Origin of the sequence: Planomonospora alba, assembly GCF_039534085.1 — a bacterium.
In the GTDB taxonomy this organism is placed as follows: domain Bacteria; phylum Actinomycetota; class Actinomycetes; order Streptosporangiales; family Streptosporangiaceae; genus Planomonospora_B; species Planomonospora_B alba.
The window spans coordinates 56,538-101,455 of record NZ_BAAAUT010000027.1 but is presented as its reverse complement, the minus strand read 5'-3'; the positions used below and the strand labels follow the sequence as shown (position 1 = coordinate 101,455).

Sequence of the window (44,918 nt, the reverse complement as noted above, 5' to 3'; positions counted from 1 at the left end):
TGCTGCCGCGTAGCCGCAAGCCCTGATGTGTCTATCGAACCGGGGCAACTCCAGAAGCGCTCGTAGCAGGTCTGCCAGGGACCGTAGCGCTCGGGGATGTCCCGCCAGGGCGCTCCGGTCCTCAGCCTCCACAGGATGCCGTTGACGACCTCGCGGTGGTTGCGCCAGGGGCGTCCCCTGCCGTCGGTCGCGGGCAGCAGCGGCTCGATCCGCTGCCATGCCTTGTCGGCCGGTTCGCCACGTCGCACCATGGCCGATCATCTAACCGCACCGGCCGTGATCATTTATCAGACACGGCCTAGCCCTGAGCGGCCGGACCACTGTCTGAAGCTCCGGGCCACCGCCAATCAAAGATCGCTGTGGCCGCTTTCCAAAGTAACTTGGCTGCCGTTGCCGGGCTCCTTAACGTCACTGGCCGTTCGATTGCTGCTCAAGCCCCGTCTCACTCCGGTCCGGGCGCGGGGTGGCGGGGCGGGAGCGGGGGGATGGCCAGGCGCGGCCGGTCGGCCGGGTTGGGCGTGTGCGGCGGGTGGGTGACCAGGCGCTCCAGGGCGATCTCGATCGCCCTGTCCAGTTGGGTGTCGATCCCGGCGGCGTAGTCCTGGGGGGTGATGTCCACCTCGATGTCGGGGTCGGTGCCGTAGTTCTCCACCCGCCAGCCCACGTCGTCGAAGGCGAAGGAGAACTCCGGCTGGGTGGTGACGGTGCCGTCGGCGAGCTGGTGGCGGGGCCAGATGCCGATGACGCCGCCCCAGGTGCGCTTGCCGATCAGCGGGCCCAGACCGAGGAGCTTGAAGGTGTGGCTGAAGATGTCGCCGTCGGAGCCGGCCCACTCGTTGGTGACGGCGACCATCGGGCCGCGGGGCGACTCCTCCGGGTAGGGCTCGGGGGCGCCCCAGCGGGGGTGGTTGTAGCCCAGGCGGCGGCGGGCCAGTTTCTCCAGCAGCAGGGCGGAGACGTGGCCGCCGCCGTTGAAGCGGACGTCGACGATCAGGGCCTCGCGGTCGTACTCGGTCAGGAATCCGCGGTGGAACTCGGCGTAGCCGCCGGCGCCCATGTCGGGGATGTGCAGGTAGCCGACGCGGCCGCCGCTGCGCTCGTGGCAGCGGGCGCGGTTGTCGCGGACCCAGTCGCGGTAGCGGCCCGGCTGCTCGTCGGCGATGGCCTTGACGGTGACGGTCCACCGGGCATCGCCGCGGGCGAGGGTGAGCTCCACCTCCTGGTCGGCCTGGTTGACCAGGTGCTCGCCGGGGCCGGTGGCCGGATCGACGGGCTGGCCGTTGACGGCCAGGAGCGCGTCGCCGGGCCGTACGTCGACGCCGAGGCGGTTGAGCGGTGAGGTGGTCTCGGGGTCCCAGCGGTCGCCGTCGACGATCCGGGCGACGCGGTGGTGCTCGCCGTCGAAGGCGACGTCGGCGCCGAGTTTGCCCTGGCGGTAGTGGGGGCGGGGGCGGTAGGCGCCGCCGCTCTCGTAGGCGTGGGAGGTGCCGAGTTCGCCGAGGAGCTCCCAGAGCAGGTCGGAGAACTCGCCGCGGGTGGTGATGCGGTCCACCAGCGGCAGGTAGCGCCGGTAGACGCCCTCCCAGTCGATCCCGGCCATGTCCTCGGCCCAGAAGTGCTCGCGCTGCAGGCGCCAGGCCTCGCGGAACATCTGCCGCCACTCGGCGTCGGGGCAGACGGAGACCTTGACGCGCGACAGGTCGATCCAGCCGCTCTCGCGGCCGGGGCTCTCGTCGTCCTCGGGTGTCTCGCCGGCCTTGACGACGCGCAGCCGGGAGCCGGAGCGGTACAGCAGGGTGGTGCCGTCGCGGCCGAGGCGGAAGTCGGACACGTCGGTGACGAGGGTCTCGTGCTTGTGCTCGACGAGGTCGTAGGCGTGCAGGGTGCCGTCGGAGAACTCGGCGTAGTCGTCGCCGAGGGCGCCCTCGACGGGGTAGGTGAGGTAGATGACCTTGTCCTTGACGGCGGCGACGGTCTCGTAGCGGCACTCGGGGACGGGGAAGGTGACGATCCGGCCGGGCAGGCCGTCGGTGTCGATGACGAACTCCACCTCTTCCTCCTCGTCGCCGTCACCGCCGTCGGAAAGGGGGCGGGGTTCGGGGACGAACGGCGAGCCGGTGCCGGCGCGCAGCGTGAGGGCGTAGAGGCGGGAGCCGAGGGGGAAGCCGAGGTCGAACCGGAGTTCGTCGTAGACCGGGTTGAAGACGCGCCGGCCGATGAAGTAGAGGTAGCGGCCGGAGGGGTCGAAGGCCGGGCAGCGGTCGTGCAGGACGGGGTCGGTGGCGGGGTAGGTCTGGCCGGTCTCGGCGCGGCAGAGCCTGATCGCGGTGGTCTGCGCGGTGCCGGGGACGGCGTAGGCGAGCCAGCGGCCGTCGGGGGACCAGACGGGGTCCTCGATCGCGCCGAACCGGCTGGAGTCGATCACAGTGGCCTTCGCGGGTTCGGCCGCCAGGTCGACCAGGAGCAGTTCGTTGCGGTGGTTGGTGACGGCGACGGTGTCGGCCTTGGGGGAGACCTCCAGGGCGGTGATCCGCCCGGTGTCGAGGTGGTCGAGCGGGAGCGGTGCGGTGTCGCCGTCGGCGGCCAGCACGGTGAGGATCTCCCGGTCGCGGTCGTCGCTGGCCGCGGTGATCAGGCGCTTGCCGTCGTTGAGCCAGGTCAGCAGGCGGTAGCGGGTGCCGGAGGGGGCGCCGTGCCGGCGGACCGGCCCCTCCCAGGCGGCGAAGGAGAACGCCTTGCCGCGGGTGGTGATCGCCAGGCCGCTGCCGTCGGGGCTGAGGGTGGCGCTGTCGAGGTAGTCCTCGGCGGGGACGAAGCGGCGGTTGCGCTGGGTGCGGGAGCTGCGCAGGGTCACCTCGACGCGGTGGGACTCGCCCGCGTCGATCAGGTAGAGGTCGCCGCCGGCGTGGTAGACGAGCCGGTGGCCGTCGCCGGACAGGTTGCGGGCGTAGTAGTCGGTGTGGTCGGTGTGGCGGCGCAGGTCGGTGCCGTCGGCGGTGCAGGAGTAGACGTTGCCGACGCCCTCGTGGTCGGAGATGAAGTAGACGCGCTCGCCGGCCCAGCAGGGGGAGGCGAGGTTGCCGGGCAGGGTGATCAGCCGGCGGAAGGCGGTGGTGCCGATCCACAGGTCGCCGACGGTGCCGCCGCGGTAGCGCTTCCAGCGGGCGGGGTCGGCGGTGTTGCGGCCGAGCACGATCTGCGGGCCGTAGGAGATGGAGCCGGCCGGGCCGTACGGCAGGCGTTCGGGGGGGCGGTGGGGCAGGACGCGGTGGAGCCATTTCTGGCCGTGGAAGGGCTGGCCGGCGTCGCTGGCGTAGACGACGGCGCCGTCGGGGTCCCAGCCGGTGACGGTGGAGCGGGTCCCGTGGTAGGTGACGCGCCGGGAGGAGCCGCCGTCGGCGGGCATGACGTAGACCTCGTCGGGGCCCTCCTCGCGGCCGACGAAGGCGAGCCGGTCGCCGCGGGGTGAGAAACGGGGGTAGGCGGCCTCGGCGACCCCGGCGGTGAGGCGGAAGGCGCGCCCGCCGTCGGCGGGGACCATCCACAGGTCGTCCTCGGCCGCGAAGACGACGGCGTCACCGAAGATCGTGGGGAATCGCAGGTAGGCGGACATGGCGCTCACTCCGTGATCAGGCGGCTCGGACGTCTCCCGGCCGCCCGACCACGGAGCGGAGGCCGTGTCCGGCGGGGGACGTCCCCGGTGTCCCCGGGCCGTCACGTGGTGTGACGGCGGGGGTCTGGGAATCGTCCCCTCGGCGGTGCGGCGTTATTCAGCGCCCTCGGGACGTTTGCTCTCCCGCTTGGCCTGCTTGGCCTCGCGTGTGGCCTTGATGGCGGCCTTCTTCTGCTTGCCCGAGGCCTTGGTGGGCTTCTTCTTGTCTGCCATGCTTCCCCCCGATTTTTGTACTTCGATGCGCCTGATCGGCGACATCATTGTTGTTCATACCCTTTGCGGGGATTAGTCATCCGTCACTCCCGGCGGGGCGCGCGGTGGCCCGCCTCCCCGGCGGAGGGCCGCGAACGGCCGCCCGGCCCCGGTCAGGCGGTCCAGTCGGCCTGCGCGGCCCACTCCTCCACGGTCGTGGCGCCCGGCCGCAGCAGACCTGGCGGGGGCGGCGGGGACGGGGCCGCCGCGTCGCGCTCGTAGACCGCCGCGATCCCGGCGGCCGCCGCGGCCCCGACGACGGGCTCGATCAGCCGGCCGTACTCGGCGGGCCCGACCTGTGCGTAGCGGACCGGCCGGCCGGCGGCCGCCGCGACGGCCGCGGCGAGCCGGTCACCGGTGACGGCCTCCGGGCCGCTGACGATCAGGCGGGCGGAGGGCGGGGCCTGCGCCAGCGTCTCCGCGATGACGTCCCCCACGTCGTCGAGCGTCCCCCAGGGCACGGGGGCCTGCGGCGGCAGCGGGTAGGCCAGCTCGCCGTGCCGGAGCACCCGCCGTACCGACCAGGGTTGCAGGAGGTTCTCCAGGTACGGCCCGGCGGGGCCGATCACCCAGGAGTGCTCCACCCGCTCCGGCAGCCGGTCGCCGAGCAGCACCCGGGCGTCGACGAAGGGGGCGCCCACGGGGCCGGGGGGCAGAGGCATGCCGGGGTTGAACACCGCGCGGGGCACCCCGGCCTTGCCGAGCGCGGCCAGCACCGATTCGGCCTGTGCGACGGCGAGGGGGTCGAACACCTGGGGGAGATGGACCACGACGGCGTCGGCGCCGTCGTAGGCCCGCAGGAGGGCGGCGGTGTCGGTGAGGTCGGCGGAGGCGGAGCTCAGGGGGCGGACGTGGTGGCCCGCGGCGCGCAGCCTCCGCGCGATGCGCGTGCCCTGCGTGCCGGTGGCTCCGTGGACGGCGACGATCAGTTGTGTCATGCGCCGAGGCTAAGTCCGTCATTTCATATTTTGAAGTAGGCAGTTTTGCTGTAGTAAGTACACCTATGGAAACACTTCAGGTGAAGGCGGCGGTCACCCCCGAGGAGTGCGTGGTGACCCGGACGCTCGCCTTCGTCGGCAGCAGGTGGACCCCGCTGGTGATCTGGCACCTGCTCGACGGGCCGCGGCGGTACGGGGATCTGCGCCGTCTCCTGCCCGGCATCAGCCCGAAGACGCTCGCCGACCGGTTGCACGCGCTCGAGGAGCAGGGGCTGACGACCCGCACGGTGTATCCGGAGAAGCCGCCCCGGGTGGAGTACGCGCTGACCCCGCGGGGGCGGGCGCTCGGCGAGATCCTCGACTCGGTCGCCCGGTGGGCCGAGGAGGACGAGCGCGCCGGTGCTCGTGCGGCCACCTGACCGCGGCGTGCGACGCCCGGCAAAGAACAGGTAAATCGCAGCCCTCGGAACGGCTAATGATCTTCATGATTGGGCAGAACGTCGGCACACGCCTTGCTTCCGGGGAGGTGCGGCATGGCCTGGTCGCAAGACGAGGAGCGAATGCTGCTGCAGATCGAGCGTCACCTCATCGACGAGGACCCGCGACTCGCCGCGCGGTTGGAGTCGTTCAACGAGCGCGTCCAGCGCCGGGAGAACGACCGCCGCCGGCGGGAGACCGACGCGGCGCCGGCCCGATCGCGCAGACGCCCTCGCCGGTCGACGGTCATCATCATGATCAGCTGGATGCTGATCGCGACCCTGATCGCGATGCTGCTCGTCATGGTGCTGCGGCACGACGCCGCCGCCGCGCTCCCGCTCTGACCACGTTCCGTCCCCGGGCCCCGGCCCGCCGTGCCGCGGCCCGGCGCAGGACGGGTGCGGTCCCCGGAGATCGTGGGGAGACCGGCTCCGCCTGAGGTCCGGCGGCCGCCGGACGGGTGGGGCCTCCGGTCCGGGGCCGGTGGGACTCCGGTGCGGGCGCGGGCTCAGCGCAGGGCGCGCAGGAACGCGGCGGCCACCGGGGCCGCGTCCGAGCCGCCGCCCTCGCCGTCCTCGACGATCACCGCGAAGGCCAGGTCGCCCTGGAATCCGATGAACCAGGCGTGGGTCTTCAGGTCGCCGGCCGGGCCGTACTCGGCGGTGCCGGTCTTGCCCCGGGTGCCCGGGGGGAGGCCGGCGTCCTTGGCGGTGCCCTTGGTGACCACGGCGGCCATCATCCGGTGCATCCGGTCGGTGACGCCCTCCGGCAGGGCCTGCGGCTGGTGCTCCTGCTCCAGGGACGGCACCAGGGTCGGCGGGCGCCAGGTGCCGTCGGCCAGCGCCGCGGCGACCGAGGCCATCATCAGCGGACTGGCGGTGATGCGCCCCTGCCCGAAGGACTCGGCGGCCAGCTCGGCGTCGCTTTCGGCGCGGGGGACGCTTCCCCCCCTGGCCTCGGCGACCCCGATGTCGAGCTTCTTGTTGAAGCCGAGGCTCTCGGCGGTCCGCACCAGCTCCTCCGGGCTCAGCCGCTCCTTCGCCAGCGGGGCGAAGGTGGTGTTGCAGGAGTAGGCGAAGGAGTCGGAGAAGGTCACCGAGCCGTAGGCGGCGTGGTGGGAGTTGCGGATGGGCAGCCCGCCGACGTTGACGTCCTTGGGGCAGGTGACGCGCTCGGCGGGGTCCAGCCCGTCGGCCAGGAGGCCCACGGCGGTGACGGCCTTGAAGGTGGAGCCGGGCGGGTAGGCGCCGCTCAGGGCGCGGTTGAAGCCGCCCTTGTTGTTGACGACGGCGAGGATCTCGCCGGTCGAGGGCTTGATCACCACCATCGAGGCGGTCTTGTCCAGGTCGCGTACGGCGCCGGCGGCGGCGTCCTGGACCCGCAGGTCCAGGCTGGTCTCCAGCGGTTCGCCCGGCTTGCCGTCGATGGTGCCGACGGTTTCGGCGTCCTCGGCGTTCTTGCCTCCGGGGGCGACGAGGCGGATCTCGGTGCTGGGGGTGCCGGCCAGGCGCTCCTGGAACCTCTCCTGCAGCCCGCCCCGGCCGATGGCCTGGCCGGTCCGGTAGGAGGGGCCGAGCCTGTCGACGTCCTCGGCGGTGGCCTTGTCCAGGAACCCGGTGAGCTGCTGCACGGAGCCGCCCACGCCGGCGCCGTCGATGCGCTCGCCGCCGGCCGAGGTGATGGCGGCCCGGTCCGGCCAGACGGTCTTCAGCGCGAAGGAGGAGCCGGCCGTGAGGTCGGGGTGGACGGCCTCGGGGGACCAGTCGACCTTCCAGTGCCGGTCGACGACCGCCAGGTCGACGGTCCCGGAGTAGCTCCACTCGCCGACGTTCTTCAGCCGCAGCGTGGCGGTGTAGGCCGCCTCCGCGGTGCCGTCCCCGGTCTCGCGCACCGAGTCGAGCCGCACCGCGGTGCTCTCCACCGCCCAGCCCTTGCGCATCGCCTCGTAGGTGGGGGTGAAGGCGGGGTCGGCGGTGCCCAGTTCGGCGCGCATCGCGGTCAGGTCGCCTCGCTGCCAGGCCTGGGTGAAGCGCTGCGCGACCTCCTGCGGGGTGCCGCGCGTGTGGAGGTACCACCAGGCGCCGCCGCCGGCGGCGCCCGCCACCAGCGCGGCGGCCACGGTTCCGATCACGATCGTCCTGGTACGCGGCATCTGGCCATCCCCGTTCGCCGAAGCTCAGCGGCACCACCCTAGCGTGACCATTCCGGCATACGGCGAAAACGATCAGTTCTCCGGGGTGCGGCGGGGGGCGTAGGCGGGCACGTACTCCTGCCCGGACAGGCGCTGGATCGCCATCATGATCTCGTCGGTCACCCGGCGGCGGTCGCGGGCGCTGCTCTCCGATCCGGTGAACGTCAGCGGCTCGCCGATGCGGACCTCGATCCGGCCGAGGCGCGGCACCGTGGCGCCGATCGGCAGCACCCTGTCGGTGCCGACCATCGCCACCGGGACCACCGGGGCCCCGGTGGCCAGGGCCAGCCAGGCGACGCCGATCTTTCCCCGGTACAGGCGGCCGTCGGGGGAGCGGGTGCCCTCGGGGTAGATGCCGAACAGCCCGCCGTCCTTGAGGACCCTGGCCGCGGCGTCGAGCATGTCCTGCGCGGCGGTGGGGCTCTGCCGGTCGATGGCGATCTGGCCGGTGGCCCGCATCCACGCGGCGGTGACGGGGTTGCCGGTGAAGTACTCCAGCTTGGCGACGAAGCGCACCTGGCGGGGGACCACCAGCGGCAGGAAGGTCGAGTCGAGGACCGACAGGTGGTTGGAGGCCAGGATGGCCGGTCCCGCGGCGGGGACGTGCTCGACCCCGGTGGCCTTGGTCGGCCAGAGCAGGTGCAGGAAGGGAGCGCTGACGATCTTTGCCAGGCGGTAGAGCACGGACTCTCCTCACGGACGCGGGAACACCACCCTAGGTGGTGCTCCGGTGACCGGAGGGTGTAGACACCCGAACAAGCGGAGTCTTGGTGTTTGTAGATCACCGCCAACCCGCGTGCCTCCGGCGGGGCGGGGAGGGCCCCGGTGCCGGGCCGGCGGGGTCATTGCGGTCGCCCGCCGGGTGCGCTTCGTCCCCGCAGGGACCGGGGAGCGCGGCGGGGGAGTGCGGGGAAGGGAAAGCCCCGCGGGTGCCGGGCACCCGCGGGGCTGAACGTTTAGCGCCGATGTGGCGGTCGCCTCCTCGGCGAGAGGCACAACACGGCTCCAGCCGAACGGTATTCCGTGAAGGCGGTAATTTGCGGCCCGGGGGACACAAACCACATCGGCACGAAGACTCTAACGGACGCGGGGAGGTGGTTATTCCACTTCCCCCTCACCGGTGCGCCGGACACGGCGGGCGCGGAGGCGCCGGACGGCCGCGGGCCCGCCCGGACAGGTGCCGCAGGGGGCGCCTGACCTGCGGCCGCGCGGGCGCATGCGGCGGGGGCGGCGCGCCGGGCACACGGGGGCCCCGGTCCCGCGGAGCCGGGGCCGGTTCCTGCGGAAGCGCGGTTCCTGCGGGGTTCGGTCGGCGGCGCGGTCAGCCCTGCGGGGGCGCTGGGCAGGGCAGGCGCACGGTGAAGACGGTGCCGCCGCCCTCGCGGGGGCCTGCGCTGATGGTGCCGCCGTGCGCCTCCACGATGGCCCTGGTGATGGCCAGGCCCAGCCCGGTGCCCTTGATCCCCGCCTCCTGCGCGGTCGAGGCGCGGAAGAAGCGGGTGAACAGCTGCGGGTACTGCTCGGCGGGGATGCCGATGCCGGTGTCGGCCACCGTCACGACGGCGGTGCGGCCCCCGGTGCGGCCCCCGGCGCACCCCCCGCCGTCGGCGCCGCGGACGTCGCCCTCGCCGCCGGTGCCGACGGCCACGGTGACGGTGCCGCCCTCGGGGGTGTACTTGACGGCGTTGGACAGCAGGTTGTCCAGGACCTGGCGGAGCCGTACCGGGTCGGCGTGCACGGGCAGCTGGACGTCCAGGTCGGCGGCGACGGTCAGGCGCCTGGCCTCGGCGGCGGCGCGGTGGTCGTCGACGGCCTGGCGCACCATGCGGGTCAGGGAGACGGGGCGGGGGTCGATGCAGATGTGCCCGGCGTCCAGCCGCGCCAGGTCCAGCAGGTCGTCGACCAGGCGCAGCAGGTGGGCGCTGGTGCGGTCGATGATGCCGGCGAACATGCGCTGGGTGTCGGTCAGCCCGGGGCTGTCCACGAGCATCTCGACGTAGCCGCGGATCGCGCCGATGGGGTTGCGCAGCTCGTGGCTGACCAGCGCCACCAGCTCGTCCTTCATCCGGTCGTGCTCCTCGGCCAGCCGGTGGCGCTCGGTCACGTCGGTGGAGATGCCGTCGGCGAACAGTCGGCCGTCCTCGCGGCGCGGCGTGCTGCGGATCCAGATCCAGCGCACGACGCCGTCCATGCCGACGAAGCGGCACTCGATCTGCGCCGCCTCCCCGGAGCGGACCCTGTCGTCGAAGGAGGCGTAGTCCGCCAGGTCGTCGGGGTGGACGTGGCGGAGCATGAGGCCGGAGATGTCGGCGTCGCCGGGGACGGGGTCGCCGAAGATCCCCGCGGCGCGCTGGCTCTGGTAGACCGAGCGGGTCCGGCGGTCCGGGAGGATCTCGATGGTCCACACGTTGTCGTCGATCTGCGAGACGACCTGGTCGAAGTGGCGGCGGCTGGCGGCCAGGGCCAGGGTGAGCTCCTCCGCGCGGCGGCGTTCGAGGTAGCGGCCGACGTGCGCGCAGACGCCGTCGAGCATGGCGGCCAGGTCGTCGTCGGGCTCCTGGACGGCGTCGCTGCAGAAGATCAGCACCCCCAGCACCTGGTCGCCGCTGCGGACCGGCAGGGCGACGGCCGTGCGCAGGCCCGCCTCCAGCGCCTCCTGCCTGCGGGTGAAGGGCCGCGGGTCGGTCCGCAGGTCGCTGACCCAGGCGACCTGACCGCTCTCCCACACCAGCCCCGCCAGGCCCTGCCCCGGCCCGGCCTTCTCCTGCGGGTCGCAGGAGAAGGCCACCCCGGGCCTGCTCCAGGAGCCGACGCACGCCAGGAGGCCCTGCTCGGAGCCGATCTGCCAGTACTCCCCGTAGGACCAGTCCAGCGCGCGGACGACCGCGGTGAGCACGCCCGCGGAGGCCTGCTCGCTGCAGGTCGCCTCGGCCAGCACCTGGGCCACCGCGTGCTGGGCGTCGCGCAGCACCTGGGCGCGGTGCTGGTCGGTGACGTCGTGCAGGGCCGAGACCGCGCCCAACCGGCGTCCGTCGGCGGTGGCGATGGGACGGCTGTTGACCACGCACCGGCGCGCCGCGGCCCCGGGCGGGCGGATGACCAGATGCTGGCCCTCGACGTGCTCGCCGGCGAACGCGCGCGCCAGCGGGGAGTGCTCCGGCCGGAGCCGGGTGCGGCCGTCGGGGGCGAACAGGCGGTCGCTGTGCGGCCAGGGGCCGTCGCCCGCCGCGGGTCCGTCGGGGAGCCGGTGGATCTCGCGGGCCGCCCGGTTGACCACCGTCAGCCGGCCGTCGTTGTCGCAGGCCATGACCCCCACCTGCAGGCTGTCGAGCAGCGCCTGCAGGAACGTGCGCTCCTCCTCGAGCTGCCGCTGGGCCGCCCGCCGGTCGCTGATGTCGTGCACGAACGCGTGGACGGCGGGCTCGCCGTGCACGTCGTCGATCTGCAGGGCCATCTCGACGGGGAACTCCCGGCCGTCCCGGTCGGTGACGGTCAGCTCCACGCGGTGGTCGGGCAGTACCGAGGAGCCGTGCCGGATCAGGTGGACCAGCCCCTCGTCGTAGCGGCGGCGCAGCGGCGGCGGGGCGAGCAGCTCGGTCACCCGGCGGCCGAGGGCCTCGGCGGCGGGCCAGCCGAACAGCCGCTCGGCTGCGGCGTTCCACGCCCGGACCGTCCCGCGGGCGTCGAGCGAGATGAACGCGTCCCGGGCGCGCTCCAGGATCTCCTGCAGCGTCTCGGCGTCCCCGAGCCGTCCGACCGTCCCCATGTCCGCCCCCCAGACAGGCACGTTTCCCTGCACCGCAATCTATGTCACGGTATGCGCCTGCCCGGTGCCGGTCCGCGCTCGCCCTCCCCGCGGGCCCCCGGTTGCCCGAAGATCGTCCCATGAGTGATGCGACCGACGCCTTCTACCTGCCGGCCGGCGGCGACGTGTACGAGCCGACCCGCGCGACGGAGAGCCCCTGGGACACCGCGGCCCAGCACGGCGGGCCGCCCACGGCGCTGCTGGCGCACGCGATCGACGCCGCGGCCGGCCCGGGCCTGCGCCTGGCCCGGATCTCGGTGGACTTCCTCGGCCCGATCCCGCGGCGCCCGGTGCGCGTCGAGGTCTCCCCGGTCAGGCCGGGCCGCCAGGTCAGCCTCTCCGAGGCGCGGCTGGTGGCCGGCGACCGTACCGCGGTGACCGCCCGTGCCTGGCACATCGCGACAGGGCCGACCCCGCCGGCCGGCGGCGAGCCGTTCCGGCCGCCGGAGCCGCCCCGGGCCGGGCCCGACCGGCTCGACGTCCCCGGCCTGACCGGCTGGGGCTACGGCGAGGCCGTGGAGTGGCGCTTCACCGGCGGTGGCGGCGCCACCGGCTCGGCGCGGGTGTGGACGCGGGTGCGCCTGCCGCTGATCGCGGGGGAGAGGCTCACCGGCCTGGCCCGGACGCTGATCGTCGCCGACTCGGCCAACGGGCTGTCGGCGGCCCTGCCGATGCGGGAGTGGCTGTCCATCCCGCCGGCCGTGACCGCGACCCTGCTGCGCGTGCCCGAAGGGGAGTGGGTGCACATGGACTGCCGTACCCGCCTGTCCCCGGACGGGCTGGGCCTGGCGCACGCCACGCTGAGCGATCCCGTCGGCTACCTGGGGGAGGTCAGCCAGCCGCTGCTGGTCCGCCAGCGGTGAGACGCGGCCGGGAACACCGGTCGGCCGCCGGCGGCGCCCGTCCGGGATCCCGGACGGGATCCCGGACGGGCGCGGGACGACCGGGGCGCGTGATCACCGGTCAGCGCCCGGCCCGTCCGGGCGGCCCGCCGGCATCCGCACCGCCGTGGAGATGTCCCAGAAGGCGGCGTAGCGGCCACCGCGGCGCAGCAGCTCGTCGTGGCCGCCCTCCTCCACGATCCGGCCCCGGTCCAGGAAGACGACGCGGTCGGCGCGCCGGACGGTCCGCATCCGGTGCGCCACCATCACCACCGTCCGGCCCGCCACCAGGCGCTCGATGCCCTCGTGGACGGCCGCCTCGTTCACCGGGTCCAGCGCGGAGGTCACCTCGTCCAGCAGGACGACGGGCGCGTCCTTCAGCAGCGCCCGCGCGATCGCCACCCGCTGGCGCTCGCCGCCCGACAGCAGCGCGCCGCCCTCGCCGACGTTCGCCGCCCATCCGCCGGGCAGCCGCTCGACCACCTCGTCCAGCCGTGCCGCGGCCGCCGCCGCCCGCACCTCCGCCGCGCCGGCGCCGGGACGGCCGAGGCGCACGTTCTCCTCGATCGTGCCGTCGAAGAGGTAGACGTCCTGGAAGACGACGGCGATCTGCGCCATCAGCGTCTCGGTGCTGATGGCGCGCACGTCCACGCCCCCGATCCGCACCGCGCCCGCGTCCACGTCGTGGAAGCGGGCGAGCAGCTGCAGCAGGGTGCTCTTGCCCGCACCCGACGGCCCGACGACGGCCAGGCGCTGCCCCTGCGGCACGGACAGCGACAGGCCGTCGATCACCGTGCGGTCGCCGTGCCGGAAGGTGACGGAGTCGAACTCCAGGCCGAACCCCGCCGGCCGCTGCGGCCGGCGGGGCTCCGGCAGCGGCGCGGTGCGCAGCACCGCATCGAGCCTGACCAGCTCCGAGCGCGCGGCGCGCAGCCCGCCGCCGATGTCCGACAGCGACAGCAGCGGATCGGCGCAGCGGGCGGCCAGCACCAGGACCGCCAGCACCTCCGCCGCGCCGATGCTCCCGCCGAGCGCGAGGCGGGCGCCCAGCACCAGCACCGCGGTGAAGACCGCCTGCACCACGAGGGTCAGGCCCACCGCGCCGGGCAGCGTCGCCAGCACGCCGCGGCGGGAGGTGCGCTGCAGTTCCCGCAGCGCGTCGTCGAGCAGCGTGAAGCGCTCGGCGGTCCGGCCGCCGGCGCGCAGCACCGGCTGGGCCTGGAGGTATTCGACGACCCTCCCGGCGGCCTGGCGGTCGCGTTCGTGGCGTTCGGCGTCGACGGCGGCCGTCGAGCGTGCCGTCCAGACCTGGACCGCCGCCACGACCGGGGCGGCGGCCAGCGCGGCCAGCCCCAGCCGCCAGTCGAAGGCCAGCATCACGGCGACGATCGTCAGGGGGGTCACGCAGGCGGAGACGAACGGTGCCAGCAGGTGCGCGATCACGCTCATCGCCGACAGCAGGCCGCGGCCGGCCAGGACGGACACCTCCCCGACGCGGTCGGCGCCGTACCAACCGAGGGGCAGCCGGGCCAGGTGCTCGCCGAGCCGGTGGTACAGGCCGCGCAGCATCGTGGTCCCGATCCGGAAACCGGACAGATCGCTGGCGTAGCGCAGCACGGCGTAGAGCGCGACCGCGGCTCCGAACGCGGTCAGCCACGGCCCGGCGCCCGCCGGGTCGCCGCCCAGCAGCGCCCGCAGCACCGGGACCAGCAGCGCGTAGGACAGGCCCTCGGCCACCGCGGCCGCCGTCATCAGGGTCATGGTGCGGCGCACCGGCCAGGCGTAGTCGTCCCCCAGCACGCGCAGCAGCATCCGGATCATCGGTACTCGTCTCCTCGCGGCAGGCCGTCGTGGATTCCGGGCCGGTCGGCGGCCGCCGGCCGGTGGGGCCGCCAGAAGTCGGCGAACCTGCCGCCCCGCGCCAGCAGTTCGGCGGGCCTGCCGTGCTCGACGATCCGCCCGTCGTCCAGCATCACGACGGCGTCGGCCGCGGCGACCGTCTCCAGCCGGTGGGCGATGACCAGAACCGTCCGGTCACCCCCCGATGCCGCCAGGGCCCGGCGCACCGCCTGCTCCGTCTGCGGGTCGGCGAAGGCGGTCGCCTCGTCCAGCACCAGGACGGGCGTGTCGGCCAGCAGCGCGCGGGCGAGCGAGATCCGCTGCGCCTCGCCGCCCGACAGCCCGGTGTCCTCGCCGATCACCGACTCGTAGCCGCGCGGCAGCTCGAGGATCCGGTCGTGGATGTCCGCCAGCCGGGCGGCCCGCACCACGTCGTCGCGGCCGGCGTGCGGCACCGCCAGCGCGATGTTGTCGGCCACCGACGCGCGCAGCAGCCGCACGTCCTGGAAGACGAACGACACCATCCGGTGGAGATCCCGGCCGCCGATCTCGCGCAGGTCGACACCGCCCAGCAGGACCGCACCGCGGTCCGGGTCGAAGAACCTGGGCAGCAGCCGCACCAGCGTGGACTTCCCGCCGCCCGACGGCCCGACGAGCGCGGTGACCGTCCCCGGCTCTAGCACCAGGTCGATCCCGCGCAGCACCTGGTGACCGTCTCCGTAGCCGAAGTGCACGCCGCGCAGCTCCACCCGGTGCCCCCGCGGCGCGACCGGACGCGCGGGCTCGGCCAGCGGCCGCACCGCGAGCACGTCCCGGATCCGGCCGAGCGCGCGCCCGGCGGCCTGCATGTCGTCGAAGCCGTGGCCCAGGGCCGCCACCGGAGCGGTCAGGCCCAGCCCGAGCAGCAGGAAGGGCAGCAGGTCGGCCGGGACCAGGCCGCCGGACGCGATCAGGACCGCGCCGCCGGTCAGCACGACCAGCAGCACGAAGGGCGGCGACAGCGCCAGCTGCATCCCGGCGGCGACCGCGGACACACCGCGCACCCACCGGGAGAAGACCTCGACGAACTCGTCGGCGGCCGACAGGAACCTGCGGTGGGCGCGCGCGGACCCGCTGAACACCTTGACCACCGCGATGCCCTGCACGAACTCGACGACGGAGCTCGCGATCCGCCCCATGGCCGCGTCGAAGTCGTCCTGCTCGCGCCGCCGGGTGGGGGTCATCAGCAGGGGGACCAGCGCCACGGCCGTGGCCACCGGGATCAAGGTGATCAGCGTCAACCGCCAGTCGACGGCCAGCAGGTACACCAGCGACACCAGCGGCACCACGAACGCGGAGACGAGCTCACCGGGGGTGTGGGCGATGAAGGGGTGCACGGCGCTGACGTCCTCGCCGACCACCTTGGCCAGCTCGCCGGTCCGGCGCCGGGACAGCCAGCCGACCGGGACCCGCCCCAGGTGGGCTGCCAGCCGCCGCCGCAACGCCAGCTGCACCCGGCCGTCGAGGACGTGCCCGATCCCGGCCGACGCGGCGGTGGACAGCAGCCGGACGAACAGGCCGGCCGCGCCCGCGGCCAGGACGATCCGGACGTGGCCGTGATCGACCGGGCCGGGTGACAGCAGCTCGCGGCCCAGCTCCGCGACCGCCAGCAGCGGTGCCAGACCCGCGATCGCGCCGATCACCTGCAGGGCCACCACGGCGGCGAAACCCCACGCGTGGGGGCGCAGCAGCGCCGCCACGCCCGGTCCCGCCGCGGGATCGGCGGCCGGCGGCGCGGGTCCTCGCGTGACCTCGGCGAGGCCGGTGGTGCTCATCGCTCTCTCCTGTTCATCGATCCCTCCTCGCGGCCGGCCCGGTGCGGCGCCGCACCGGGCTCACCCGGCCAGGGCCCGGCGCAGAGCCGCGCCGAGCTCGGCGATCTGCCGCTGCGACACCTCGGCGGACAGGATCGCCTGCGACCCGTGGAAGGTTCCGGGCCACTGGTGCAGCTCCACCGACACGCCCGCCCGCAGCAGGCGCAGCGCGTACTCGACGCCCTCGTCCCGGTTCGGGCAGAACTCCGCGGTGGCGACGTAGGCCGGTGGCAGACCGGACAGGTCGGCCGCCCGCGCCGGCGCGGCGTACGGCGAGGCGGGCGCGGAACCCAGGTAGTGCCGCCACAGCGCGGTGACCTTGTCGCGGGTCATCCAGGGGGTGTCGGTGAAGTGCCGCGCCGACCAGGTCTCCTGCCGGTCGTCGAGCCCGGGCTGGTTGAGCAGCTGGAAGCGGATCGGCGGTCCCTGACGGTCACGCGCCCGCAGCGTCACCGCGGCCGCGAGGGTCGCGCCGGCGCTGTGGCCGCCGACCGAGATCCGGGCCGGGTCGACGCCCAGCTCGGCCGCGTGCTCGGCCGTCCAGGCCAGCACGGCGTAGGCGTCGTCCAGGGCCGCCGGGAACGGGTGCTCGGGGGCCAGCCGGTAGCCCACCGAGATCACCACCGCGCCGGAGCCGTCCGCCAGCCGGGAGGCCCACGGGTGCTCGGTGTCCAGGTCGCCCATGACGAAGCCGCCGCCGTGCAGCCAGATGACGGCGCCCTGCGCCTGGTGCGGGCGGTAGATCCGCACCGGCACGCCCGGGTCGGCGGGGACCGTGCGGTCCTCGATCTGCATGTCCGAGGTGTCCGGAGCCGGCACCGCGGCGGCCAGCTCGGCGAGGTTCTTGCGTGCGGTGACCGGGTCGGACAGGTCGGCCCGGGGGAACAGCGGGATGAATGCTTCCAGTTCGGGATCCATGCCGGCCATCCTCGCGGCCCCGGCCTCCGGGATCACCCGCCATCCGTCGCGTATCGGGCGCCGGTGCCGCGCCGATCGGCGCTCGTCCCGCCCGCGGGGGAGGTCCTATCCTCCTGGCATGGAGGCAGTGGCCGCACGGCTGTCGCACCTGGACCCTCAGGCCGGGGGCGTGATCCGGGTCGTCATGTTCTACGACACGCTGATGCGCCGGCGGGTGGACCTGGCGGCGCTGGCCCGGGCCTCGGCCGGCCTGGCCGAGTGCGTGGCGGGGATCCGGCTGTCCGGTACGGGGCGGGTGGTCCGTGTGGCGCCCGACGGCAGGCCGGCGTCCGCCTCGCCGTCCCCCGCGTCCAGCAGCGCGCCGATCACCCTCGACGAGGAGGAGATCGGCACGGTCTGGCTGGAGCGCCCCGGCCCGCCGAATCCGCTCGACGACGTGCTGCTGGACCGGCTCGCCATCGCGGCGGCGGCGGTCGTCGAGCGGTACGGCCCGGCCCGTACCACCATGGCCGATCCCGCCCTGATCGAACTGGCGATCAGCTCCGGCAGCGACGAGGCGGCCAGGGCCCGGGCGCTGCGGCTGCTGGGGTTCACCGCGGACCTGCCGGTCCACGTCGTGGCCGTACGCTCACGGCTGCCCCTCGACCGGATCGGCGGCCTGGTCTGCCCGGCCCGTCTGGTGAAGGCGGCGCCCCTGGCGGGTGTGGGCGTCCTGCTGGCCGCCGGCGTCGATCCGTCCCGGTTCCCGGCGGGTGTGCGCGCGGGCATCGGCGCCGCGAGCGGTCCAGGGCGGTCCTGGCGGGAGGCCCGCACCGCCCTCCGCTTCACCACCCCACGCCGGCCGGTCGTCCACTATGACGAGCTGGGCGCGGTGGCGCTGCTCGCACAGGTGCCCCGGGAGGCCGCGCGGGACAACGCCGACGTGGCCGCGATCGCCCGGATGGCCGGCAACCCGGACGATCTGGAGACGCTGGACGCCTACTGCGAGACCGGCTCCCTGCGCCGGGCCGCCGATCTCCTCCACCTGCACCACAGCAGCGTCGCCCGCCGCATCGAGCAGATCGGGAAGGCCCTGGGGGTCGAGCTGACCGAGCCCACCGGGCTGGTCCGGGCCAGGCTCGCCCTCACCGCATGGCGGCTGCTCGACGACTGAGGCGGATCCTCCCGGCCGCCGGGGACGCCGTGGTGGCCGGGGCGCCGGCCCGCGGCCGCCGTCTCACAGGGGCCGGGCGGCCGGGAGGGTGATCCGGTCGACGGCGTCGCGGCGGCGCCGTTCGGGGCGGCGGTCGTAGCGGGCGGTGGTGGCGGGGGAGGAGTGGCCGACGAGGGCCTGGGCGGTGGCCAGGTCCACGCCGGCGTCGAGCAGCTCGCCGATGAAGGTGCGCCGGAAGTCGTGGGGGGTGCGCGGCGCGGCCCCGGCCTGGGCCAGCCGCCGGGCCAGGATGTCGGCGACGGCCTGGCCCGTCATGGCGGCGGGCCCGCCGTCGCGGAAGCGCAGGAATCCCGCCCTGCCGATGGGGCAGAACAGCGCCCCGGCGGCGCGGCCGCGCACGGCCAGCCACCGCTCCAGCCGCCCGACGGCCTGCGGGGTGAGGTAGACCAGGCGTTCCTTGTCGCGCTTGCCGCGTACTCTCAGCGAGCGGTCGGCGGGGTCGTAGTCGGCGAGCGTCAGCCCGGCCAGCTCCGCGCGGCGGCAGCCGGTGGAGTACAGCACGGCGAGCAGGGCGGCGTCCCGGAGCCCGGCGGGGGAGTCGTCGGCGTCGCAGGCGGCCAGGGCCGCGCCCACGACCTCGGCGGGCACGTGCCGGCCGGCGGGCAGGCGGGTGTGCTCGACGGACGGCAGGTCGATGGCGCGCTGGTACTCCTCGGCGGTCATCAGCCCGAGCCGCCACGCCTCGCGCAGCACCCGGCGCAGCGCGACGAGGTGCTTGTTGACGTAGGCGGGGGACCAGCCGCGCTCGGTCATGAGGGCGCGGATGCGCACGGTGTGCTCGTAGCGGAGCAGGTGCCAGGGCTGGCCGGCGCCGGAGGCGTTCTCGTCGCCGGAGATGAGGACGGCCAGGCGGTCCAGGCAGCCGCGCATGGCGCGGGGGGACTCGGGACCGGTGAGGGAGCCGAGGTAGACGTGGTAGGGGTCGCGCGCGGGTTCGACCGCGGGAGCGGTCGCGGCGGAGGGTACGGCTGGCACGCTCATCGCGGGGATTCTAGCCCCTTTTATTAATCTACAACGTAAAGGGCAGCTTCCAACAGAAAACGATCTTGAAAGAGAAAGCAAACCACCGAGGAGAAACTCTTCGCCCCGGCCGGCTCGGAAGTCGCCGTCACCGGGTCTGAAAACTCTCCTAGGGGTATTAGTCTGAAGCTAATACCCCTAGGAGAAGGGTGGTGCGCATGGCCCGGGCCGGGTTGACGGCGGATCGGGTGACGATCGCGGGGGCCGAACTGGCGGACGAGGTCGGGCTCGAGCATGTGACCATGTCGGCGGTGGCCCGGCGGCTCGGGGTGAAGGATGCGAGCCTGTACGCGCACGTACGCGGTCTGGAGGACCTGCGCGGGCGGATCGCTCTGCTGGCGGCGGATGAGAAGACCATCCGCATCGCCGAGGCCACCGCCGGGCGGGCCGGGAGGGACGCGCTGGTGGCCTTCGCGGGCGCCTGGCGGGCATACGCCCACGCCCATCCGGGCCGGTACACCGCGACGCAGGTCCCGATGCGGATCGACCCCGAGCTCGCGGCCGCGGCGCCCGGGCCGCGGCGCGCGGTCGAGCTGACCTACGGCATGCTGCGTGCCTACGCGTTGACCGAGCCTGATCTGACCGACGCGGTCCGGCTGGTGCGCAGTACGCTGCACGGCTTCGTCAGTCTCGAGGCCGCGGGTGGTTTCGCGCACGCGCGCCCGGCGGAGGCGTCCTGGGTCCGCTGTCTCGACGCGCTGCACGCGCTCCTGGAGCACTGGCCCGCATCCCGTGAAGGAGACCTGTCATGACCGAGCCGGTCACCGGCCGCCTGCGTGTGGACGGCGCCACCCTGCACTACGAGATGCGCGGAAGCGGTCCGCTCCTGCTGCTGATCCCCGGGGGTACGGGTGGTGCGGCCTCCTTCGACGGCATCGCCGACGATCTGGCCGCCGACCACACGGTCGCCTCCTACGATCCACGCGGCATGTCCCGCAGTGCGCTGGACGACGCGGAGGCCGCCCAGCGGGTGGCGCAGCACGCCGATGACGCGTTCCGGCTGCTGGAGCTGCTGTCGCCGCGTGTGCCCGCCCGGGTGGCCGGTTGTAGCTCGGGGGCGGTCGTCGCGCTGCACCTGCTCATCGCCCATCCCGAGCGGATCGAACGCGTGGTGGCGCACGAGCCGCCGGTGGTGGAGGTGCTGCCGGACGCGGCCGAGCATCGCGCGCTGCTCGCCCGCGTCCAGGACACCTTCCGCAGGGAGGGGCTGATGCCCGCGGCGGCCGAGTTCGCGGCGGGCCTGCGGCGGCCCGGCTCCGATCCGGTGGTTGTCGGGGCGGCCGCGGAGTTGCCGCCGCAGGCGGCGGCTCGGGTGGAGCGGACGATGGCGGACATGCCCTACTTCCTGGGGCGTATCGTGCCGAGTTTCATGGCCTATGTGCCGGACGTGGATCGTCTGGCGGCTCTGTCGGAGCGGTTGGTGCTCGCGGGCGGGGAGGACTCGCGTGGCGAGCTGCCCTACCGCGCGGTCGCCTTCCTGGCCGAGCGGTTCGGCGGGGAGCTCGTCCACTTCCCCGGTGGGCACACGGGTCTGAGTACGCACCCGGCCGAGTTCGGTGCTCTGCTCCGCAAGGTGCTGAGTGCCTAGGCGGAGTCGCGCGTTCGGAGGGTGTCATCTCGCCGTGACTCGCGTGCTGCTCCTGCGCCCTCCTCGGAGCAGGCGGCGGCGTTCTCCTTTGCCGCGCGGTGGATCAGATCGACGCAGTGCCCGGGTATCGAATCGATCAACTGCTGACGGTTGGACGAGAGTGAAGCGTTCGCACCGAGTATTCGGAGGAGGAGTCGGCCGCGTTCGCTGAGCCGGGGGGACGGGTCCCTCGTCAGGATATGCAGGGGTGGCGTCCGGCTCCGATCACTGCCCGATCCACGCGGCGGAGCGGAACGTGGCCGGAATTCAGTACCTCGTGGAGGAGTGTCGGAAACGGCTCGTTGCCCGTGCGGTGCCGGTCCGGGTCGTGCATCGGTGGGCCGTGGCGCTCCCGGCAGCGGGCCTTCTCTGCGCTTGAGGCGATTGCGGACGTCGCGGGGCGTGCCCGGTGAGATGCCTGCCTGTCGCGCGGTCCACCGGAGCGAGGCGTGCGGCTCTTTCATGATCACATGATCAGTTGAGCTGCGTGGATCCGACCTGTGGAGCCGTCCAGCGGACGGAGGCGGCCGTCTCCGAGAGCCTGGCGTGGTAGTCCTCATCCGGTGCTGTTCTCCGGGGGTCGGTCATATGCGACGGTGCGCGCTGCCGTCTGGTCGACCGGGGTGGAGTTGACCTGGTTTGGTGGACGCCTGACCTCTGGGGAATCCTGATTCCCGGATGTTGTGCGCGGACTTGATGTCAGTGGACAAGCGGGATTGTCGTCAGTGGGTCGCGCGGATCTGATGTCAGTGAAGTCGGGCACCGTCGTACGGCAGGACCCCGGCCATGCCGGCGGACTCGCCCTGAGCTGGTCGGCGGTGATGCACCGGATAACGTGCCCGAGTCGCGCACCGGCCGGGTCGTCGGATCGCCTGCTCGGCGCGCCGCCATGACCGCCCATGCGCGGGCTGCCGACCGTCATCGTCCTCGTGCACAGGCCCCGGCCTGGGACCGTGATCCTGCTAAGCGGTGCCGCCGCGCAGGAAGAGCCGACCGATGTCGCGTAGGTAGTGGCGGAACTCGGGCGGATGGACGACGTCGAATTCCGCGCCTACGGCGGCCAGAACGAGCACCGGCCAGTCGAAGGCGTCCACTTGCAGGCGCAGGCGGCAGGAGTCGTCGCCAACGGGCTCGACCCGCCCACCGGTGGCGGCGACGACCTCCTCCACCATGCCGACCGGCGCGTGGAGGAGGACGGTGATCTCGTACCGGGTGGGACGGGAGCCGAGCCGTTCGGCGACGAATGCGGCGGCGTCCTCGGCGGGCAGGTCGCGCGGGCGGAAGCGGGCTCCGGTCGCGGCCGGGCCGGTGAGGCGGTCGAGGCGGAAAATGCGCCAGTCGGCGCGGTCGAGGTCCCAGGCGACCAGGTACCAGCGGCGCTTGAGCGAGACGAGCCGATGTGGCTCGACCAGCCGGGTGGCCGGCTCGCCGGACGGGGTGGCGTAGGTGAAGGTGAGCCGTTCGTCATCCCGGCACGCCTGGGCGATCACGGTGAGCGTGGTGGCCTCGATCTGAGGGCCGCCCGCCGGGGCGGTGACCGTGTAAGTGTTCAGCGCGTCCACGCGGCGGCGCAGCCGGGGCGGCATCACCTGGACGACCTTGGTCAGCGCGCGGAGCGAGGTCTCCTCGACGCCTTCGACGGTGCCGCCGGCAGCCGTGCGCAGGCCGACGGCGATGGCGACGGCCTCCTCGTCATCAAGCAGCAGGGGCGGCATCGCGGCGCCGGAGCCGAGCTGGTAGCCGCCGGCGGAGCCGCGGCCGGATTGGACGGGGTAGCCGAGCTCGCGCAGCCGGTCGATGTCGCGGCGCAGGGTGCGCTCGCTGACGCCGAGCCGGTCGGCCAGTTCCAGGCCGGGCCAGTGGCGGTGGGTCTGCAGCAGGGACAACAGTCGCAGCATGCGCGCGCTCGTGTTCGCCATGTTCCCAGGTTCTCTCAGCTTCCGGTCAGGAAGTGACCGGAAGGCACTCTAGCGTAGCCCTCGTGAACGACACAGCAGGAGAAACGCATATGAAAATCCTGGTGACCGGGGCGACGGGGATCGTCGGCCGCCACGTGGTGGACCAGCTCGTACGGGCGGGCGCGCAGGTGCGGGCGCTGACCCGCAACCCTGCGGCGGCCAAGCTGCCGCCGCAGGTGGAGGTCGTCCAGGGCGATCTGGCCGAGCCGGCGAGCGTGGCCGCTGCTTTGGACGGCGTGGAGCGTATGTACCTGTTCCCGGTGGAGGAGCGCGCCCGCGAGGTCGTCGCGCTGGCCCGTCAGGCCGGTGTGCGGCGCATCGTGGTGTTGTCGGCGGCGTCGGTGACCGCCGGCCTGCACGTCAGCTCGGTGGAGCAGGCGGTGGAGGAGTCCGGGCTGGAATGGACGCATGTGCGGCCGTGCGGGTTCATGACGAACATGCTGCAGCTGTGGGCGCCGTCCATCAGGGCCGAACGAGTGGTGCGCTACCCCTTCGCGGACGAGCCGATGAACCTGATCCACGAGGCCGACATCGCCGCGGTCGCCGTCGCCGCGCTGCTGCGGGGCGGCCATCACGGTAAGGCGTACACCGTGACGGGGCCCGGCCTGGTCACCGTTCGCGAGCAGGTCGCGGCCATCGGTGCGGCGCTGGGAGAGGAGGTCCGCTACGAGGAGGTCAGCCGCGAGCGCGCCCGTGAGCTGCTGAAGGCACAAGGGGGATTCGCCGCCGAGTCGGCCGACCTCATGCTGGGTTTCGTCGAGTACGGCGGCGAGGACCCGGAGGGCGGCGGCTACGCCGATCAGGACTGGTCGGCGCTGATGCGGGTCTGGCCGGACGTGGAACAGGTCACCGGACGCCCCCCGCGCAGCTACGCCGCATGGGCCCGCGATCACGTATCCGATTTCCGCTGACCATCCTCGGCCACCCCGGGCGTCCCTCTCGAAGGGGACGCTCGCTTCCACCTCCTGGGAACAGCAATGACCGACGCCCTGCCCCTGCCGGTACTACCACCCTCGATGGCTCGGGGTGGCCTACACCCTGGCCATGAGCGCCGGCCTGCTGGTCGGCGGCAGGCTCGGCGACATCGCCGGCCGCATTCGGCGCCTGCATGGTCCCCCAAGGGCTCGGCATGATGAAGGAGATGTTCCCGCCCCGGGAACTCCAGGCGGCCTCCGTCGCGGTGTTCGCCGCCTTCGCCGGTATGAGATCCGCAAGAGCCGTAGCGGCGGTGATCCCCTCATCCTGCCCGGTCTGTTCCGCAAGCGGGCCTTCCTCGGCGGTATGGCCACCGGGATGATCTACTTCGCTGCCTTCTCCGGGTTCGGCCTGATCTTCAACCTGCACCTTCAGTTGGCCCTCGGCTACAGAGAGAACAGGGCGGTGTTCACGGCGGGCGCCCAGCGGCCGGTCGGCAGCCGCGGCAGGAGGAATCCACGGAAGTAGAGTTCCTCGGTCACCGGGCCGAGCACGCCCGACAGGATCAGCGACACGGCGAGAGTCGTCACGACCTTCGATTCCGCATGGCCGGTGAAGGTGCCTGTCGTGCCGGAGACCTCTGACGCCCACGGGAGCCAGGCGAACACGCGCTCCTGCAGGACGCGGTCGACGGGCTGGGCGACGCTGCCGGTCACGAAGATCCACAGCACCAGTCCGGTGACCATGCCGGCGAGCGGCCACCGGCGTATGGGCCTGTCCGCGTAGGCCACGACGCCGCGAAGCGGCCGGCGCCCGCCGGGACGCGCGCCGAGCCAGAAGAGCGTGCCGAGCTGCACCGGGACCAGGCCCAGGCACATCGCCAGCACCCAGGCCAGGAACGGCGGGTATCCGATGGCGCGGACGAGCGGTCCGGTGAGGAGGAGGTACGCCAGAACGATGGGTATGCCGGGCAGGAGGTGCAGCGCCAGCGATGTCGCCCAGGAGTGGCGTCCGCCCTCGATCGCCGACCGCAGGCGGCCCGCGGTCGAGGGAGCGGGACGTCGGCTGAAAGATGAAGGACCGGGCACGCGGACCACCTCCGTTGCATTGATTGTTTCCGCAATCCGCAACGATAGAATTGTCCGGTTGCTTGCCGCAGAATGCTGTTGCAAGAGGCCGATCCGGTGCAACGCGAGGGATGGATTCGTTGCACACGGTTCTTCTATTGCAACGGAGAGGGGATCTGGTGCCAGGTCGCAGGCTCACCGCCCGGGAACGGCAGGTGATCTCGGACGGGCTGGCCGCCGGCGACTCGTACGCCACCGTCGCACGCCGGCTGGGCAGACCCACGTCGACGGTCAGCCGGGAGGTGAGCCGCGCCGGCGGCACCGCCGCCTATCTGGCCGCGTCGCATTCGCCCGGCTCCGTCACGCCACCGGCACGACGCGGGCCGGTCGGCGCGGCAACGGAGCGGGACGGCCTTGCGGCCGACGCGATCCGGACGCTGTCCGCGCTGTTCCACGACAGGGGCCTACCTCGAACGGCGTCCGCGGTCCTCGCGTCGCTCATCATCGCGGAGGCCCCGGTCTCCGCCGCGCAGCTCTCCTGCCGGCTCGGGATCACCCACGGCACCGTCTCACGAGCCGTGGGATACCTCGAGAAACTCTCCGTCCTGCACCGCGAATCCGTCGGCCGTCAGGTCTGCTCCCGTTGCTGATCGGTGAGCTCCCCTCGGTGCACCATGCCTACGACATCGGTGACCCGGCTGAACTCCTGAAAGATTCACAGGACAGGCCTTAGGTGACGCCCCCGACACTTTCCGTGAGAACCAGCGGATGGTTACCGAATGGATTCGATCACCCTGCGTCTGCGGCGCACCGGCTGCCCGGCGGTGATCGGCCGCTTCCGCTCCGTCGGCCGACAGGCGCTACAGCATGCTCAGTAGGACGGGGCCGGCGTTGATCGTGCCGTGAACGGTGAGGATGGGCCACATCAGCCGGTAGCGGCTCCACAGGTAGCCGAGGAACAGACCCTGCACCCCCTGGTGGACGAGGACCGAGGCGAGATCCGTGGGAAGGTGGCCGCTGCCGTGGATGCCGATGTGCCAGGCCGCGAAGGGCAGGCTCGCCAGCACGATGGCGGGCCAGCGGCCGATGATGTGCTCCCATCGGGTCTGGAGCCACCGCCGGTAGAAGACCTCTTCGAGCAGGGCGTTGACGGCGAAGACCACGATCATGGCGATCAGCAGCGCGGCGGGGTCCAGATCCGCCGCCCAGGCGCTGTCGCCGGACGGCCGGACGAACGGTCCGGCGTGGGAGAGGACGAGCCAGGCCGCCACCGGCACTACCGGCCCGTAGCGGCGCCAGGCCACGGGCCCCTCCTGCACCGGCTCCCGATGAACGACGCCGGGGCGCGACAGCCGGAACACCAGCACCGGCACGGCCAGCAGCAGGACGAGCTTCAAGACGGTGTGCGCGGGCTCGGCGCCGTGGCCGCTGTCGGTCACCACTCGCAGCCCCGCCGCGAACAGCACGGCCGAGACCAGAAGGACGCCCGCTTGCAAGCGGAGCCCTCGGGTGGCCGGTGCACCATCTGCGGGAACCGCCCGGGCCGGTGACGGCATCAGCCGGGTGAGCACCACTCCCACCAGGACGGGGATCCAGACGTGCCACATCGGCCTGGTACCGGCATGGTCGGCCGTGTAGCGGATCTCGCCGCCGGTGGCCAGCGCCAGCCACAGCGCCGATGCGAAGAGCACGCTCAGGCCGGCGATCAGCACGCCCGGTCCCAGGATCCGATGGTGTGGCGTTCGCTGCGGCGTCTTATTCAGCACGCTTGTACTTTATAGGAAACCGTACGAGCGTGCGATAATAGGGGCATGCCGAAGATCGTCGACCATGCGCAGCGACGCGACGAGCTCGTCCGTGCCGTATGGGAGGTCATCAGCCGAGAAGGCATCGAGGGCGCCACGGTCCGCAAGGTCGCCGAGGCGGCGGGCGTCTCGGTCGGCGGGCTGCGCCACTACTTCGACACCAAGCGCGGCCTGCTCGCCTTCGCCGCGCACGCGATCGGCAGAAACGTCGCCGCGCGTATCGCCGGGCACCTGCACGCGGACCTGCCGGGGCTGGAGCGTGCCCGGCTCATGCTCGAAGAGCTCCTTCCGCTGGACGACGACCGCCGCGTCGAAGTCGACGTGTGGCTGGCGTGCCTGGTGCGCTCGCGCGTCGACGAGTCCCTGGCGGAGCTGCACAGCACCGCCTGGGCGGGCGAACGCCACATCTGCCGCCTTGCGGTCGCCTCCTGCCACGACATGCCGTCGCCGGAGATCGGGCAGGAGTTCGCCGAGGCCGGCCTGGAGCGGCAGGCCGCGCGGCTTCATGTGTTCATGGACGGCCTGACGCTGCAGACGGCGACCTACCCCCACAACTTCACCCCGCAGACCATCCGCGCGATCGTCCGTGACGAGCTGTGCCTGCTGACCGAGACGCGCAGCCCTTCCGCAGGGGAGGATTCCCATGACCCGAAGCCCCGCCCGGAATGAGGAACAACCCCACAGTTCCCTGAGTCCTCCATCGCCGCCATAGCTCCATGAGCCGGGCGTTCTCTGCACAGAAGACGCCGGTCCAGCAGTTGAACAGATCTCGGGATCGGTGAAGCCTTCTCCTCGCCGTTGAGGTTTTTGTAGTGGAAGTGAAGACGAGGAGGCGCGCGGCCGGCCCGTCCATGGATGCCTTGGTCCGGGGTCGAGTGTTGTCCCAGAGAACGCCTGCCCACGCGAGGGTGGGCTCCGTACACCGGCTCAGGTGTCCCAGCCGCTCACCGGGCCGGGCCAGCCGCCGTCGCCGTGTCCGGGGCACTGCCTGTTGCCGCTCCGAGGCCGGCCGGCCCTGAACGACCGTGGGTCTTGGCGAATCCAAGGATGCATAACCGCTCAGACCGCCCCGACGGTCCAGTGCCGACCTTCGAGTTCGCGGGAACCCTGGGCTTTCTCGGCCTCCGGGGAGAATCGGACCGAATTTTGGCGGTAGGGCATCTTCGGTGCTGACGGGTGTGGGAGGACTCGGGCCCGCATAACCTTTCGGCCAGATATTCCGTTTTGTAGCCTTATGTGAGGACGGCGCGGTGGCAGCCGGCGGCTTCCAGGAGAGCGTGACGATCGCCCCAGGCCGGTCATACCGGGAGCATGAGGTATCCCGAAGGCGGCGGGTCGGCCGCCGCCGCACGCGCCAAGCGAGAGCAGCTGCACTTCGAGGCCGCGGACCTGTTCGCCCACGGAGTGCCGCCACCGGAGGTGGCCCGCCGGTTCCGGGCCAGCCGGATGTCGGCCAACCGCTGGTACCGCGCCTGGCAGGCCGGCGGCACCGAAGCCCTGGCCTCCAAGGGCCCCGGCGGAGACAAATGCCGCCTGGACGAGGCCCGGCTGAAGCGGTTGAAGGCCGAGCTGGAACGGGGCCCGGCCGCACACGGCTATGCCGCAGACCAGCGAACGACCGCCGCCACCTGTCCCGGGTGATGCGCGCGATGATCGCGGCCCGCCCGTGGCCGGCGGTCTTCCCGCTGCCGTCTCACGCGCCGGAGCTGAAAGGCGGTCGAGGGCGTGTGGCCGGCGCTCAAGCGGGCCCTGGCCGATCTCGCCCCGCGCGACATCGACGAACTCGCCGCGATGGTCGCCACCACGCTCAAGCGGATGCGGTACCGGCCCGGGCTGCTGGACGGCTTCATCGCTCAGACCGGCTTCATCCTTGAACCGCCGTAACCTCAGCCCTTCAATCTCAGCTGCAAGTCAGGGTCGGTAGCCGCTCTTGTCCGCCTCGGTGATCTCGCGCAGCACCCGGGCGGGGGAGCCGACGGCGATAACGCCGGAGGGGATCGAGCGGGTGACCACGCTGCCGGAACCGATGATCGTGTTATCACCGATCGTCACGCCCTGGTTGATGGTGACGTCACCGCCGATCCAGACGCGATCGCCGATCGTCACCGGCTTGGCATAGCAGGCACCGGCCGCGCGTTCGGCGGCGTCGAGGGCGTGGTTGCTGGTGTAGATGCCGACGCGGGGACCGAAAAGCACCTGGTGGCCGATGGTGATGCCGCCGCCGTCGAGCATGATGCAGTCGAAGTTGGCGTAGAAGTGGTCGCCGATGCTGATGTTGAAGCCGAACTCGCAGCGGAACGTCGGCTCGAAGTGGCAGTCCCGTCCGACCTCGCGCAGCAGGCGGCGCAGGATCGCCTCCCGCTCGTGCTGCGGCTGCCCGAAGCTGTTGTTGTATTCGGTGGTCAGCAGCACGGTACGTTGCCGCGCCTGGACCAGTTCGTCGGTGAGGTCGTTGTACATCCGGCCCGAGAGAATATGGGCGCGCTGGTCCTCAAGCGTCACTGCGTGATCCTTGCTCGTTGTCGGCCCGTGAGATATCCGGTTGCCGGGGTAGGAAGAACTGGATACCACGGGGCTTAGGAGCCGGTCGGCACCGCCCACCCGCCCATGGGGGTGGCCTTTGCGGGAGAGGGCCCGGGCAGGCCGCGTACATCCGCGCCCTGCTGGCCCGCACGGTCAACTGTCGTGTCGTGCTTCATCTGCGGCGGATCCCGCAATCGGCTGACCGGCGCGTCCACCGCGCAGTACGCCAAAGACGCGACCGAGCGGCGACCGTACCCCAGCGACCTGTCCGACGCACGCTGGGCGCTCATCGAACCCCCGCTGAGCGCCTGGCGCGCCGAACGCCGAGGCGGCGGCCTGGACATCGGCCGCCCGTCCGCACTGCGGAGGCCGCGATCCCGAGCCGACGGCCTGCCTGATCGACAGCCAGAGCGTCAAGACCTCCACCAACGCGCCCGCCGCCACCACGCACCCGAGCCTGTCCAAGGCCTGGGCCGACAGCGCCTACCGCACCAAGGTCGTCGAGCACGGCGCCGGCTTGGGCATCGACGTCGAAGTCGTCCGTCGCGACCCGGCCACCAGGGGATCGACGCCGCTTCCCCGGCGTTGGGCCGTGGAGCGGACCATCGGCCGGCCGATGGCCCACCGCCGCCTGGTCCGCGACTACGAGGCGCTGCCCGCCCGCTCCGAAGCCATGACCCACGTCGCCATGATCGATCTCATGTCCCGCCGTCTCACCGGCGAATCCGCCCCGGCCTGGCGCGGCGCCTGAACATGGATCAGACAGAGCTCTCAGGATCAAACGCCCTCTTGCTCGTCTAGTGGCCGGGCCGCGGAGCGCTCGTCCAGCCGCCCGACGGCATCCATCGGGCGGCTGGCTCTGCCGTAACAGTGCGCACCGGCATCCCTCGTGCGCTCGGAGAGCCATCCGATGGTGAGCGGCTCGGGGCCGTCGTCGCTCATGGGCCGGGTCCGCTCCTTGCGGCGGGCGGAGACGCGGCGCCCCCGTCGGGCCCGGTCCGATGGGGACTTCCATCCAAGAACGTAACTTCATCTATATTCACTTGAGGTTCCCTATAAATGAGGATGATACAGTAATTTGAGGAGTGTCGCTTCTGTCCGGCGGAACGGCCGCTGGCTCGGTGTCCTCACTGGGAAGGAATCCGTCCTCATGCCTGACGTACTGCACCACCTGTCCGGCACGCCCGTGCTGGTGTGCGCGGCGGACGGCCCCGCGCTGCGCGGCGAGCGCGAGGCGGCCGACGTGATCGGCGAGATGTTCTCCCAGGGGGCCACCTGGGCGGCGGTGCCCGTCGCCCGGCTCACCGACGACTTCTTCCGGCTGCGCACGCGGGTGGCGGGCGGCATCGTGCAGAAGTTCGTCAACTACCGGCTGGGGTTCGCCGTGGTGGGCGACATCTCCCGCCACCTGGAGGCCGGTTCGGCGTTGCGGGACTTCGTCGGGGAGAGCAACCGGGGCACGCAGGTGTGGTTCGTGCCCGACCTGGAGGCGCTGCGGTCGCGGCTGGCCGGGCGCTGATCGGGACCGGTCCGCCTGGGGGCGGAGTCCGGCGGGGGGACGGCGGGGCGGGGGAGCCCCGGTCGGGGCCGGGATTCAAGGCCATTGATCGGAATTGGCCGTTCTCTGACCATGGGGTGGTGGCCGACGATGGCCGCATGGTCTCTGTGGGTGCCGTGGCCGGTATCGCGGCGGTGGCGCTGGGGATGGTGCTGACCCCCGGCCCGAACATGATCTATCTGGTGTCGCGTTCGCTGGCGCAGGGACGCCGGGCGGGCCTGGTGTCCCTGGCGGGGGTGGCGGCCGCCTTCGGGGTCTACCTGCTGGCGGTGGTGGCGGGGATCACGGCGGTGTTCGCGGCGGTGCCGGCGGCGTACACGGTGCTCAAGGTGGCGGGGGCCGGCTACCTGCTGTGGCTGGCGTGGGGCGCGGTGCGGCCGGGTGCGGGGCCGGTCTTCGCGCCGCGGGGGCTCGCACCGGAGCGGACGGGCAGATTGTTCTCGATGGGGATGCTGACGGCCCTGCTCAACCCGAAGATCGCGGTGCTGTACGTGTCGCTGCTGCCGCAGTTCGTGGACCCGGCGCGGGGCGGGGTGGCGGGGCAGAGCCTGGTGCTGGGGCTGACGCAGATCGCGGTGGCGGTGTCGGTCAACGGGGTGTTCGTGCTGACGGCGGGGTCGGTGGCGGAGTTCCTGGGCAGGCGTCCGTCGTGGGTGCGGGTGCAGCGTTACGTGATGGGGACCGTGCTGGGCGCCCTGGCGGTGCAGATGGCACTGGGGCGTTCTCCGGCGTCCGGGTGAGCGGTCGGGTGAGCGGTCGGCGTGGGGTGCCGGAGCGGGATGCCGGTAGCATCGGCCCGGTTTTTCGATCTTCTTGAGGAGTCGTCCGTGATGCCGTCGCTTCCGCCCGCCCGTACGTCCGAGCAGCGCAAGGCCGACACGCTGCGCCGGTTCGAGCACGATGTCGACGCCTGGGTGGCGACGGCCGCCGCGGACGGCGGTGAGCCGTACATGGTGCCGCTGTCGTTCCTGTGGGACGGCTCGGCGCTGCTGGTGGCCACGGCCGCCTCGGCGCCGACGGCCCGCAACCTGCAGGCCACGGGCCGGGTGCGGGTCGGTCTCGGCGAGACGCGCGACGTGGTGCTGGTGGAGGGGACGGCCGAGGCGCTGCGGCCCGGTGAGCTGTCGGCCGAGGTGGGCGATGCCTTCGCCGTCAAGACGGGGTTCGACCCGCGGGAGCTGAGCAGCCCTTACCTGTACTTCCGCATCCGCCCGGAGCGGATCCTGGCGTGGCGGGAGGTCAACGAGCTCAAGGGGCGGGAGCTGATGAGCGGCGGCCGCTGGCACGCCGCCTGACCGCCGCCTGACCGCCGCCTGACCTCGGGCCCCGCCGGGCGCGCGGCGGGCTGCGCCTCGCGCCCGCCCTTCGCTCGCTCCGGCCGCCTGTACCGTCTGTACGGGCGGCCGGGCCGCACCGGGCCGGGGCGCGGGCGTGTCAGGGCGTGAGGATGAGGCGGATGGGGTCGCCCTCCTTGCGGGTCAGGCGGTCCACCGCGGCGGCGGCCTCGGCGAGGGGGAGGGTGCCGCTGATGGAGCGGGCCAGGTCGAGGCGGTGGTGGCGGGTGAGGTCGACGAGCTGGGTGACGTGCTCGGGGGCCGAGCCGTAGTGGCCGAGGATCTGCTGGCCGAGGTAGCTGAAGCGGATGCTCTCGGTGACGGTCAGGGGAGCGGGGACGAGGCCGACGAGGGCGAGCCTGCCGCCGGGGGCCAGGCAGGAGACGGCCTGCTCGCGTACGGCGGGCACGCCGGCGAAGTCCAGGGCCAGGTCGAGGCCCCGGCCTGCGGTGGCGGCCAGCATCCGGTCGGTGAAGTCGGGGGCGGCGGGGTCGAGGGCGGTGTCGGCGCCGAACTCCAGGGCGCGGTCGCGGGCGGCGGGCAGGGGGTCGGCGGCGATGACGGGGGCGGCGCCGATGATGCGCAGCAGCTGTACGGCGTGCGCGCCGAGTCCTCCGACGCCCCACACGCCGACGGGCCGGGCGGGCTGCGCCCTGCCGGTGGCGACGATGGCCGCCCAGGGGGTGGAGACGGCGTCGGGGATGATGGCGGCCTGTTCGAAGGGCAGGTTGTCGGGGATGGCGACGAGGGTGTGGTGGGTGGCCAGGGCGTATTCGGCCCAGCCGCCGTCGTAGTCGACGCCGCGGGTGCGCACCTGCAGGCAGGGGTCGATGAAGCGCACGCAGTTGGGGCAGCGGCCGCAGCGTTCCCCGGCGTTGAGCAGGACGCGCTGTCCGGGGCTCCAGCCGGTGGGGACGTCGGGGCCGAGGGCGTCGACGACGCCGGAGACCTCGTGACCGAGGGTGACCTTGTCCCCGGCCAGGAACAGGGGGTTGAGGCTGCCGTCGATGAGGTGGACGTCGGACAGGCAGACTCCGGCGGCCTTGACCCGGATGCGGACCTGGCCGGGGCCGGGTTCGGGGACGGGGACGTGTTCCAGGGCGAAGGTCTTGGTGGCGACGTCGAGTCGTCCGGCGAGCATGGTGCTGGTCATGGGTCTTCCCGGTGGTGTGTGCCGTGGCGGCGGGTGTGTTGTCCGTTGTTCCCGCGCCGGTGGGGTGGTCGCGCGGCCGGGGGCGATCGTGGGGGTGCCGTGGCCGGGGTTTTGCGGGCGGGGGCTCCGGGAGGACGGGGGTCCGGGGTCGGTGGAAGGCGGGACCGTGGTCCGTCGCGGCGGTGACGTTCCGCTCTGCCGTACGGCGCCGGGGGTGCGCAGGATGGGAGGTGCGCCGGCCGGGGCGGCCGTGCGGGACGGAAGGAGGTCGGCCATGCGTACGCGGGTGCGGGACGTGATGGGCCGGGTCGCGATCGCGGTGCCGTTGAACGCGCCGTTCGCCGAGGTCATCGCGGTGATGAGGCGGTTCGCGGTGGGCGCGGTGGCGGTGGTGGACGCCGGCCGGCGGCCGGTGGGGGTGGTCTCGCAGGACGACCTGCTGCTGAAGGAGGCCGACCGGGTGCGGCACGGCGTGTCGGTCTGCGACGGGCGCGGGCGGCGGCAGGAGCACCGCAAGGCGGCGGGGGCGGTGGCCGCGGAGCTGATGACGGCTCCGGCGGTGACGGTGACGCCGGGCACGCCGGTGCGGGAGGCGGCGCGGTTGATGCACGAGCGGCGGCTCCGGCAGCTGCCGGTGATCGATCCGGTGACGGGCCGGATGGTCGGCACGGTGCACCAGGTGGATCTGCTGAAGGTCTTCACCCGTCCGCCGGAGCGGTTGCGGGCGGAGGAGGTGACGTGCGCGGGGGACGACGTGTCCGTCGCCCCGGTGGCGTACTGAAAGGGGCCGGCTGAGCAGGGGCCGCAGGTCAGCGCAGCTCCTTGTAGAAGAAGCTGCAGTCGCGCGGGGTGCCGGCCGGGTCGGCGGCGTAGTCGGGGACGATGCCGTAGCGGGTCCAGCCCGCGGCGGTGTAGAGGTGTTCGGCGGCGCTGCCGGTCTCGGTGTCCAGGAGCAGGAGGGTGATCCCGGCCTGGGCGGCGGCGTGTTCGGCGGTGGCCAGCAGGCGGCGGGCCAGTCCGTGGCGGCGGGCGTGGCGGTGGACCATCAGTTTGACGATCTCGGCGCGGTGGGCGCCGTTGGGTTTGCGTTCGCGGTAGAGGCTGACGGTGCCGGTGAGGCGTCCGAGGTGGTGGGCGGCCCAGACGGTGAGGGTGCCGTCGGTGACGGCGGGGGCCTGGGCGTGCCACCAGGCGGCGGCGGTGGCGTGGTCGAGGGGGGACAGGAAGCCGAGGGAGGAGCCGTCGGCGACGGTGTCGGCCAGGAGGGCGGCCAGGTCGTCGACGCTGTGGTGGAAGCCGGCGGGGGACAGGGGCGCGATGGTGGTCGTGGTGGTCATGGTGCGGGGGTCCTCGGGGCGCGGGGTCAGGGCAGGATGATCATTACGGCGTAGCGGACGGGCTGCGGGCCGGGGCAGTGGAAGCGGGAGCGGCCCCACAGGCGGAAGCGGAGGCAGTCGCCGGCGCGGAGGTCGTGGGTGTGGTCGTCGGCGGTGACGTGGAGGGTCCCGTCGAGGACCCAGATGTGCTGTTCGAGGCCGGGGACGGGCGGGGCGTCGTAGGAGATGTCGGCGCCGGGGCGCAGGATGCCTTCGATGATCTCGCCGCGCAGGCCGGTGTGGGGCGGGGAGACCGAGCGGCGGGTGAAGCCGGAGGTCTCGTCGTGCCAGACGGGCTGGCGGTCGGCGCGGACGAGGTGGGAGGGGGTGGTCTCGACCTCGGCCAGGAGCCGGGACATGGTGCGGCCGTAGGCGGCGCACAGGCGGCCGAGCAGGGCGGCGGTCGGGCTGATCTGCGCGCGTTCGAGGCGGGACAGGGTGGAGCGGCTGATCCCGGTGCGGTGGGCGAGGTCGTCGAGCGACCAGCCGTGTTCGACTCGCAGCCGGGCGAGGCGGGCGGCGAGGCGGGTCTCCAGCGGGTCGGGGTGGTCGGGGGTGGGGTGGTCGGGGTGTGTTCCCCCGGCACCGTTTCTCATGTCGGAGACAATATCCCATATCTGGGACGAGATTCCAGGGGGCAGGTACTGGCGCGCCGCGTGCCCGGGCGCGCGGCGCGCCGGTGCGCGGCGGGGGTGTCCTCGCCTCCCCGTGCCCCCGGGGAGAAGGGGCCGGGGTCTTTTCCGGGGGGAACCTTGGCGCGGGCCGGGCCATGCGGACGGCCGGGCCCGGGTATCGCACCTGCGGCCGGGCCACCCCGTCGTCCGCTGCGCCGTACGTCTCCCCCGGGGACGCCGGGGTCCGGGCCGAGGGAAGGACGGGCAGGACCCAGGGGAGGCGGGCATGGCGGCGTCGGAGGCCGGGCAGGACGGCGTTCTGGAGGAGCGCCCGGCGGCGCGGCCGGGCCGGGTGGCGGCGCCGGGTGGTCCCGCGCGCGGGCCCGCCCGCCGCCGGCCGCCGTCCGGGAGGGCGCGCGGCGGGCTGCCGGGCCCGGTCGCGGCGCTCGGCCTGGTCGCCGCGGTGTACGCGGTGGCGCAGCTGACGATCGTCTCGGCGCGGATGGGGATCGGCTGGGACGAGGCGATCTACGCCAGCCAGTTCTCCGGGCACGCGCCGCCGGCGGAGTTCAGCGCGCCGCGCGCGCAGGGCATGCCGCTGCTGGTGGCGCCGGTGACGGCGCTGACCGATTCGGTGGTGGTGCTGCGGTTGTACATGACGGCGCTGTCGTCGCTGGGGCTGCTGGCGGCCTTCGGCGTGTGGACGCGGGTGCGGCCGGGGTACACGGCGCCGCTGGCCGCGCTGCTGTTCTCCGGTTGCTGGCTGTCGCTGTTCTACGGCAACGAGGTCATGCCGAACCTGTACGTGGCGCTCGGCGCGGTGGCGGCCGCGGGCCTGCTGTGCCTGCCGGGCCGCGGGTGGGCGACGGCGGCGGCGCTGGCGGCGGTGACGGCGTTCGTGGCGCTGGTGCGGCCGTCGGACGCGCTGGTCGTGGCGGCGGTGCTGGTGGTCGCGGCGCTGGTGGCGCGGCCGCGCCGGTGGCGGGAGTGCGCGGCGGTCGCGGCGGGGCTGGCCGCCGGCTGGGGCGAGTGGCTGGTGGAGGCGGTGGTGCGCTACGGCGGTGCGGCCGCCCGGATGCGTGCCGCCGGGGAGGCGAACCTGACGGGGCCGGCGCTGTCGGTGGTCGAGCACGCCCGTGCGCTGGACGGGCCGTCGCTGTGCCGGTGGGGTACCGACTGCGGGCCGGTTTCGGTCGTGGCGCTGGTGTGGTGGCTGGCGATTCCGCTGGTGGGGGCGTTCGGCCTGTACGCGGCCCGGCGGGAGCGGCGCGGTCCCGGGCCGCTGCTGCTGGCGGCGGTGCTGGCGGTGGCGGTCGCGGCGCCGTACCTGTTCTATGTCGGGTACGCGGCGCCGCGGTTCCTCATGCCGGCGTACGCGCTGGCGGCGCTGCCGGTCGCCGCGGGGGTGATCGCGCTGGTGCGGTGGGGCCGGGCGCCGCTGCGGCGGGCGGCGGTGGTGTTCGCGGGTGCGGGCCTGCTGGCGCACTTCGTGCTGCAGGGCGGTTACGCGTACCGCATGTCGGCCATCGCGTTCGAGAGCCGGGAGCGGGTGGGGCTGGCGGTGGAGGAGCTGCGGCGCCTGGGCGTGCGGGGGCCGTGCATGGTCTACGGGCAGTCGGGGGTGCAGATCGGCTATCTGCTGGGCTGCCGGTCGCAGGGGCTGGCCCGGGGGTTCCACCGGCGGCCGCCGGTGCGGGTGCGGCAGGCGCTGGAGGCCGGTGAGCGGCTGCTGGTGGTCTACTCCGGGGCGCGGCCGCCCCGCTTCAGCGCCTCCTGGCGCACGGTGCGGCTGCCGGGCGGGTGGAAGGCGCGGTTCTCGCCCGCCTGGGACGACTGAGGCGGGCCCGTCCGGGCCCCGCCGCCGGTCCCTCCTGCGGGGCCTCGGCGCCGTTCGCGGCGCGGGGCGGGGGCGTACGGTCTGGCGCGGGCGCGGGCGGCGGGGGTGGGATGGAGGGGGAGAAGGAGGAGCGGTGGAGCAGATCATCGTCGCGGGCACGGACGGGTCGCCCGCCGGGACGGCGGCCGTGGAGTGGGCGGCCGACGACGCCTCCCGCAGGGGGGTGCCGCTGCGCGTGGTCTGCGCCGTGGAGCGCTGGCCGTACGAGATCGTCCGCTTCCCCCGTCCGGATCTGCCCGACACGCTGAACCGGGCGGCGGAGAAGGTCCTGGCCCAGGCGGAGGCGGCCGCGCTGCGGCGCCGGCCGGGCCTGGAGGTCACCACCCGGGTGCTGCAAGGGGCGCCGGCGGTGGTGCTGCGCGAGCAGGCGGAGGCGGCCGCCGCGCTGGTGATCGGCAGCCGGGGGCTGGGCGGGTTCGCGGGAGCGGTGCTCGGCTCGGTGAGCATGCACGTGGCCGGGCACGTGCACCGCCCGGTGGTGGTGGTGCGGTCCGTGCCGCCGTCGGTGCGCGGTGAGGTCGCCGTGGGGTTCGACGACTCGCCGGCGTGCGAGCCGGCGCTGGCCTACGCCTTCGAGCAGGCGGCGCTGCGCGGCGCGGTGCTGCGGGCGGTCTACGCCTGGCAGCTGCCGGCGCACGCCTTCGCGCCGGAGATCGTCTACGACCTGGACGGGATCCGGGCCGAGCAGCGGCGCGTGGCCGAGGGCAGGCTCCGGGCGTGGCGGGAGAGGTACCCGCGGGTGCAGTTGGTGGAGGACGTCCGGCAGGCGCATCCGGTGGAGGCGCTGGGCGAGGTGTCCGGCGGGGCCGACCTGGTGGTGGTGGGCTCTCACGGGCGCGGCGCGGTCGGGGCGGTGCTGCTGGGCTCGGTCAGCCGCGGCGTCCTGCACCACGCCCGCTGCCCGGTGGCGGTCGTGCGGTCGTGACCCGGGGCGCGCGTACGCGGTCGCGGCGACGGCCGTGCCGGGCCGGGGCGTCCGGGCCGCCGGGTGCTCAGGTCAGGTTCTGACCTTAGCGGATCCTAGGGTCGCGGGCATGACGAATCCGCGAGGTGACATCCGTCCTTTCCGCATCGACATCCCGCAGGCGCAGCTGGACGACCTGCGCGCCCGGCTGGCGAACACGCGCTGGCCGGACGAGCTGCCGGGGGTGGGCTGGAGCCGGGGGGTGCCGGTGGGCTACCTGAGGGAGCTGGCCGAGTACTGGCGCACCGGCTACGACTGGCGGGCGCACGAGGCGGTGCTCAACGGCTACCCGCAGTACCTGGCCGCGATCGACGGGCAGAACGTCCATTTCCTGCATGTGCGCTCGCCCGAGCCGGACGCGCTGCCGCTGGTGCTGCTGCACGGCTGGCCGGGCGGGGTCACGGACTTCCTCGACGTCATCGGGCCGCTGTCGGACCCGCGGGCGCACGGCGGAGAGGCGGCCGACGCCTTCCACCTGGTGATCCCGTCGCTGCCGGGCTTCGGGTTCTCCACGCCGCTGGCCGGGCCGGGCATGAACGTCGCGCGGATGGCCGCTCTGCTGGTGGAGCTGATGTCCCGGCTGGGGTACGGGCGCTACGGCGTGCAGGGCTACGACGCCGGCGCGTGGGTGGGGCCGGAGATGGGCAGGCGGGCGCCCGATCGGGTCGCCGGGGTCCACGTCAACGCCCTGGTGACCTTCCCGGCCGGGCAGGAGGGCGAGATGGAGGGCCTGTCGCAGGTCGAGCGGCGGCGCTGGCAGGCGATGCAGGACTTCAACGACGGCTACCTGCAGTGCAACTCCAAGCGGCCGCAGACGGTGGCCTACGGTCTGCACGACTCGCCGGTCGGGCAGCTGGCCTGGATCGTGGAGAAGTTCAAGGAGCTCACCTACCCGGAGGAGGGGCTGCCGGAGGACAGCGTCGGGCGCGACCGCATCCTGACCGGTGTCTCGCTGTACTGGCTGACGGGCACGGCCGGGTCGTCGGCGCAGATCTACTACGAGGAGGTGTCGGCGGACGCCTGGAGCGGGGGGCGGGACGGCGGGGACGCCGCGGCGGGGCAGGACGGGGAGGGCGGCTGGGCGTCGGCCGCGCGCGGGACGGTGCCGACCGGCGTGCTGGTCTCCGCCCACGACGTCACCGTCCGGCGCTGGGCCGAGCGTGACCATGAGGTGGTGCACTGGAGGGAGCTGGGCCGGGGCGGTCACTTCCTGGCGATGGAGGAGCCGCAGGCGCTGGTCGAGGACGTGCGCGCGTTCTTCGGGAGGGTGCGCTGAAGCGGCGGCCGCGGACCCGCGCGCGGTGCGGCGGCCGCGGCCGGTCAGGGCGCGGCCGGGCCGAACCTGCGGCGGTAGGCCAGCGGGGTCAGCCCGGTCCCGCGGCGCATCACCGCGCGCAGGTTGGCGGCGGTGCCCAGTCCGCTGCGGCGGGCGACCACCTCCAGGCGCGTCTCGCCGAGCTCGATCAGCCGGCACGCCAGGGTGAGCCGTTCGGCGGTCAGCCACGCCAGCGGCGTCGTGCCCAGCTGCGCCCGGAAGCGGCGGTGCAGCGTCGCCGGGCTGACCGCGGCGCGCGCGGCGAGGCCGGCCACCGTCAGCGGGCGGTCCAGCCGCTGCTGCGCCCAGGCCAGGACGGGGGCCAGGGACTCGTCCGGCACGTCGGGCACGGGGCGTTCGACGAACTGCCGCTGTCCGCCGTCGCGGTGCGCGGCGAACACCAGTCGGCGGCTGACGGAGTTGGCGACCTCGGCGCCGTGGTCGCGTCGGACGATGTGCAGGCCGAGGTCGAGCGCGGCGGCGCTGCCGGCGGCGGTGAGGATGTCGCCGTCGTCGACGAACAGTACGTCGGGTTCGAGGCGGACGGCCGGGAAGCGGGCCCGGAAGGCGTCGGCCCACTGCCAGTGCGCGGTGGCCCGGCGTCCGTCGAGCACCCCGGCCTCGGCCAGGGTGAAGGCGCCGCTGCAGAAGCCGACCAGGCGCGCGCCGCGTGCGTGTGCCCGCCGTACGGCCTCCAGCACGGCCGGGCGGCGTGGTGCGTCGACGTCGGGGCGGTTGGGGACGATCAGGGTGTCGGCGGTCTCGGCGGCCTCCAGGCCCGCGACTGCGGTGAGGGTGAAGAACCCGTCGCGCATCGGGGTGCGTGGCTGCGGTGAGCAGAGCCGGAAGTCGTACAGGTCGCGGCCGAGCTCGGGCCTGCGCAGGCCGAACACCTCGGTGGCGCAGCCGAGTTCGAAGGGGTTGGAGTTCTCGTCCACGATCACGACGACCCGGTGCGGGGCCGCCGTGCGGGAGGTGTGCGAGGATCCTTGCTGCATATGCGATTTGTAGCACTCGCTGCGGCCGGGGCCGAGCGGTGATGATCGGTCCATGAGCAGTGGACGCGATGAGCCCATCGCCCTGGCCGAGGCCCTGGCCTCCTTCGAGGCCCTGTGGAGCCCGCGCATCGTCGCGCGGGTCAACGACTACGACGTGCGCGTGGCGAAGGTCGCGGGTGAGCACGTGTGGCACGCCCATGACGGCACCGACGAGTTCTTCCTGGTGCTCGACGGGGAGCTGTGCATCTCGCTGCGCGAGGCCGCGGGGGAGCGCACGGTCCGGTTGCCGCGGGGCGCGGTCTTCACCGTGCCGCGGGGCGTCGAGCACCGGCCGTACGCTCCGCGCGGCGCGGCGATCCTGATGTTCGAGCCCACCGGCACCTTGAGCGTCGGCGACCGCCACGACGAGGTGCCCGGCCACGTCGATGCGACGACGGGGCACGAGCTCGGCCGGGATTGACCGGGCCGTGCGGTGGTCGGCTCCCCGGCGCGAGGGGGCCGGATCGCGGCGGTCGGCGGTGAGGGCCGCAGCCGGCCGGGGTGGCCGTTTTCAAGGGCTGCGGGTGACGGCCAGCAGCGCGGCGGCGATCACCAGCTCGATCCAGAAGTACAGCCAGCTCGGGTAGAACGCCGACGGCCGCTCGACCGCGCGGGCGGCCAGGCGCCCGATCGCCATGCCCAGCAGCGCCGCGGCGACGGTCATGACCGCTCCGCGCCCGAGGTGCCCGGCGTCGGCCGCCGCCAGTGCCAGCACGGCGGCCATGGCCACGCCGAAGCCGCCGTACACGGCGCGGATCTCGGTGCGGGCGTCGGGGGTGTCGGCGCTCATCCGGAACGGCCGGATGAGCCCCGCGGGCATGAGCAGGCCGTAGACGCCCATTGCCAGGAAGAACAGGGCGGCGAGGAGGATGACGAACATGACGCAGATGGTCGCCCGGCGGGTTCCGCAGGCGCTTCCACGAACGTGCTGCGCGCCGGCGACGCTGTGGCTGGGGCCCGGCCGGGCGCTGTACGCCGGTCCCTCGTTCGAACTGCGTGCGCATTCGGGGTCGGTGGCCTGCCTGGCCGTCGGCCTGGACGAGGCGTTCACCGTGGACATCCCGGGGCGTCCGGCCCGTACGGCCCGCAGCGCCCTGATCGCCCCCCGCGTCAGGCACCGGCTGGTGGCGCGGGGGCGCATGGTCTTCTGCTATCTCGACGCGGCGTCCTTTCGCGGTTCGAGCTGCGCGGGGCTGATGACCGGCGGTGACGGCGTGCTGGGCCTGCACCATCGCCACCAGCGGAGGTTGTTGCGGATCGAGCCCGGCCACGACTGGCTGGATGCGGCGGCGCCGCCGGGTGCCGGCCGCTGTGATCCCCGCATCGGGTGGGCGGCCGGGGTGCTGCGGAGTCAGACGCACCGGACCGTCTCGGCGGGTGAACTGGCCGACGGGTGCGGTCTGTCGGTCTCGCGTTTCCTGCACCTGTTCGCCGCCTGCACCGGCACCAGCTTCCGCCGCTACCGCCTGTGGGCGCGGATGCTGCGGGTCGCCGAGTTCCTCGCCGACGGCGGCGACCTCACCACGGCCGCCACCGGGGCGGGGTTCGCGACCCCCTCCCACTTCAGCGACGCCTTCCACCGCATGTTCGGCCTGCGGCCCAGCCGTCTGCTCGCCGCCGGCGTCACGATCGTCCGGCCGCAGGAGGGGCCGCCGGGCGGCAGCGGGGCGGCGGGGTGAGCGGTGCCGCCGCGGGTGCGGGCCGTGTCGCCGGGCCCGGAGCGTCGCCGGGGGGCTAGGCGGCGGGGTCGATGACGACGCAGCAGTTGTCGGGGCAGGGCCGCGTCCGGACGGTCAGGCGCCCGGACGCCCGCAGGCCTTCGAGGCAGCCGCGGGCCAGGGCGGCGTTGATCGCGCAGACCAGTTCGGTGTCGACCGCGCGCATCCGCTGGAACGGGCAGTTCGTCAGCAGTACGGACGGCCCGTCGGCGGCGGGCTCGTAGCCGAGCCGTGCCAGCAGGTCCCACAGGGCGTCGGGTTCGGGCCGCTCGGCCGCCAGCCGCCGGCCCCGCCGTACGGCCACGCGGGTGGCGGCGTCGGTGAACGGCTCGGGCGGCCGGTGCTCGCGCGCCGCGTGCAGGAGGATCTCGGCGAGCAGTTCGTAGCGGCGCGGCGGCAGGGAGGCGCTCAGCTCGCGCCGGGTGGCGCGGTAGCGCTGGGCGGGGCGGCCGCGGCGGCCGGTGCCGGCCGGTTCGTCGACCGCGGTGACGAGGTGGGCCTGTTCGAGTTTGTGCAGGTGGAAGGCGACGAGGGTCCGTCCCATGTCGAGGGCCTGGCAGATCTCCTGGCGGGTGCACGGCCCGTGGGCGGTCAGGAACTCGTACAGGCGTGCCCGCTGCGGTTCGGCCAGCAGGCCGAGCACTTCGAGATCGTCCGGCGTCGTGTCCATGGGGTTCACCGTAGCCGAGCCGTCAAATTTCGCCAATTGCGGTTGACGTAATTAGGGGCGGGCGGAATATTGAGCACGGCGGTTGGCGGAAATGGCGGCGCCGGAGGCGGCGTCCCTCCGGCGCGGTCCGCGCCGGCCGCCTCCGGCGATGGGCGGGCGGGCGGGGCCGGACGGCCCCGCCCGCGCGGCCCGCCGGATCACCGGAGGGCCGGCGGCGCCGCTTCCCGGCGGCGAGCGGCTCCTCGGCGCAGACAACAGATCCGACGAAAGGAGATCCGATGAAGCTCGACCGGCTCCGCGGACCGGTGCTCGCGCTCTTCCGCGCGGTGATCGGCCTGCTGTTCGCCTTCCACGGGCTGGCGTCGATGTTCGGCGTCTTCGGCGGCAACCGCGGCACGGGCCAGGCCGTCGCGTTCGGCGCCTGGCCGGGCTGGTGGGCCGCGCTCATCCAGCTCGTCTTCGGGGCGCTCGTGCTCGCCGGGCTGTTCACCCGCGTCGGCGCGCTGCTGTGCTCCGGCTCGATGGCGTACGCGTACTTCGTGGTGCACCAGCCCGAGCACCTGCTGCCTTTGCGCAACGGCGGCGAGCTCGCGGCGCTGTTCTGCTGGTCGTTCTTCCTGATCGCGGTGCTCGGCCCGGGCCCGTGGGCGCTCGACGCGCTCCTGCGCAGGGGGCACGGGCACGGCGGTGCGCCGCGCTCGCGGCTGGGCGCCTGACCCGGCGGGCCCGCGCCCGCCACCTTCACCGTACAGCGGCGAGGGGGGCTTGCGGCAAGGCCCCGGTGCTCCCGCAGAATCGGGGGCCGTGAGCGGGCCCGGGACGGAAGAACGCCGGGGCGCACGCCCGCGCGCGCTCACCTCCACCGCACGGCCGGCCGGCCGTGGCCCGAGCCTTCACGGAGGGATCCCACATGCGTGTGCTGCTGTCCACCATCGGGTCGCGTGGCGACGTCCAGCCCCTGGTGGCGCTCGCCTCGGAACTGCGGCACCTCGGCCACGAGGTCCGCATGTGCGTACCGCCCGACTTCCGTGAATGGATCGACGGGCTCGGCATCCCCGTCGTGCCCGTCGGCCCCGGACTGCGCGCGGCCGCCGCCCGCCCGGCCGACCCGCAGGCTCCGCCCGCCCCTCCCTCGCCCGAGCAGCTGCGCCGGGCGGCGCGGGCCACGGTCGCCGCCCAGTTCGAGACGGTCACGGCGGCGGCCGAGGGCTGCGACGTCATCGTGGCCGCGACGGCCCTGCAGGTGGCCGCCCGCTCGGTGGCGGAGGCGATGGGCATCCCCTACGTGTTCGCCGCCTACTGCCCGGCGGTGCTGCCCTCGCCCCACCACGCGCCGCCGCCGCTGCCCGTGCCGGGACGGCCGCCGGCGCCCGAGACGGCCGGCAACCGCGCCCTGTGGGCCCGCGACGCCGCGCACTTCAACGACATGTTCGGCGCCGCGCTCGACGCCCACCGGGCGTCGATCGGGCTGCCCCCGGCCGGTGACGTGCGCGGCCACATCCTCACCGACCGGCCCTGGCTGGCCGCCGACCCGACCCTGGGGCCCTGGCCCGGGCCCGACGGCTCCGGCGTCGTGCAGACGGGCGCCTGGATCCTGCCGGACGGACGCCCCCTGCCCGCCGAGCTGGCGGCCTTCCTCGAAGACGGCGAGCCGCCCGTCTGCTTCGGCTTCGGCAGCATGCGGGTGCCGCAGGACCTGGCCCGGACGCTGATCGGCTCGGCCCGCGCGCTCGGGCGCCGGGCGATCGTGCTGCGCGGGTGGGCCGGGCTGGCCCCGGTGGACGACGGGCCCGACTGCCTGTCCGTCGGGGAGGTCAACCAGCAGGCGCTCTTCCCGAAGGTGGCCGCCGTCGTCCACCACGGCGGCGCGGGCACCACGACCGCGGCGGCGCGAGCGGGCACGCCCCAGGTCGTCATCCCCCAGGTCTACGACCAGCACTACTGGGCGCAGCGGGTCCACCGGCTGGGGATCGGGGCCGCGCACCCGCCCGCCGTACCGACCGGGGAGTCGCTGGCCGCGGCGCTGCGCCACGCGCTGCGGCCCGAGGTGGCGCTGCGCGCCCGGGCCGTCGCCGCGCGGGTGCGCACCGACGGCGCCCGGGCCGCCGCCGAGCGCCTGGCGGCCGCGGACCCGGCGGCGTGACCCGGAAAGCGCGTCAGCGGTCCAGGACCTCGAGGTAGTGCCGGTTGTACATGACGCCGAGGACGTTGCCGAAGGGGTCGACCACGGAGGCGGTGACGAAACCGGGGCCGCGCTCGACCGGCTCGTCGTGCACCGTGGCGCCCAGGGACAGCAGCCGCTCGAAGGCGGCCTGGACGTCGTCGAC

General features: G+C 73.8%; 43 protein-coding genes and 1 pseudogene (1 of these 44 only partly in view). 23 read left to right on the top strand and 21 right to left on the bottom strand.

Annotated features, from left to right (window positions below; translation table 11 throughout):
* The 3 genes from ABD823_RS17835 to ABD823_RS17825 all read right to left on the bottom strand — a co-directional run.
* Positions 1-251, bottom strand: a 251-nt coding sequence (locus ABD823_RS17835; protein ID WP_344860924.1) for a transposase, incomplete at its 3' end; no start/stop codon positions are given.
* A 191-nt stretch (positions 252-442) separates the two neighbouring features.
* Positions 443-3,613, bottom strand: coding sequence for a S41 family peptidase (locus ABD823_RS17830; RefSeq protein WP_344860934.1), 3,171 nt, complete (start codon positions 3,611-3,613; stop codon positions 443-445).
* Positions 3,614-4,038: 425 nt separating this feature from the next.
* Positions 4,039-4,863, bottom strand: a complete 825-nt coding sequence (locus ABD823_RS17825; protein WP_344860923.1) for an SDR family oxidoreductase — start codon at positions 4,861-4,863, stop codon at positions 4,039-4,041.
* A 65-nt stretch (positions 4,864-4,928) separates the two neighbouring features.
* Between ABD823_RS17825 and ABD823_RS17820 the strand changes: the two genes are divergently transcribed.
* Together ABD823_RS17820 and ABD823_RS17815 are read left to right on the top strand one after the other, a co-directional pair.
* The gene (locus ABD823_RS17820) at positions 4,929-5,282 is read left to right on the top strand and encodes a winged helix-turn-helix transcriptional regulator (protein ID WP_344860921.1); all 354 of its coding nucleotides are present in this window, start codon (positions 4,929-4,931) and stop codon (positions 5,280-5,282) included.
* 114 nt (positions 5,283-5,396) lie between these two features.
* Positions 5,397-5,684, top strand: a complete 288-nt coding sequence (locus ABD823_RS17815; RefSeq protein WP_344860919.1) for a DUF3040 domain-containing protein — start codon at positions 5,397-5,399, stop codon at positions 5,682-5,684.
* Positions 5,685-5,848: 164 nt separating this feature from the next.
* Here the strand turns inward: ABD823_RS17815 and ABD823_RS17810 are convergent, their stop codons facing one another.
* The 3 genes from ABD823_RS17810 to ABD823_RS17800 all read right to left on the bottom strand — a co-directional run bounded on the left by ABD823_RS17810 (position 5,849) and on the right by ABD823_RS17800 (position 11,297).
* Positions 5,849-7,492: a penicillin-binding transpeptidase domain-containing protein gene (locus tag ABD823_RS17810; protein ID WP_344860917.1), complete on the bottom strand. Its 1,644-nt coding sequence runs from the start codon at positions 7,490-7,492 to the stop codon at positions 5,849-5,851.
* 72 nt (positions 7,493-7,564) lie between these two features.
* Positions 7,565-8,215 carry a lysophospholipid acyltransferase family protein gene (locus tag ABD823_RS17805; protein WP_344860916.1) on the bottom strand — a complete coding sequence of 217 codons (651 nt, stop codon included), beginning with the start codon at positions 8,213-8,215 and terminating at the stop codon, positions 7,565-7,567.
* A 637-nt stretch (positions 8,216-8,852) separates the two neighbouring features.
* Positions 8,853-11,297, bottom strand: coding sequence for a PAS domain S-box protein (locus tag ABD823_RS17800; protein ID WP_344860914.1), 2,445 nt, complete (start codon positions 11,295-11,297; stop codon positions 8,853-8,855).
* Positions 11,298-11,416: 119 nt separating this feature from the next.
* On the opposite strand from ABD823_RS17800, the gene ABD823_RS17795 reads away from it, so the two are divergent.
* Entirely contained in the window at positions 11,417-12,199 is a 783-nt protein-coding gene (locus ABD823_RS17795; protein WP_344860912.1) for a thioesterase family protein, read from the top strand.
* Positions 12,200-12,292: 93 nt separating this feature from the next.
* Here the strand turns inward: ABD823_RS17795 and ABD823_RS17790 are convergent, their stop codons facing one another.
* Genes ABD823_RS17790 through ABD823_RS17780 form a run of 3 tightly spaced genes read right to left on the bottom strand, consistent with a single transcriptional unit; the run spans position 12,293 to position 16,827 of the window.
* Positions 12,293-14,038, bottom strand: a complete 1,746-nt coding sequence (locus ABD823_RS17790; RefSeq protein WP_344860910.1) for an ABC transporter ATP-binding protein — start codon at positions 14,036-14,038, stop codon at positions 12,293-12,295.
* Positions 14,035-15,870: an ABC transporter ATP-binding protein gene (locus ABD823_RS17785; protein ID WP_344860908.1), complete on the bottom strand. Its 1,836-nt coding sequence runs from the start codon at positions 15,868-15,870 to the stop codon at positions 14,035-14,037. Before ABD823_RS17785 ends, ABD823_RS17790 begins: the two co-directional genes overlap by 4 nt.
* Before the next feature lie 60 nt (positions 15,871-15,930).
* A complete protein-coding gene (locus ABD823_RS17780; protein WP_344860906.1) occupies positions 15,931-16,827 on the bottom strand; it encodes an alpha/beta hydrolase in 897 nt (298 codons plus the stop codon).
* Between the two features lie 118 nt (positions 16,828-16,945).
* Between ABD823_RS17780 and ABD823_RS17775 the strand changes: the two genes are divergently transcribed.
* Entirely contained in the window at positions 16,946-17,980 is a 1,035-nt protein-coding gene (locus ABD823_RS17775) for a PucR family transcriptional regulator (protein WP_344860904.1), read from the top strand.
* A gap of 63 nt (positions 17,981-18,043) precedes the next feature.
* Here the strand turns inward: ABD823_RS17775 and ABD823_RS17770 are convergent, their stop codons facing one another.
* The gene (locus ABD823_RS17770) at positions 18,044-19,021 is read right to left on the bottom strand and encodes a tyrosine-type recombinase/integrase (protein ID WP_344860902.1); all 978 of its coding nucleotides are present in this window, start codon (positions 19,019-19,021) and stop codon (positions 18,044-18,046) included.
* Positions 19,022-19,218: 197 nt separating this feature from the next.
* On the opposite strand from ABD823_RS17770, the gene ABD823_RS17765 reads away from it, so the two are divergent.
* Both ABD823_RS17765 and ABD823_RS17760 read left to right on the top strand, forming a co-directional pair.
* Positions 19,219-19,812: a TetR/AcrR family transcriptional regulator gene (locus ABD823_RS17765; protein WP_344860932.1), complete on the top strand. Its 594-nt coding sequence runs from the start codon at positions 19,219-19,221 to the stop codon at positions 19,810-19,812.
* Positions 19,809-20,648: an alpha/beta fold hydrolase gene (locus ABD823_RS17760; protein ID WP_344860900.1), complete on the top strand. Its 840-nt coding sequence runs from the start codon at positions 19,809-19,811 to the stop codon at positions 20,646-20,648. The genes ABD823_RS17765 and ABD823_RS17760 overlap by 4 nt, the downstream gene beginning before the upstream one ends.
* A gap of 1,001 nt (positions 20,649-21,649) precedes the next feature.
* On the opposite strand, the gene ABD823_RS17755 is transcribed toward ABD823_RS17760, so the two are convergent.
* A complete protein-coding gene (locus ABD823_RS17755) occupies positions 21,650-22,606 on the bottom strand; it encodes a helix-turn-helix transcriptional regulator (protein ID WP_344860898.1) in 957 nt (318 codons plus the stop codon).
* 89 nt (positions 22,607-22,695) lie between these two features.
* On the opposite strand from ABD823_RS17755, the gene ABD823_RS17750 reads away from it, so the two are divergent.
* Positions 22,696-23,556, top strand: coding sequence for an SDR family oxidoreductase (locus ABD823_RS17750; protein WP_344860896.1), 861 nt, complete (start codon positions 22,696-22,698; stop codon positions 23,554-23,556).
* A 450-nt stretch (positions 23,557-24,006) separates the two neighbouring features.
* On the opposite strand, the gene ABD823_RS17745 is transcribed toward ABD823_RS17750, so the two are convergent.
* On the bottom strand, positions 24,007-24,648 hold the full coding sequence (locus ABD823_RS17745; RefSeq protein ID WP_344860894.1) for a CPBP family intramembrane glutamic endopeptidase: 642 nt from the start codon (positions 24,646-24,648) through the stop codon (positions 24,007-24,009).
* A 110-nt stretch (positions 24,649-24,758) separates the two neighbouring features.
* Between ABD823_RS17745 and ABD823_RS17740 the strand changes: the two genes are divergently transcribed.
* The gene (locus ABD823_RS17740; protein ID WP_344860892.1) at positions 24,759-25,277 is read left to right on the top strand and encodes a helix-turn-helix domain-containing protein; all 519 of its coding nucleotides are present in this window, start codon (positions 24,759-24,761) and stop codon (positions 25,275-25,277) included.
* A 210-nt stretch (positions 25,278-25,487) separates the two neighbouring features.
* Here ABD823_RS17740 and ABD823_RS17735 read toward each other — a convergent pair whose 3' ends face one another.
* Complete coding sequence (locus ABD823_RS17735; RefSeq protein WP_344860890.1) at positions 25,488-26,393, bottom strand: CPBP family intramembrane glutamic endopeptidase; 906 nt, start codon at positions 26,391-26,393, stop codon at positions 25,488-25,490.
* A gap of 45 nt (positions 26,394-26,438) precedes the next feature.
* Between ABD823_RS17735 and ABD823_RS17730 the strand changes: the two genes are divergently transcribed.
* From ABD823_RS17730 to ABD823_RS17720, 3 genes are all read left to right on the top strand, one after another.
* Positions 26,439-27,101, top strand: coding sequence for a TetR/AcrR family transcriptional regulator (locus ABD823_RS17730; protein ID WP_344860889.1), 663 nt, complete (start codon positions 26,439-26,441; stop codon positions 27,099-27,101).
* A gap of 642 nt (positions 27,102-27,743) precedes the next feature.
* Positions 27,744-28,073, top strand: coding sequence for a helix-turn-helix domain-containing protein (locus ABD823_RS17725; RefSeq protein ID WP_344860887.1), 330 nt, complete (start codon positions 27,744-27,746; stop codon positions 28,071-28,073).
* An 84-nt stretch (positions 28,074-28,157) separates the two neighbouring features.
* Positions 28,158-28,316 (top strand): hypothetical protein, encoded by a 159-nt coding sequence (locus ABD823_RS17720; RefSeq protein WP_344860886.1) that lies wholly within the window; start codon positions 28,158-28,160, stop codon positions 28,314-28,316.
* A gap of 27 nt (positions 28,317-28,343) precedes the next feature.
* On the opposite strand, the gene ABD823_RS17715 is transcribed toward ABD823_RS17720, so the two are convergent.
* Positions 28,344-28,934 (bottom strand): sugar O-acetyltransferase, encoded by a 591-nt coding sequence (locus ABD823_RS17715; RefSeq protein ID WP_344860884.1) that lies wholly within the window; start codon positions 28,932-28,934, stop codon positions 28,344-28,346.
* A 219-nt stretch (positions 28,935-29,153) separates the two neighbouring features.
* Between ABD823_RS17715 and ABD823_RS17710 the strand changes: the two are divergent.
* The 4 genes and pseudogenes from ABD823_RS17710 to ABD823_RS17695 all read left to right on the top strand — a co-directional run bounded on the left by ABD823_RS17710 (position 29,154) and on the right by ABD823_RS17695 (position 31,808).
* A pseudogene (locus ABD823_RS17710) lies at positions 29,154-29,706 on the top strand (hypothetical protein).
* 399 nt (positions 29,707-30,105) lie between these two features.
* On the top strand, positions 30,106-30,474 hold the full coding sequence (locus tag ABD823_RS17705; protein WP_344860882.1) for a DUF4180 domain-containing protein: 369 nt from the start codon (positions 30,106-30,108) through the stop codon (positions 30,472-30,474).
* A gap of 137 nt (positions 30,475-30,611) precedes the next feature.
* Entirely contained in the window at positions 30,612-31,253 is a 642-nt protein-coding gene (locus tag ABD823_RS17700; protein WP_344860880.1) for a LysE family translocator, read from the top strand.
* Between the two features lie 90 nt (positions 31,254-31,343).
* Positions 31,344-31,808, top strand: a complete 465-nt coding sequence (locus ABD823_RS17695) for a pyridoxamine 5'-phosphate oxidase family protein (protein WP_344860930.1) — start codon at positions 31,344-31,346, stop codon at positions 31,806-31,808.
* 139 nt (positions 31,809-31,947) lie between these two features.
* On the opposite strand, the gene ABD823_RS17690 is transcribed toward ABD823_RS17695, so the two are convergent.
* Complete coding sequence (locus ABD823_RS17690; protein WP_344860878.1) at positions 31,948-33,000, bottom strand: zinc-binding dehydrogenase; 1,053 nt, start codon at positions 32,998-33,000, stop codon at positions 31,948-31,950.
* A gap of 274 nt (positions 33,001-33,274) precedes the next feature.
* Here ABD823_RS17690 and ABD823_RS17685 point away from each other — a divergent pair, with 274 nt between their 5' ends.
* Entirely contained in the window at positions 33,275-33,781 is a 507-nt protein-coding gene (locus ABD823_RS17685; protein WP_344860876.1) for a CBS domain-containing protein, read from the top strand.
* Positions 33,782-33,809: 28 nt separating this feature from the next.
* Here ABD823_RS17685 and ABD823_RS17680 read toward each other — a convergent pair whose 3' ends face one another.
* Positions 33,810-34,337: a GNAT family N-acetyltransferase gene (locus ABD823_RS17680; RefSeq protein WP_344860874.1), complete on the bottom strand. Its 528-nt coding sequence runs from the start codon at positions 34,335-34,337 to the stop codon at positions 33,810-33,812.
* A gap of 26 nt (positions 34,338-34,363) precedes the next feature.
* Entirely contained in the window at positions 34,364-34,972 is a 609-nt protein-coding gene (locus tag ABD823_RS17675; RefSeq protein WP_344860872.1) for a helix-turn-helix domain-containing protein, read from the bottom strand.
* 304 nt (positions 34,973-35,276) lie between these two features.
* Here ABD823_RS17675 and ABD823_RS17670 point away from each other — a divergent pair, with 304 nt between their 5' ends.
* The 3 genes from ABD823_RS17670 to ABD823_RS17660 all read left to right on the top strand — a co-directional run bounded on the left by ABD823_RS17670 (position 35,277) and on the right by ABD823_RS17660 (position 39,127).
* Positions 35,277-36,827 (top strand): hypothetical protein, encoded by a 1,551-nt coding sequence (locus ABD823_RS17670; protein WP_344860871.1) that lies wholly within the window; start codon positions 35,277-35,279, stop codon positions 36,825-36,827.
* A gap of 133 nt (positions 36,828-36,960) precedes the next feature.
* On the top strand, positions 36,961-37,812 hold the full coding sequence (locus ABD823_RS17665) for a universal stress protein (RefSeq protein ID WP_344860869.1): 852 nt from the start codon (positions 36,961-36,963) through the stop codon (positions 37,810-37,812).
* A gap of 109 nt (positions 37,813-37,921) precedes the next feature.
* Positions 37,922-39,127: an epoxide hydrolase family protein gene (locus ABD823_RS17660; RefSeq protein WP_344860868.1), complete on the top strand. Its 1,206-nt coding sequence runs from the start codon at positions 37,922-37,924 to the stop codon at positions 39,125-39,127.
* 44 nt (positions 39,128-39,171) lie between these two features.
* Here ABD823_RS17660 and ABD823_RS17655 read toward each other — a convergent pair whose 3' ends face one another.
* Positions 39,172-40,164, bottom strand: coding sequence for a helix-turn-helix domain-containing protein (locus ABD823_RS17655; RefSeq protein ID WP_344860866.1), 993 nt, complete (start codon positions 40,162-40,164; stop codon positions 39,172-39,174).
* Positions 40,165-40,216: 52 nt separating this feature from the next.
* On the opposite strand from ABD823_RS17655, the gene ABD823_RS17650 reads away from it, so the two are divergent.
* Positions 40,217-40,624, top strand: a complete 408-nt coding sequence (locus ABD823_RS17650) for a cupin domain-containing protein (RefSeq protein WP_344860865.1) — start codon at positions 40,217-40,219, stop codon at positions 40,622-40,624.
* Between the two features lie 90 nt (positions 40,625-40,714).
* Here the strand turns inward: ABD823_RS17650 and ABD823_RS17645 are convergent, their stop codons facing one another.
* Positions 40,715-41,083, bottom strand: coding sequence for a DUF4345 domain-containing protein (locus ABD823_RS17645; protein ID WP_344860863.1), 369 nt, complete (start codon positions 41,081-41,083; stop codon positions 40,715-40,717).
* Between ABD823_RS17645 and ABD823_RS17640 the strand changes: the two genes are divergently transcribed.
* The gene (locus tag ABD823_RS17640; RefSeq protein ID WP_344860862.1) at positions 41,082-41,882 is read left to right on the top strand and encodes a helix-turn-helix domain-containing protein; all 801 of its coding nucleotides are present in this window, start codon (positions 41,082-41,084) and stop codon (positions 41,880-41,882) included. The two genes, ABD823_RS17645 and ABD823_RS17640, sit on opposite strands and share 2 nt — an antisense overlap.
* 55 nt (positions 41,883-41,937) lie before the next feature.
* Here the strand turns inward: ABD823_RS17640 and ABD823_RS17635 are convergent, their stop codons facing one another.
* Complete coding sequence (locus tag ABD823_RS17635) at positions 41,938-42,591, bottom strand: helix-turn-helix transcriptional regulator (protein WP_344860860.1); 654 nt, start codon at positions 42,589-42,591, stop codon at positions 41,938-41,940.
* Positions 42,592-42,869: 278 nt separating this feature from the next.
* Between ABD823_RS17635 and ABD823_RS17630 the strand changes: the two genes are divergently transcribed.
* Together ABD823_RS17630 and ABD823_RS17625 are read left to right on the top strand one after the other, a co-directional pair.
* A complete protein-coding gene (locus ABD823_RS17630) occupies positions 42,870-43,307 on the top strand; it encodes a DoxX family protein (protein WP_344860858.1) in 438 nt (145 codons plus the stop codon).
* A 194-nt stretch (positions 43,308-43,501) separates the two neighbouring features.
* On the top strand, positions 43,502-44,734 hold the full coding sequence (locus tag ABD823_RS17625) for a glycosyltransferase (RefSeq protein WP_344860856.1): 1,233 nt from the start codon (positions 43,502-43,504) through the stop codon (positions 44,732-44,734).
* Between the two features lie 13 nt (positions 44,735-44,747).
* Here the strand turns inward: ABD823_RS17625 and ABD823_RS17620 are convergent, their stop codons facing one another.
* Positions 44,748-44,918, bottom strand: the final stretch of a protein-coding gene (locus tag ABD823_RS17620; protein ID WP_344860854.1) for a VOC family protein. 234 nt of this gene lie beyond the right edge of the window; only the last 171 of its 405 coding nucleotides appear in the window; its start codon lies beyond the right edge, outside the window — the gene reads right to left on this strand; it ends in the stop codon at positions 44,748-44,750.

Bases quoted from the DNA above. Each gene is read 5' to 3' on its own strand.
- ABD823_RS17695 (WP_344860930.1), top strand. From the start codon at position 31,344: ATGCCGTCGCTTCCGCCCGCCCGTACGTCCGAGCAGCGCAAGGCCGAC.
- ABD823_RS17685 (WP_344860876.1), top strand. From the start codon at position 33,275: ATGCGTACGCGGGTGCGGGACGTGATGGGCCGGGTCGCGATCGCGGTG.
- ABD823_RS17640 (WP_344860862.1), top strand. From the start codon at position 41,082: ATGACGCAGATGGTCGCCCGGCGGGTTCCGCAGGCGCTTCCACGAACG.
- ABD823_RS17765 (WP_344860932.1), top strand. From the start codon at position 19,219: ATGGCCCGGGCCGGGTTGACGGCGGATCGGGTGACGATCGCGGGGGCC.
- ABD823_RS17725 (WP_344860887.1), top strand. From the start codon at position 27,744: ATGAGGTATCCCGAAGGCGGCGGGTCGGCCGCCGCCGCACGCGCCAAG.
- ABD823_RS17750 (WP_344860896.1), top strand. From the start codon at position 22,696: ATGAAAATCCTGGTGACCGGGGCGACGGGGATCGTCGGCCGCCACGTG.
- ABD823_RS17675 (WP_344860872.1), bottom strand. From the start codon at position 34,972: ATGAGAAACGGTGCCGGGGGAACACACCCCGACCACCCCACCCCCGAC.
- ABD823_RS17680 (WP_344860874.1), bottom strand. From the start codon at position 34,337: ATGACCACCACGACCACCATCGCGCCCCTGTCCCCCGCCGGCTTCCAC.
- ABD823_RS17660 (WP_344860868.1), top strand. From the start codon at position 37,922: ATGACGAATCCGCGAGGTGACATCCGTCCTTTCCGCATCGACATCCCG.
- ABD823_RS17795 (WP_344860912.1), top strand. From the start codon at position 11,417: ATGAGTGATGCGACCGACGCCTTCTACCTGCCGGCCGGCGGCGACGTG.
- ABD823_RS17690 (WP_344860878.1), bottom strand. From the start codon at position 33,000: ATGACCAGCACCATGCTCGCCGGACGACTCGACGTCGCCACCAAGACC.
- ABD823_RS17625 (WP_344860856.1), top strand. From the start codon at position 43,502: ATGCGTGTGCTGCTGTCCACCATCGGGTCGCGTGGCGACGTCCAGCCC.
- ABD823_RS17775 (WP_344860904.1), top strand. From the start codon at position 16,946: ATGGAGGCAGTGGCCGCACGGCTGTCGCACCTGGACCCTCAGGCCGGG.
- ABD823_RS17770 (WP_344860902.1), bottom strand. From the start codon at position 19,021: ATGAGCGTGCCAGCCGTACCCTCCGCCGCGACCGCTCCCGCGGTCGAA.
- ABD823_RS17655 (WP_344860866.1), bottom strand. From the start codon at position 40,164: ATGCAGCAAGGATCCTCGCACACCTCCCGCACGGCGGCCCCGCACCGG.
- ABD823_RS17670 (WP_344860871.1), top strand. From the start codon at position 35,277: ATGGCGGCGTCGGAGGCCGGGCAGGACGGCGTTCTGGAGGAGCGCCCG.
- ABD823_RS17635 (WP_344860860.1), bottom strand. From the start codon at position 42,591: ATGGACACGACGCCGGACGATCTCGAAGTGCTCGGCCTGCTGGCCGAA.
- ABD823_RS17800 (WP_344860914.1), bottom strand. From the start codon at position 11,297: ATGGGGACGGTCGGACGGCTCGGGGACGCCGAGACGCTGCAGGAGATC.
- ABD823_RS17730 (WP_344860889.1), top strand. From the start codon at position 26,439: ATGCCGAAGATCGTCGACCATGCGCAGCGACGCGACGAGCTCGTCCGT.
- ABD823_RS17630 (WP_344860858.1), top strand. From the start codon at position 42,870: ATGAAGCTCGACCGGCTCCGCGGACCGGTGCTCGCGCTCTTCCGCGCG.
- ABD823_RS17810 (WP_344860917.1), bottom strand. From the start codon at position 7,492: ATGCCGCGTACCAGGACGATCGTGATCGGAACCGTGGCCGCCGCGCTG.
- ABD823_RS17700 (WP_344860880.1), top strand. From the start codon at position 30,612: ATGGTCTCTGTGGGTGCCGTGGCCGGTATCGCGGCGGTGGCGCTGGGG.
- ABD823_RS17740 (WP_344860892.1), top strand. From the start codon at position 24,759: ATGGATTCGTTGCACACGGTTCTTCTATTGCAACGGAGAGGGGATCTG.
- ABD823_RS17650 (WP_344860865.1), top strand. From the start codon at position 40,217: ATGAGCAGTGGACGCGATGAGCCCATCGCCCTGGCCGAGGCCCTGGCC.
- ABD823_RS17780 (WP_344860906.1), bottom strand. From the start codon at position 16,827: ATGGATCCCGAACTGGAAGCATTCATCCCGCTGTTCCCCCGGGCCGAC.
- ABD823_RS17760 (WP_344860900.1), top strand. From the start codon at position 19,809: ATGACCGAGCCGGTCACCGGCCGCCTGCGTGTGGACGGCGCCACCCTG.
- ABD823_RS17825 (WP_344860923.1), bottom strand. From the start codon at position 4,863: ATGACACAACTGATCGTCGCCGTCCACGGAGCCACCGGCACGCAGGGC.
- ABD823_RS17830 (WP_344860934.1), bottom strand. From the start codon at position 3,613: ATGTCCGCCTACCTGCGATTCCCCACGATCTTCGGTGACGCCGTCGTC.
- ABD823_RS17785 (WP_344860908.1), bottom strand. From the start codon at position 15,870: ATGAGCACCACCGGCCTCGCCGAGGTCACGCGAGGACCCGCGCCGCCG.
- ABD823_RS17755 (WP_344860898.1), bottom strand. From the start codon at position 22,606: ATGGCGAACACGAGCGCGCGCATGCTGCGACTGTTGTCCCTGCTGCAG.
- ABD823_RS17790 (WP_344860910.1), bottom strand. From the start codon at position 14,038: ATGATCCGGATGCTGCTGCGCGTGCTGGGGGACGACTACGCCTGGCCG.
- ABD823_RS17645 (WP_344860863.1), bottom strand. From the start codon at position 41,083: ATGTTCGTCATCCTCCTCGCCGCCCTGTTCTTCCTGGCAATGGGCGTC.
- ABD823_RS17820 (WP_344860921.1), top strand. From the start codon at position 4,929: ATGGAAACACTTCAGGTGAAGGCGGCGGTCACCCCCGAGGAGTGCGTG.
- ABD823_RS17705 (WP_344860882.1), top strand. From the start codon at position 30,106: ATGCCTGACGTACTGCACCACCTGTCCGGCACGCCCGTGCTGGTGTGC.
- ABD823_RS17815 (WP_344860919.1), top strand. From the start codon at position 5,397: ATGGCCTGGTCGCAAGACGAGGAGCGAATGCTGCTGCAGATCGAGCGT.